Source organism: Paenibacillus sp. A3 (assembly GCF_001399685.1).
In the GTDB taxonomy this organism is placed as follows: Bacteria; Bacillota; Bacilli; order Paenibacillales; family NBRC-103111; genus Paenibacillus_G.
This window is the reverse complement of record NZ_JTHN01000062.1, coordinates 1-57,671: the sequence shown is the minus strand read 5'-3', so window position 1 is coordinate 57,671 and position 57,671 is coordinate 1. Positions and strand designations below refer to the sequence as shown.

The window sequence follows — 57,671 nt, the reverse complement described above, 5'->3', positions numbered from 1 at the left end:
GATCGTCGATCTGCCCTTTGGTCGGGCGAACCTCGATCACCGGATCGACAAGTCCGGTCGGACGAATAATCTGCTGCACCATCTCGGGGCAGTGCTCCAGCTCGTACGGTCCCGGCGTCGCCGAAACGTAGATGATCTGGTTCACTTTCTCTTCGAACTCCTCGAAACGGAGCGGCCGGTTATCCAGCGCCGAAGGCAGCCGGAAGCCGTGATCGACGAGCACTTCCTTGCGCGCCCGGTCGCCGTTGTACATCGCGCGGACCTGCGGCAGCGTCACGTGCGATTCGTCCACGATCACGAGCATGTCGTCCGGGAAATAATCGAACAGCGTGTACGGCGTCGCTCCGCGCTCGCGGAACGTCAGCGGTCCCGAATAGTTCTCGATCCCGGAGCAGAAGCCCATCTCCTGCATCATCTCGATGTCGTAGCGCGTCCGCTGCTCCAGCCGCTGCGCCTCTAGCAGCTTGCCCTCTCCGCGCAGCTGCTCGAGCCGTTCCTCCAGCTCCCGTTCGATATTCACGAGCGCCCGCTTCATCGTTTCCTCGTGCGTCACGAAGTGGGACGCCGGGAAGATGGCGATATGATCGCGTTCGCCGATAATCTCGCCGGTGAGCACGTTAATCTCCGTGATCCGCTCGATTTCATCGCCAAACAGCTCCACACGGACCGCTTGCTCGCCGCGTGAAGCCGGGAAAATCTCGATAACGTCGCCGCGCACGCGGAACGTGCCCCGCACAAAGTTCATATCGTTGCGCTGGTACTGAATATCGATGAGCCGATGCAAAATGTCGTTGCGGGAACGCTCCATACCGACCCGCAGCGACAGCACGAGATCCCGGTACTCCATCGGAGAACCGAGGCCGTAGATGCACGATACGCTCGCGACGATAATGACGTCACGGCGCTCGAAGAGCGAGCTGGTCGCCGAGTGCCGGAGCTTGTCGATTTCTTCGTTAATGCTGGAATCTTTCTCAATATACGTATCCGACGACGGAATGTACGCCTCCGGCTGATAGTAATCGTAATAGCTGACGAAATAGGAAACGGCGTTGTTCGGGAAAAACTCCTGCAGCTCGCTGCACAGCTGCGCGGCTAGCGTCTTGTTGTGCGCAATTAGCAGCGTCGGCCGGTTCAACTGGGCGATCACATGGGCCGCCGTAAACGTCTTCCCCGTTCCCGTTGCGCCAAGCAGCGTCTGATGTCTTTTCCCTTCCCGTATGCCGTTCACCAGCTGCTCGATTGCGGCCGGCTGATCCCCTTGCGGCTGAAACTCCGCTACGAGCTGGAATTTCTTGTCGCTGTAGACGACTTCATTCATTTTGCTCATCTGATCACCCGTTCATTAAAAAGACTTTGTTTTCCTTCTAAACTTTTATCTACCATATTCCGATAAATAACTAAGCATCGGTTGACGCGCGTTCGACTCCGTTCGACGATTTCCTTTGATAGGAATATTTGTTCCCATATATTATACCTTTTTTCTCTTTCTGTTGCAAACGAATCCCATTTCCTGTTTTTCCAAGGGCTCCGCTTACACAGAAAAAAAGGATGCAGCACCACATTAACTTTAGAAATCTAGGGGTGGAACGACAGTGGACTTGACGACATTAATAGGTATTATCGTAGGCCTTGGCGGTCTGATCGGCGGCTATCTGATGGACGGCGGCCACCTTTCCGCACTGGTGGTTCCCAGTGCCATGCTCATCATTTTCGGCGGTACGATCGGAGCGGTCATGATCAGCTTCCCGATGTCCCAGCTTAAGCAAATCGGCAAGGCATTGGGGATGGCATTCAAAGAGCCGAAGCGCGACCACGCCGCGATCATCGACGAGTTGGTCGACATGGCCACGATCGCCAGACGCGAAGGCGTGCTTGCCTTGGAGCAACGCGCACAAGAGCATAATAACCCGTTCCTGCGGGACGGTCTCATGATGGTTGTCGACGGCACTGATCCGGAGCTGACCCGGCAAATTCTGGAGCTGGAGATGGATGCGATCGAGCACCATCACGAAGGCTACGCAAAAATGTTCGAGGCGGCCGGAGCCTATGCTCCGACGATGGGGATCATCGGTACCGTTATGGGCTTGATCCACGTGCTTGGCAACCTGTCCGATCCGGGAAGTCTGGGGCCGGCCATTGCCGTTGCGTTTACTGCGACGCTGTACGGCGTATCGTCCGCCAACGTTCTTTACCTGCCGATCGCAAGCAAAATCAAGATCCGCAGCAAAGAGCAAATTTCCGAAATGGAACTGATGCTGGAAGGCATCCTGGCGCTTCAAGCCGGGGAAAATCCGCAGCTTATCAAAAAGAAACTGAACTCGTTCCTCCATCAGGAACATAAAAAAGTCGAAGGCGCAGGTGAGGCCGGTGGCGCGGAAGAATAAAAAGCAGGAAGCCCCCGAAAACCATGAGCGATGGATGGTTACCTATGCGGATCTGATTACGCTGCTGCTCATCTTTTTTGTCATCATGTATGCGATGAGCAAGGTGGACGTGCAAAAGTACGAGGTTCTGTCTCAAGCGCTGAAGTTCGAATTCATGAAGGCCGATACGATTATGCCGAAGGGCATGGGCATCTCTGGTTCCGCCAACCCGGCAAAGGGCGGAGACGACAGCACGAAAACCGAGCAGCAGTTCAGGGAAATGGAAGAGCGGGAGAAGAAGGAACGCCAGCTCGAAGATCTGCTCAAAAAAGTGCAGGTCTACATCGAAGAAAACAACTTGCAAACCCAAGTGTCAGCAGCCAATACGCCCCGAGGGGTAGCCGTCACGCTGAACGATCTGTTCCTCTTCGATCTCGGCAAAGCGGACCTGAAGCCGCCCGCGATCCCGGTCTTAACCAAGCTGGCAAGCTTGTTCCCGACGCTTGACGCGACGGTCAGCATCGAAGGGCATACGGACGATCTGCCGCTGGCGACAGGCTCTTTCTACAAAGACAACTGGGGGTTATCGCAGGCTCGTTCGCTTTCGGTGCTGCGGTATTTCCTCTACGAAACACAGCTCGATCCGAAAAAGCTCGTTTCGACGGCTTACGCGGATACGAGACCTGTGGCGGAAAACAACAGCGTAGAGAACCGCGCCAAAAACCGCCGGGTCGAAATTGTCGTGCTGCGGGAGAAGCCCCCGTCAGCTCTGCAACCATCTGGCAATTAAAGCTCGTTCCATTGCTTATTACCGCACTAACCGCTGATTTGAAACAAGCCGCTTGGCGTGATCATGTCTCTCACGCCAGCGGCTTGTTTTTGTGCTTATACCGATTTGGAGCCCGAACGATTGCTCAGCAGTCCGACCGGCTTGCGGCTGAAGTACGCCCAGATCGGCCGCTGCCTTACCTCTGCATAGTGGAGTGCCTCTTGATCGGGCGCAAGCACGATGCCAAGCTGATGGTGCTCTCCCGAAAATATTGCGCGCTTCAAAAACTTGCTTTCGCCCGCCAAATTCAAAATTTCCAGCTTGCAGAACGCCGAGTTCTGCTGCATCGCTTGATGCAGCTCCTGCTTCGTACGGACCGGGATCCCGTTGACTTTGTGAACGATCTCGCCGACGGCAAGGCCAAGCTCATCCGCCGGACTGCCGGGCAAAACACCCAAAATTTTCAACCCGCGGCTCCCGTGCACATACAATGGACTGCGCCTCGCTTCATCCCACCGGCTGTAGGCGATCATCGCTTCGTGCATCAGGATGCACAGCACGGATGCCACGGCCATGAACGGCGGCCACCAAGCGGCTACGGCTGCAAACAGCAGCAGGGCAGCGGCATAGAGCAGCAGCAGGTTCGAGCTGAGCTTCATTTTCTCCTGGGGTAGCCGCGACATCGTCATCTCGGTAAAGCCGATCATCACGGGGAAGCCGACGATCGTCCAGCCGTGCTGCCACAAATCGCCGCCAAGCAGCGGCATCCAAGGCAGTGCCGTCCCCCCGGCCATCGGCACTAGAAGAAACAGCGTCATCGGCCAGTAGCCCTGCAGCTGATATCCGCCGACAATTTTGCCCCGTTTGCTCTCGTAGAACATCGGCGTGCCGAGCCGCGTGCCTTGGAAGCGTACGAACAGCGCCTCCGCCAGATGCAAAACCGCCACAAGCGCCAGCATAGACGGCATATTCAACGACAGCAGCGGTCCCGTCACCCATGCCCAGGAAGCCGCAGCCTCCCCGTCGTACAGTGCGGGAACCCCCCTCAAGACCGCTTGCACCAGACCGATGACACCTACGGCATAAGCCCAGCATAAAAAGCGCACCCGCGCGAAAATGAGCAGCAGAGAAACAAGCCACAGCACAACAACCGCCTCCGGCTGAACGGACGCCCCGATTCCCGCCATCAGAACGGAAGCGGCAAGACCGCCTGCCCAGCCCCACAGCACGGTACGCCACGTTTCGGACAGCAGCGAATGCAGCTTGGTCGCGAACAGCTTCCGTTCGAACGCAATCTGCCGGCGGTACTGCAGCACGATGAATAAAATGCCTACATAGTAAAAAGGATGCGTCAACAGCTGCAACAGCGCCCGGAGCCCCCGGTACGCGAGTTCCAAACCAAAGTCCATGGCCGGCTCCTTTTCGAAGTCCGGTGAATAACAAGCCGCTGCGCAGCCAAAGCGTTCTTACGATCGCTGTTGTTCCCGGACTTCTGAATTATCAATACTTTCTATAGGTTGAAGTCCGGAAACAAAGGAGAACACTTCGTTTCTACAGAAACGCTTTCCAATGCTCCGCATGTTATTCACCAGACTTCGAAGTTTAAATTAAAAAGAAAACCTCCAGCGAGGCCGTTAAGTCGGGCGGCCCCGATAGAGGTTGTTATTTCGACGCGGATGCTTCGTTTTCCTGCCTTCGGCTGAATTTCCCTAAATCCCGGAAGCCGTTACTTCTTAACGGCACCTTGCATGTACTCGACAGCCGCCTTAAGCTGCAGGTCGTTCTTCGGCTCGCGGATCTCGGCCAGGATCGCCTTCTCCAGCTTGTTCGCCGTCTCGGTATCTACCTCGCCGGTGATCGGCAGACCGTTCAACCGCTGGAACGCCTTGACGGCCAGCGCGGTTTTTTCGCTGTAATAGCCATCCTGCCGGTCCGGACCGAGACCGAGGCCCTGCAGCATGATCTGCAGATTTTTGACGTCCTCGTTGTTCGTATCCGGCTTAAGCGTCGCTTTTTTGCTCAGGGGCGCCACTTTGAAGTAAGCCGGTTGCTCCACGGGCATCGTCGGCGCAATGCCTTTCTTGTGAATCCAAGTGCCGTTCGGCGTGAGCCACTTGTAAACGGTCATCTTGATGTTGCTGCCGTCGCCCATTTCTTTCTCGAACGTCACCTGAACCGTACCTTTGCCGAACGTGTTCTCTCCGATCAACTGGCTGCCTGCGGAGTCGTGCAGCGCGCCGGCCAGGATCTCGGATGCGCTCGCGCTGCCCTTGTTAATGAGCACCGACACCGGGTACGGCTTGCCTGCTCCCTGTGACGCCGTCTCCTCGCGCTTGCCTTTGCGGTCCTCGATTTGAACGATTCCCTTGCCTTTCGGTATGAACGACTCGACAATTTCTACGACCGCGGTAAGCAGACCGCCCGGATCGTTGCGCACGTCGATGATGAGTCCCTTCATCCCTTTGTCCTCCAACGCCTTCAGCTCTTCCTTGAATCGTTTGGAGGTGTTGCTGGCGAACTGCCGGATTTCGATCTTGCCGATCTCTCCGGGCAGCATCTCGCTGTATACGGTCTCGACATCGATGTCATCGCGGACGACGATCATCTGGATCGGTTCCGGAGCCCCGGCCCGCAGCACTTCGATCTTGGCCTGCGTGCCCTTGGGTCCGCGGATCTTCATAATCGCCTGGTTGAGCGACAGCCCTTCCAGCTTTTCTCCGTTGATCGAGACGATGATATCGTGCGCGTGAAGTCCGGCCTTCTCGGCCGGCGACCCTTTGATCGGAGCGACGATGGTCACTTTGCCGTCTTCGGAGGTCACCTCCGCGCCGATGCCTTGGAACGACGAGGAAATGTTCTCGTCGAACTGCTGCGCCTCCTTCTGATCCATATATACCGTAAACGGATCGTCAAGCGTGGACAGCATCCCGTTAATCGCGCCGTTCACGATCTTGTCGTGATCGACATCGTTCAAAAACTTGCCTTCGATCAATTGGTACGTCGTTGCCAATTTTTTGTAGTCCTTGCTGGTCAACCCCGATTTCACGTCGGCGGATGCCGAGCCCTCCAAGCCGACGGCGGCGAAAATCGACGGATGTACGATCGTCAGCGTCATAATGCTGCTTGCAAACATGGACAACAGGACAAACGCCAATACGGTACGTCCTTTAAATTTCATTTTATGGTCCCACACCGCCTTTGCTGTTCCCGCTACTTGACTAACTTGTCTTTCTAGTTTATGACAAGCCAAGAAAAAATATGAACAGCAGCATTATCTCAAATACGGCTTCGGATCGACCGGATCTCCGTCAATGCGGACTTCAAAATGCAGATGGTTTCCAGTCGAACGACCGGTGGAACCAACTTCTGCAATCTTTTGACCGCGTTTAACGGTATCTCCCTTCTCCACGACGATGCCGTCGTTGCGGATATGCCCGTACAGCGTCCACACGCCTTTGCCGTGATCGATGACAACGCAGTTGCCGTATCCGCTCCACCAGGACGCGACGATGACGACGCCGTCCTCCGCGGCAAAAATGTCGGTTCCGCCGGGCGAGGGCAGATCGAGTCCGGTGTGCGTTGCTTTCCGTCCGGTAATCGGGTCGGTCCGGGTGCCGAAGTCCGAAGACATTTGCACGACTCGCGGCAGCGGATAGCCAAACTTGCCGCCACCATAAGTATATGCCGGCGCAGCGGGAGTTGCCTTGCTCTTCTTGGCGTTCTCCGCCGCTTTCGCCTGCTGAAACGCGCGCTGTTTTTCCGCTTCCTGCTTCGCCACTTGAACGAGCTGCTTCTGCACTTCTTCGCTGATATCTTCCAATTCCTTTTCCTTTTGGGAAAGGCTTGCGATTTTGACTTCCTTTTCTTTTTCCTTCACGACAAGATCGGCTTTGATGGCCGCCGCTTGGGCGTATAAAGTTTTTACCTCCGCCAGCTGCTTTTCAATCACCACGCGCTTGTCGGCGATCACGGCCTTGTCCCGCTTGTTCGCTTCCAAAATTTCTTTGTCCTGCCCGACAATCGACTTGAGCGCCTGCAGCCGGTCCAAGAAATCGCTGAAGCTGGTGGAGCTGAGCAGCACGTCGGCGTAGGAAACGACGCCGTTCATATACATCAGACGCAGTCTGGATCTGAGCATCTGGTCGCGGGAGACGATTCTCGCTTCCGCTTCCTCCAACTGCTGAGCGTTCTCCTTCAAAGAGGTCGTGACGCTCGACACTTGGTCGTTCAGCACGTTGAGCTTCTTGTTCGTCGCGTCGATTTGGCCGAGGATGGCGGTAATATCGTTCGACGTCTGCTGCTTTTCCTGATGCACCTGATTGATTTGCTTTTCCGTCTCGTTCACTTTTTGCTGCGTTGCGGATTTCGTTTTTTTAAGCTCATTGATTTCCTGCTGAATCCGCTGCGACTCCGAAAGCGCAAAGCCGTATTGCGGAGCGATAAGCGTTCCTACCAAACCGGCCGTGACAACAAGAGGCACCCAAGACTTCTTCAACATCCGTTCCTCCCCCGACTATTCATCCGAGATTGATCGTTGGTTATTAAACTTTCAAAAATTTGCGGACCGACAGCGTGCTTCCCCAAATGCCGATCATAACGCCGATCCCCAGCAGAAGCCCTGCCGTCTTAAGGCTGATCGCTTCAAAAGGCAACAGTTGAACGAGCATCAGGTTCAGGTCGAGCTGAATCGCCCGCATCATTTCCCAATACCCGTACAGCAGCAGGCCGACAGGAATTGCCGAACCGATAATGCCGAGCAGCGCTCCTTCAATAAAGAACGGCCAGCGGATAAACGAGTTGGTCGCCCCGACGAGCTTCATGATCGAAATCTCGCGGCGGCGCGCCACGATCGTAATTTTAATCGTATTGGAAATCAGGAACATGGCGGTCAGCGCCAATCCGGCCACGATGACCAGCCCGACGTTCCTGACGATCGACGTCACTTTGAACATCGTCTCTACTGTCCCTTGCCCATAGCTGACCCGGTAAATCGGCTTCGTCGGCTTGCCATTGTTCAAGCTCTCGATCTGCTTCGCTACCGCTGCGACCTCACGAGGATCGGTCACTTCGACGGTGAAGGAATCGTTCAGCGGGTTGTTCTCGCCCTCGAACCCTTCGAGCAGCTGCTTCCCGTCTCCCAGCTTTCCGCGCAAGTATTCAAGCCCTTCCTCTTTGGAAACAAACTTGACCTTCGCAACGTTAGAGATGGCCGAAATTTCGTTTTGCAGTGAAGTTACCTGATCCTCCGGCGTTTTCACTTCGAGATATACCCGGATCTCGACCTGCTGTTCGATCTGCTGGGTCAAGTAATTGACATTCAGCGTCAGAAGCAAAAAGACACCCAAAATAAACAAAGAAATCGCAATCGCACTAATGGAGGCAAAGGACATCCAGCCGTTTCGAACGACGTTTTTACCGCCTTCGCGAAGATGCCTCACGGCCGTGTTAATCCTCATAGCCGTAGTCACCCCTTACCTCATCCCGGACAAGCCTGCCCGATTCGATGGCCAGTACCCGCTTGCGCATCGTGTTGACGATTTCTTTGTTGTGCGTTGCCATAATGATGGTCGTGCCGCGGAAGTTGATTTCTTCCATCAGCTTCATAATGCCCCAAGACGTATCGGGATCGAGGTTCCCTGTCGGCTCGTCCGCGACGATGACGGAAGGGTTGTTCACGATCGCCCGGGCAATGGCGACCCGCTGCTGCTCGCCCCCGGAAAGCTGGGTCGGCAGGGAATTGATTTTGTCCTTGAGCCGCACAAGCTCCAGCACTTCGAGCGTGCGCTTCTTGATGAGCTTCTTCGGCGCCTCGATCACTTCCATGGCGAAGGCGACGTTCTCATATACGGTAAGCTTCGGGAGCAGCCGGAAGTCTTGGAAAATGACCCCGATATTGCGCCGGACAAACGGAATTTTGCGCTGTTTGAGCTTTTCCAGATTGAAACCGTTGACGAATATCGTGCCTTTGGTCGGTCGCTCTTCTCTGTAAATCAATTTCATAAAGGTCGATTTGCCGGCGCCGGAAGGGCCAACGACATAAAGGAAATCGCTTTGGTCGACCTTGACGCTGATGCCTTTCAAGGCATGGCTGCCGTCAGGATACGTTTTCCAAACGTCCTGCATTTCGATCACGATATCACATCCTGAAAAATTTGCGAGTCTGTAGACCGCCCCGGTTACAAAATGACGCACCCCAGGATAAACCGTTTCGCCTATCCTTGCCTAGCAGGGACAAGCTCGTTTACCAAGGTTGGTGCGAGGCTTATAAGCTTTGAAACTTATAAAATTTTGGATCAACCGAAAGAAGCGGACTTGATGCCAGCCTTTACAAGTTCGACATAAAAGCGCAAAATCCTTTATCCGACAATGAATTTCTACAGTTTCTTCACATTTCGGAACACCGGTTCGGGTCGGTGTATAGCGCAGCGCGGTTCGCCGACTCGCTCTTCTTCGACCGGATCGTACAGCCCGCGCGGCCTTGCACGGACGGTTGGCGAATGACGACGAATGGAAAGTTTCGGGGCTTGGCCGCATATAGATGGAGAGGTACGAGTGTATCGAGGAACAAAAGGAGAGCCCGTCATGCCACGATGGAATCCGCGTTTTCACTGGTTCTGGATCAGCACGCTGACGCTGATGCTGGCCATTTTCTTGTCGGTTGCCGCCTACGGGTCGCTCGCCCGGGTTCCTGCAGGCGTCCGTGTCGCAGATTGGCCTATCGAAGGCCTAACCTGGTCCGAGCTCGAACGTCAGCTTGCTTCGAAAATGTCGGCACTGCTGGAGCAAAAGGTCCGGCTGAGCGTGCCGGGAGGCGGCAGCGCCGAGCGGACGCTCCGGCAGCTCGGGCTTGAAATCAACGGCCAGGAGCTGCTGACGCAGCTTCATCCCGTTCGGGAAGGGCCGCCGTACCGGCGGGCAGCGGCCCGCTGGCGGCTGCGGGGAGCCTCGCTTGCGCTGACGCCCGCGCTGTCGGCAGACAAGCTGCGGGCCGCGCTGAGCGAAGCGTTCCCGCAGGTGTACGCCCGCAAGCCGACCGATGCGCAGCGGCTGATCGACGGCAACGATGCCATCAGCTATGTGCCCGAGACCCGTGTCGAACGGGTCGACGAAGCAAAGCTGCTAAGCCGGCTCCAAGCGGCGCTGCCGGACTGGGGAGCCGTGGCCGCACCGCCTGAATCCGCGGGAGAAAGCCGCCAGCAGGCGCCTGCCGCCATCCTGCTGGACGTTCCGATGCGGACGCAAGAGCCGGCCATTACGGAGCAAGCGCTGCGCGCGCAAGGCATTATACGCAAAATCGGTGAGTTCACGACCGTATCGCCACCGGCCCCAGCTGCCGTCAGCATCGAAGGACGCGTGCACAACGTCCGTTCGACGGCCGCTTCCCTGCAGGATGTGCTGCTGAAGCCGGGTGAGGTGTTCGACTATGCCCCGTTCATCGAGCGGACGGAGAAGCGCTTCGGCTTCAAGGAGGCGCCCGTCATCGTGAACGGCAAGCTCGTTCCCGGCATCGGCGGCGGCATCTGCCAGGTGTCGTCAACGCTGTACAACGCCGTCCTGCGGGCCGGTCTGACCGTCGTCGAGCGGCGGAATCATTCGCTTCCCGTGAGCTATGTCGCGCTGGGACAAGACGCCACGTTCGCCACCGGCCACATCAATTTCAAATTCCGCAACTCGACGGACCATTATTTGCTGATCCGTACTTCCTCGGACGAGCGCAGCGTCACCGTGAAGCTGTTCGGCCAGACGCCGCCGGACATCACTTACGAAATCGAGTCGAAGACGCTCGAAACGTTGGCACCGCCGGTCAAGTACGTGCTGAATCCTTCGCTGCCGGGCGGTAAACAGGAGATCGTCATGCAAGGAAAGCCCGGGTATGTCGTCGAAACGTTCCGATATAAGAAGCAGAACGGCGTTGTCATTTCACAGGAAAAAGTATCGCGTGACACCTACCACGCCCTGCCGACTGTGATTGCTTCCGGCGGCGGCTCTGGAACTCTCGACCGTACAGCGCCTCCGCCCGGAGAATCGCCTGCGCCGCTGATCGAGGACGGCGTCCGCGGGCCGACCTTCCGGTGACCGTGCGCAGACGCGAGAAACCCCCAGCCCGCTTGAAGCATGCGGCTGATGTAGCCGCCCTTCTGCGAGTGGGGGTTTTTGACTTACCTTACTTATCTGCTTTTTTCGAAATATTCCTCGAACCAAGCCGACGAGCCGGCCAGAACGGCTTCCGCCCGTTCGATCGCTTGACTCACCTGCGCCGCGGCGGTACCGCCGTAGACGTTGCGGGCGTTTACGACACTTTCCGGCTGCAGCACGTCGTAGATGTCCTGATCGAACTGCTTGGAAAATTGGTGGAATTCCTCCAGCTTCAGGTCGAGCAAATACTTTTGATTTTGGATACAGTAAAGTACGGTTTTGCCGATGACTTCGTGCGCTTGACGGAATGGCATTCCCTTGTTCACCAAGTAGTCTGCAATATCCGTTGCATTAGAGAAGTCCTGGTTGACAGCTTGTCGCATCCGGTCCTTGTTCACCTTCATCGTGCTGATCATCGGCGCGAACAATTGCAGTGCGCCCTGCAGCGTGCGGACCGTATCGAACATGCCTTCTTTGTCTTCCTGCATATCCTTGTTGTAAGCGAGCGGCAGCGACTTCAGCACGGTCAGGAGGCCGAACAGATTGCCGTAGACGCGGCCCGTTTTGCCCCGCACGAGCTCGGCGACATCGGGATTTTTCTTCTGTGGCATAATGCTGCTGCCGGTACAGAAGGCGTCATCCAGCTCGATGAACCGGAACTCGGTGCTGGACCACAGCACGAACTCCTCGCTGAGGCGAGACAAGTGCATCATAATCGTCGCCGCGTTCGACAGGAACTCCAGAATAAAATCGCGGTCGCTCACCGCGTCGAGCGAATTCTCGTACACGCCGTCGAAGCCAAGCTGCTCCGCCACGAAGTGACGGTCGATCGGGAACGTCGTCCCGGCCAGCGCCCCGGCGCCCAGCGGCAGCACATTCACGCGCTTGTAGCTGTCCTGCAGACGCTCAATGTCGCGCTGGAACATCGACACATACGCCATCAAATGATGGGCGAACAAAATCGGCTGCGCCCGCTGCAAATGCGTGTAACCCGGCACGATCGTGTCAAGATTGGCTTTCGCTTGTCCGATCAGCGCCTCCTGCACCTTGTTCAGCAGACCGACAAACTCCACGACCCGCTTGCGAAGCCATAGATGCATATCCGTGGCTACCTGATCGTTGCGGCTGCGGCCGGTGTGCAGCTTGCCTCCGACCGGGCCTACCTCGTCGATCAGCGCCTTCTCGATGTTCATATGAATGTCTTCGTCGCTGATGGAAAATTCCATTTCGCCCCGGCGAATGACGTTCTGCACCTTCAGCAAACCGTCCTTGATTTTCTCCACGTCGTCTGCCGGAAGGATGCCGCATTTGCCCAGCATGGTCACATGCGCCAGACTGCCCTGGATGTCTTCCTCCGCCAGCTCCTTGTCGAACAGGATCGACGCCGTATATTCTTCGACCAGTTGGTCCGTCTTTTTCGTAAACCGTCCGCCCCACAGCTTGGACATATCAGCGTCCCCCTTTTCCTATGTCGTATGCAATCGAATGAGTACTGCTCGCTATACACAGTCTTAGGGCTTCCCGCTGACGGAAAACCCTAAGGCTCGAAGTGTTACAGGCTGATGACGGCCGGCTTCTCGCCTGCCGCATTTATTTCGCCGCGTTCTGCTCGACGCCGGAAGCGACGCGCAAACGCAGCGCGTTCAAACGAATGAAGCCTGTCGCATCGCCTTGGTTGTACGCTTGCGTCGGATCGGCTTCCATCGTCGCAATGTGCGGGTTGTACAAGCTGACCGGGCTCTTCACGCCCGCGGCGATCACGTTGCCTTTGTACAGCTTGAGGCGCACCGTGCCGCTTACGTTCTTCTGGCTCTCGGATACAAGCGCCTGCAGCGCAAGCCGCTCCGGAGCAAACCAAAAACCGTTGTACACAAGCGAGCTGTAACGCGAGATGAGCGAATCGCGCAGATGCATGACTTCGCGGTCCATCGTGAGCGATTCCATCTTGCGGTGAGCGGAGAACAGAATGGCGCCGCCCGGGGTTTCGTACACGCCGCGGCTCTTCATGCCGACGAAGCGGTTCTCTACCATGTCGACGCGGCCGATCCCGTGCTTGCCGCCCAGCTCGTTCAGCTTCTCCATCACCTGCAGCGGAATCATACGCTCGCCGTTCACGGCCACGCAGTTCCCCTGCTCGAACTCAAGCTCGACATATTCCGCTTGGTCCGGGGCATCCTCCGGGTCCACGCTCAGCAGATACATGTCTTTGTTTTCCGGTGCGCTCGCGTCGAACCACGGATCTTCAAGCACACCGCTCTCATAGCTAATGTGCAGCAGATTGCGGTCCATCGAGTACGGCTTGGCCGCCGAAGCGGTCACCGGAATGCCGTGCTTCTCGGCGTAAGCAATCATTTCGGCCCGGCCCGGGAACTGCTCGCGGAACTGCTCCAGACGCCAAGGCGCGATAACCTCGATCTCCGGCGTCAAGGCCGCAGCCGTCAGCTCGAAGCGGATTTGGTCGTTGCCCTTGCCCGTAGCGCCGTGAGCGATCGCTGTAGCGCCTTCCGCGCGCGCGATTTCGACCATGCGCTTCGCGATCAGCGGCCGCGCGATGCTGGTTCCGAGCAGGTACTGCCCTTCATAGAGCGCGCCCGACTGGAACATCGGATAAATGAAATCGCGGGCGAATTCTTCACGCAGGTCGTCGATGTATACTTTGGAGGCGCCGGTGTTCAGCGCTTTTTCCTCCAAGCCGTCCAGCTCTTCCTTTTGTCCGATATCCGCGGTAAAAGCGATGATCTCGGCGTCGTACGTTTCTTTCAGCCATTTCAGAATGATCGACGTATCGAGGCCGCCCGAGTAGGCCAATACGATTTTTTGCTTTGCCATGTGGTTCCCGCTCTCCTTTAATTGTAAGCTTTCCGAATATTACAAGATCGCTGCCATGACTGCCTTTTGCGCATGCAACCGGTTTTCCGCCTGATCGAAGATGACGGAATTCGGTCCGTCGATGACCCCTTCGGACACTTCTTCCCCGCGGTGTGCCGGCAAACAGTGCATGAACAAGAAATCTTTTTTCGCATATTTCACGAGCTCGTCGTTGACTTGATAGTTTTTGAACGCGATCTCCCGTTCTTTCTGCTCCGCCTCGAAGCCCATGCTGGCCCACACGTCCGTATATATGACGTCCGCGTCCGCCACCGCTTCTTTCGGGTCGGCTCCCACGTAAATGCTTGCTCCCGTTTTGGCGGCACTTTCATTGCATTGACGGAGCACTTCTTCGTCCGGCTCGTAGCCTTCCGGCGTCGCTACTGCGAAATTGACGCCAAGCTTGGCCGCGCCCATCAATAAGGAGTGTACCATATTATTCCCATCGCCGATATAGGCCACTTTGAGCCCTTGCAGACGGCCTTTTTTCTCATAAATCGTCTGGTAATCCGCCAGCGCCTGGCACGGATGGGACAAGTCCGTCAATCCATTGATCACCGGTACCGTTGCCGCCCGTGCCAGCTCGATGACCGTGCGGTGCGCGAAGGTACGGATCATGATGCCGTCCAAATAACGCGACAGCGTCTGCGCCGTATCGTGAATCGATTCGCCGCGCCCGATTTGCAGATCGTTCTTGCTTAGGAATAAGGCATGCCCCCCAAGCTGATACATCCCTACCTCAAACGATACCCGCGTCCGCGTGGACGATTTTTCGAAAATCATGCCAAGCGTTTTGCCTTTGAGCGGCTGGTACGCTTCCCCCGCTTTGTGCTTTCTCTTGAGTTCGACCGCGAGCTCGATCAAATATTGAATCTCTTCCGGCGCGTAGTCGACCAAGCCGATAAAATCGCGCCCTCTGAGCTGAACCGCCAAATCTTGTTGTACCGTTCCCGCCATGGATGTCTCTCCTTTCGGTATGCGTGTCTTTGTCAGCCTATACAGCCGCTGCGGCTTTCTTCGCCAATATGCTGCAGATCGTCTCCAGCCCGCGATCCAAATCTTCCTTCGAGATCAACAAGCTCGGCGCCAAACGGATCACGTTCGGTCCTGCCGATACGACGAGCACGCCCTGCCCGTGAATTTCCGCGATCAGCTCCGCCGCCGGCACGGTCAAACCGATGCCGATCAGCAGCCCGAGCCCACGGATCTGCCCTACCAGCGGATTGTCCGCCAGCTTCGTTTTCAGCTCGTTCATAATGTAATTGCCCAGCTCCGCCGCCCGCTCCGGCAGCTTCTCCGCCAGCATCGTCTCCACGGTCGCAATACCCGCCGCGGTAGACAAATAGTTCCCGCCGAAGGTGGAACCGTGGCTGCCGGCCGTGAACGCTTCGCGCAGCTTCGCCTTGCCGAGCAGCGCGCCGATCGGCATGCCGCTGCCCAGCCCTTTAGCCAGTGTGAACAAATCCGGCTCGATGCCGTAATGCTCATAGGCAAACAGCTTGCCCGTGCGTCCCATACCGGTTTGGATCTCATCCAGGATGAGCAGCAGCCCGTACTGCTTGCACAGCTCCGCCACCCGCTTCACGAATGCAGGGTCCGCCGGATTGACGCCGCCTTCGCCCTGCACCAGCTCGAGCATAATCGCGCACGTCCGGTCGCCGATCAGCTTCTCCAAAGCGTCCGCATCGTTGTACGGCGCGTACACGAAGCCTTCCGGCAGGGGCGCGAAGCCCTCTTTCACTTTATCCTGTCCCGTTGCCGTCAGCGTAGCCAGCGTCCGGCCGTGGAACGACATGTCGAAGGTAATGATCTCATAGCGCTGCGGCTGGCCGAGCACCTTGTTGAAATAGCGCCGCGCCAGCTTGATCGCCGCTTCGTTCGCCTCCGCGCCGCTGTTGCAGAAAAACACCGCATCGGCGCAGCTGTTGTCCACGAGAAGCTGAGCGAGCTTCTCCTGGTTCGGAATGTGGAACAAATTGCTCGTATGCCAGAGCGTATCGACCTGCTCCTTGAGCCGTTCGGTCACCTGTTTCGGCGCATGCCCGAGGTTCGTCACCGCCAGCCCGCACATCAAGTCCAGGTACTCCTTGCCCTGCTCATCCCACAGACGGCTGCCGTCCCCCTTCACAAACGTAAAAGGATACCGTGCGTAGTTCGGAAACAATGCGCTTTGAGCCTCTCCCATGTCGTTCACTCCTTTGTCTCGGATCGTTTTTGGATAATGTTCCCAATTATTCCTTCACAATGCGGGTGCCGATTCCGCCGTCCTTCAGCGCCCGGCTGAGCACTTCCGGCTCTGCGCCGTTGACGATGACAACTTCGCGCACCTTGCCTTGAATACACTGTACCGCCGCGCGTACTTTCGGGATCATGCCGCCGTAAATTTCGCCGCTGGCGATCATTTCGTCGATCTCACGGACGGTGACCGAAGGCAAAACACGCTTCTCGCCGTCCACGGTCTTCATAATGCCGGGCACGTCCGTCACGACGATCATCCGCTCCACGCCCAGATGCGAAGCGACCGCGCCGGCCGCCGTATCCGCGTTGATGTTGTAGCGTTGGCCGCCGTCGGCCCCGATGCCGACCGGCGCGATAACAGGGATGTAGCCCATCGCCACGATGCCCTGCACGAGCTCCGCATTCACCTGCGTTACATCGCCGACAAGTCCGATCTCGTGCGCGTTCGCCACCGGCGACGCCTCAATCAGATGACCGTCGACGCCGGATAAGCCAAGCGCTTTCGCCCCGGAAAGCTGGATTTTGCGGACGATTTCTTTGTTAATTTGTCCAGCCAGCACCATTTCGACCACATCGAGGACGGCTTCGTTCGTTTTGCGAAGGCCGTTCACGAATTCGGACTCAATGCCCAGCTTGCCGAGCGTGTCCGAGATCGCCGGACCGCCGCCGTGTACGATGACGGGAATGATGCCTTCCGCCTGCAGCCGCTTCAAATCGTCGAAAAAAAGCTTCGGCAGCGCCGCAAGCGTACTGCCGCCGCATTTCATCACAAAACAATTGCTCATCCGAACCGTTCCCCTTTATCGTTTCACCGGTCTGCAACACGGGGGTTGCGGGTGGTTTGTTTTCGACTATTTACCGCGCTTCAAACTATGTCCGGTACGCCGCGTTAATTCGCACGTAATCATAGGTCAAATCGCAGCCCCACGCAGTCGCCGTCGCTTCGCCCATATGCAGGTCGACATGGATGAGCACGAAATCGCCTTTCAGGTATTCCGCAGCCCGCTCCTCGTCGAACTTCACCGGACGCGATTGCTCCAGCACGACGATATCGCCGAGGCGGATGTCGACGCTTTCCGTCTTCACCGGATACCCGGCGCGGCCGACCGCCGCAATGATGCGTCCCCAGTTGGCGTCAGCGCCGAAGCAAGCGGATTTCACCAGGCTCGAGCCGATGACCGTCTTCGCAATCGCCCGTGCCGCTTCACACGAATCCGCGTTCGCCACCGTAACCTCGATCAGCTTCGTCGCCCCTTCGCCGTCCCGCGCGATCGCCTTGGCCAAGTACTCGCCCACATGATTGAATGCGGCCTTGAAAGCCGCCCAATCCGCATGCTCCGGGGTCAAGCGCTCATTCTCCGCCAGTCCGCTGGCCATGACGACGACCATGTCGTTCGTGCTCGTGTCGCCGTCGACGGTAATCATGTTGAACGTCGAATCGGTGACATCGTTCAGCAGCTTTTGCAGCTCGGCGCTTTCGATATTCGCGTCGGTCGTCATAAACCCGAGCATCGTCGCCATGTTCGGATGGATCATGCCCGATCCCTTCGCCGCCCCGGCAATATGCACGGTACGCCCGCCGACCGTGACGCGAACGCAAATTTCCTTTTTGACCAGATCGGTCGTTAAAATCGCCTGGCAGAAGTCGTCCCCGCCATCCGCGCTGACCGCCGCCGGAAGCTTCTCAATGCCTCCGAGCACCTTCGGCATTGGCAGCAGTTCGCCGATCACGCCCGTGGACGTCACGCCGACCAGGTGCTCGGCTACGCCGAACGCTTTCGCGCCCGCCGCACGCATCGCGCGCGCATCGTCTTCGCCCTGCTGGCCCGTGCAGGCATTGGCGTTGCCGCTGTTCACCAGCATCGCCTGCAGCTTGCCGCCCTGCGCAATGCTCTCTTGCGTCACCTTCAGGGGAGCCGCCTGAAACTGGTTCAGCGTATAGACGCCTGCCGCTTCTGCGGGCACCTCGCACACAATGACGCCGAGATCGTGGCGCTCCGTTTTTTTCAATCCGCAGTGCAGTCCTCCTGCCCGAAATCCTTTGGGGGTCGTTACGGAGCCATCGGGCACTACCGTAAACGCATCGTTACCTTTTGTCGCCATCGCTTTCTTCACCTGTTCCCTTACGTTATGGATATACCGGAGTGAAAGCGAGACCCGTCGCTTCATCCCAGCCCATCATCAAATTCAAGTTTTGAACGGCTTGCCCGGCCGCCCCTTTAACTACATTATCAATAACCGACACGATCGTCAGGCGCCCCGTGCGCGAATCGAGCGACAGCCCGATATCGCAGTAGTTCGAGCCCCAGACCTCCTTCGTCGCCGGGTATTTCCCCTTGTCCCGGATGCGCACGAACCTGCGTCCCTCATAATATTGACGGTACAGCTCGCGAATATCGTCCTCGCTTCGCGGGCTTTTGAGATTCACGTAAATCGTAGATAGGATGCCGCGCGTCATCGGCACCAAATGCGTCGTGAACGTCATCACGACTTCTTCCCCGGCAAGCCGGCTCAGCGCCTGCTCGATCTCCGGCGTATGCTGGTGCTTGTTCACTTTATAAGCCAGGAAGTTTTCGTTGATCTCCGAGTAGTGCACGAGCAGGCTGAGACCGCGTCCCGCGCCCGATACGCCCGACTTGGCGTCCGCGATGATCGACTTCGGATCGATCCAGCCGCTTGCGGCAAGCGGCGCCAGACCAAGCAGCGTTGCCGTCGGATAGCAGCCGGGGTTGGAAATGAAATCCTTCCCTCGCACTTCTTCTCCGAACACCTCGCACAGCCCGTAAACGGCTCTCTTCAAGTATTCCGGATCGGCCGGCTTATGTTTATACCACGTCTCGTATACGTCGCCCGATTGCAGGCGGAAATCGCCGGAAATATCGATGACCTTCAGCCCGGCATCCAGCAGCTTCGGCGACAGCTCGGTGCTGACCCCATGCGGCGTTGCCAGGAAGACGACATCCGCTTTGCTTCGGATCAGCTCGACATCGACCGCGTCCAGCCGGTCTGTCAAAATTTGATTCAAATGCGGATAGCCGTCCGCAATCGGCGCTCCGGCGCTCGAGGAAGAAATTACCGAGGTAATCTCCACATTCGGATGCGCCAGCAAAAGCCGGATTAGCTCCACTCCGCCGTAGCCGGTTGATCCGACGATCGCCGCTCTTAATTTTGTAGTCATGTTCCGTCCCTCCACTTGCAAACTATGTATTATTATACATTCTGAAGCATAATAATTCAACGAAATTTTTCCCTTATCCGTCGCCCGGCCCCACTGTCCGCCCGGGTGAAAGCTCGCTGCCGCCAAGCGTTTTTCATTGCAGCGGGAGCCTAGCTTTCTCTCCCATCGTATCTTACCCTGTACACGCAGGCAAGCGTATATCTTACCCCGGACCGGACCCTTGAACTGAAGCTTCCCCCATGATAAACTTTATAAGAAAAGCTACTTATCGAAGTCTTTTCGAGGAAGAACCATTCGTGTTTTAGTGGAAGCTTTTCTTGCGATATAAAGCAAAAACGTCGCCGTAAACGGAGTTGTTCCGAATGAATAAAGTAGAGGCCGAATTCGGCAATCTGGTGAAAGCGTTTCGCAAACGCCATATGGGCAAAGGCCCGCGGGAGATCCGCACGACGTTCTGCAAGCATTGGGCCATCTGCGAGATGGAGGGCAACCTGTCCCCGGTCGAGAAATTCATCGCTTCCGCCGCCGACGGCAAGCAGGCACTGCGTTCGGCACGCACCGAGATGGTTAAGGAAATGTACCGCTTGCGACGGCCGATAGAAATGGAAGAGCTGCTCGGCGCGAACTTCGTCGATCTGTTCGTGGATATCGACCTCGATAAAGATATCGGCATGAGTATATTCGTATTTGACGAAGATATTGAGAAGAAATTCAACACTTAGCCATTTTGCGCAGCAAGCGCATGATTTCCTCTGCACTTATAATTGTATATGTGCCGTTGGCACTTAGCAGCGAACCTGCTCAAGACTAACCGCCGCAACAGATCCGCTCTCGTCTTCCGCAACCGTTCGGAAATCGGGAGCTGTATCTTTGCGGCTTTTTTATCCCATTTTCACGAAAAGGTGGTCTTCTCTCTATGGGTACTACGAAACATACCGGGCGCATCTCGCTCCCTTCCCGCCCCGATCCGTCGCTGTGGGTCAGCAAGGTACCGTTCGGCCTGAACCGGATCAAGCCGCGGCATATCCGCGATACGTTCAAAGCATTCTGGGACAACCGCGATCAACTCCCCTACGCCGCCCGCATCTTGACTCAGGGCGTCTGCGACGGCTGTGCGCTCGGCGTCTCCGGGCTGTACGATCAGACGCTGAACGGCCCGCACCTGTGCACCACCCGGCTCAACGTGCTGCGGTTGAACACGATGCCGGCGATCCGGGAAGAAGTGCTGCATGCGGATATCGACGAGCTCCGCCGGATGGACAGCACCGCGCTGCGCAAGCTCGGCCGGCTGCCGTATCCGCTTATCCGCCGCAAAGGCGAGCGCCGGTTCAGCCGGATCACGTGGGATGAAGCCCTGAACGAAATTGCCGCCAAAATCCGCAGCATCGATCCCAAACAGCTCGCCTTCTACTTGACGGCGCGCGGCATCACGAACGAATCGTATTACACCGCGGCCAAAGTAGCGCGGTTTCTTGGAACGAATCATATCGACAACGCATCGCGCATCTGCCATTCTCCGTCCAAAACGGCCTTGAAACGGTCCGTCGGGATTGGCGCTTCGAGCTGCAGCTACAAAGACTGGATCGGCACGGACGTGCTTGTGTTCTGGGGCAGTGTGGCAGCCAACAACCAGCCGGTGTCGACGAAGTACATGTATGCGGCCAAGCGGAAAGGGACGAAAATCGTCGTCATCAACCCGTACTATGAGCCGTCAATGGACCAATACTGGATTCCGTCGATAGCGGAATCGGCTTTGTTCGGCACAAAGCTGACCGACGACTTCTTCCAAGTTCATATCGGCGGGGATATCGCTTTTATGAACGGCGTCATGAAGCATTGGTTCGAGATGGAAGATGCCGATCCGGGCTCCGCCGTCGATCACGAGTTCGTCCGGGCGCATACGAACGGCTATGAAGAGCTGCGGGCCCACGTGATGCGCCAGGACTGGACGCTGCTCGAATCGTCGTCGGGCCTGTCCCGTGAGCGCATGGGAGAATTCGCCCGCCTGCTCGCTGCCGCAAAGTCGGCGGTGTTCGTGTGGAGCATGGGGCTCACGCAGCATCGCTTCGGCACGGACAATATTTCGCAGGTAGCCAATCTGGCCTTGCTGCGCGGGTTTCTGGGCCGCGAGCATTGCGGCCTGATGCCAATCCGCGGCCACAGCGGTGTGCAGGGCTCGGGCGAGATGGGAGCCGACCCGTTCAGCCTGCCGGGCGGCGAGTTCAAAGGCGGCGACATCGAGCGGATCGAGCGGCTGTGGAGCTTCCCGCTGCCGAAATGGCAGGGCGACATCGTCGGCGTATCGCTGGAAAATGCGCTGCTGCCGGAAGATCACGAGCGGAGACTGAAGGTCTTCTATACGTCCGGCGGCAACTTTCTCGAAACAATGCCGGACCCGGAATTTGTGGAGCGCTGCCTCGCCAATGTCGAGCTCCGCGTGCATCAGGATATTATTCTGAACACCTCGACGCTGGTCGAAGCGAAAGAAACGGTCATCGTCCTCCCCGCCATGACCCGCTATGAGCAGCCTGGCGGAGGGACATCCACTTCAACGGAGCGAATGGTATATTACTCGCCGGAAATCGAAGGGCCCCGGATGCCGGAGGCTCGGGCGGAATGGGCAATCTATGTTGATCTCGCTGCCCGCGTTAAGCCGGAAGCAAAGCATTTGATCGGCTGCGAAGACGCCTTCGCGATTCGGGAGGAAATCGCTCAAGCCGCCCCCAATTACGACGGCATTCAGCATTTGCGCCATCGCGGCGACGTGTTTCAGTGGGGCGGCGCCTGGCTCTGCGAGGGCGGCATCTGCCCGACACCGGATGGCCGGGGGACGCTGCTGCCGATCGAGCTGCCTGAGCTGCGCAAGCCCGAGGGGCATTTTTACGTGACGACTCGCCGGGGCAAGCAGTTCAATTCGATGGTCTACAGCGAGACCGATCCGTTCAACGGCGCAGACCGGTACGACGTGCTGATGAACGAGCTAGACGGGCGGACGATTCAGCTTCGGGAAGGCGACGCCATTGTCGTCTACAATCGGTACGGAGCGTTTCACGGCCGGGTCAAATGGGAACGTATCAAGGAAGGGAATATTGAAGTCCATTGGCCGGAAGGGAACGTGCTGATCCCGAAAGGGGTATATGAACCGTTCGCAGGCATTCCGGAATACAATACGACGGTCATTGTGGAGAAAGCGGAGACTTATCACGCCTTCAAGGATACGAAGTACGTGGAACGGCGCATTGAAGAGCTGGAGACGGAAAGCGGGTGAGGTCGATGGATGAGGAGCGTCCGCTGGAGAGCCGGACCGTCTGGCATTATAACGGGGAAAAGCTTCAAGCCCAGAACGATCGAATCGCTTCGGAGAAGCCTTTCACTTTGGAGCTCGACGGGAAGGAGTTTGCAACCATCGTCTGCACTCCGACCGATCTGGAAGATTTGACATTCGGCTTTCTCGCCTCCGAAGGCGTCATCCGAACGGCGGACGAGGTCATCGGGCTTGCCGTCGATCCTCGACGGGGCTTGGCCCGAGTCCGCCTGCTCCATCCGGAGCGAGGCCGCAGCCTGGACCATTCTAAGCGGTTCATCGGTTCGTGCTGCGGCAAAGGCCGCCAGTTTTATTTTCGCAGCGATGTCCGCACAGCCAAGACCATTATGTCGCGGCGGACGATTACTCCGGCTCAATGTATCGGCTTGATCCGGCAGCTGCAGGACGGCTCGGACCTCTTTCGCGAAACGGGCGGGGTGCATAACGCCGCCCTCTGCTCCCCGGATCGCCTGCTCGTCTGCCGCACGGACATCGGCCGCCACAACGCGCTCGACAAGGTGTTCGGCCACTGTTTGCGGGAGCGCTTATCGATGAAAGACAAAATCGTCGCATTCAGCGGGCGCATCAGCTCGGAGGTACTGCTCAAAACGTCCAAAATGGGCGTCGGCACGCTGCTTTCCAAGTCTGCGCCGACCGATCTCGCGCTCGAGCTTGCCGACGAGTTGGGCATTACCGTTGTCGGCTTTATTCGCGGCAACTCGTTCAATGTGTATTCGCACCCGGAGAGAATCACGGAGCCATCCGGCGGTTAACCGTTCAAGCGTCTCTCCCATTAGGGATTATGCTGCGGGGTGCCAAGCACTGCGGCCTTCCATTCGTCCCCCAGCCTCTCACCGCACCTTGTTTGTAATAGTCACCTATGGAGCGGCTGCGCGCGGCCAACCCGCCCGTAGCCCTCTTTCCCCTTTCCTAGGGCCCCGCTCCGGAGCCCATCAGCTTGAACCCTTCCCCCAACACTTCGTTCGTATCGCTTAGGATGACAAAAGCCTCCGGGTCCAGCTTCCGGACCAACGTTTTCAACCGGGTCACTTCCGTTTGCCCGACTACAACCATCAGTACCGTACGGCTTTGGCCGGTATACCCGCCTTTGGCTTCCAGCTCCGTCAGCCCTCGGTCCAGCTCATGCAAAATCGCTTCCCGAATCTTGTCCGAAGCCGACGAGACGATAAACGCTACTTTAGAGTAATTTAATCCGATTTGCACGACACTGATCGTTTTGCTTGTCACAAACAGCCCGATGAGTGCGTACATTGCTTTTTCCGGGGATAGCACAATACCCGCCGATAAAATAACCAGCCCGTCCAGCATTGCAACGCATAATCCGAGGCTAATGCCGGTGTATCGGTGGACAAGCTGCGCGGCCAAATCCAAGCCCCCTGTCGACCCCCGGCCGCGAAACACAAGCCCCAATCCCATCCCGATGAGGATGCCGCCATAAATGCTGGCGAGCAATAAATTGTGCGTCAAGGAAGGAAGCCCTCGCGTCAACAGAACCATCAAGGGGAGCACCACCGACCCGACCGCCGTCTTGACGCCGAACTGCCTTCCCAGCAGCAAAGTACCGGCAATAAACAGCGGGATGTTCAGGGCCCATTGGATATAGGCCGGCTCGAAGCCGAACAGCGTCTGAACGATGATACTGATGCCCGTCACCCCGCCCGATGCAACCTGATTCGGGCTCAAAAATACGTTAAAGCTGACTGCAATCAGGAGCGAACCGAGGAGCAGGAGACCGTATTCCTTAAGTAAGCCCTGCCAGCGGGGCAGAGCAGCAGCTTCCCGCCCCTTCCATCCCATTCGTCTGCCCGATCTTCCGGTGCCTTCGATTACCGACATCCGCTCTCCCCCTGCATAAAAAAACTACACGCCAGTTTCGGCTTCTTCCCTGGCCGAGCCAAACCTCCCTCGGGAGTTGGCGATGCCAGCGGAATATGAAGCCGTTACTAACGTGTAGGATGAGCTTGCCTGTTTAATTTTATGATGCGCCGTTTTCTTTATCCGGCTTATTGATTTGCTGGCGCAAATAGGCGTCGATAAATGCGTCCAAATCGCCGTCCATCACCGCGCCAACATTGCCGGTTTCCTCCTGGGTCCGGTGATCCTTGACCATGCTGTACGGATGGAATACGTACGAGCGGATCTGGCTGCCCCATGCGATGTCAGAGACTTCGCCGCGGATTTCCGCGAGCTGCTTTTGCTGTTCCTCGATTTTTTTCTCGTACAGCTTGGACCGGAGCATTTTCATCGCACGCTCGCGGTTCTTAATCTGCGAACGCTCCGTCTGGCAGCTGACGACGACGCCCGTCGGAAGGTGGGTAATCCGTACCGCCGAATCCGTCGTATTGATATGCTGGCCGCCCGCTCCGCTGGAGCGGTACGTATCGACCTTGAGATCCTCCGTACGGATCTCGATTTCCACGTCGTCATCAATTTCCGGCATCACATCGCACGAGACGAACGATGTATGACGGCGCCCCGAAGCATCGAACGGCGAAATGCGCACCAAGCGGTGCACGCCTTTTTCCGCCTTCAAATAACCATAAGCGTTGTATCCTTTAATAAGCAGCGTCACGCTTTTCACACCGGCCTCATCGCCCGGCAGATAGTCGAGCACCTCGACCTTGAAGTCGCGCTTCTCGGCCCAACGGCGGTACATGCGCAGCAGCATCTCCGCCCAGTCCTGCGATTCCGTACCGCCCGCGCCCGGATGCAGCTCCAGAATCGCATTCAGACGATCATACGGCTGGCTGAGCAGCAGCTGAAGCTCGAAGTTCTCCAGCTTCTTGACGAGAGAAGCGATCCCGGCCTCAATCTCGGCCGCCATGCTGTCGTCCTGCTCCTCCTGCATGAGCTGGGCCATGACCTCGAGGTCATCGTATTCCGATGCTAACGCCTGGAACTCGTCGACTACGCTTTTGATCCCGTTCGCTTCTCCAATCAGCTTTTGCGCCCGTTCGTTGTCGTCCCAAAAATCCGGCGCCGACATTTTCTCTTCATAATCCGCGATCTGCTCAAGCTTCAGATCTAAGTCAAAGAGACCCCCTAAGCTCAGCCAATCGCTTGGCCGTTTCTTGCAAATCCCGCTTTACATCCGCTTCTAACATAATTCAGCACCTCTATCCTTAAATTTTGCACCCTGTTACCGAAAAGGGAGACCGGAGCGACGCCCCGACCTCCCGCTTCCTATACATTTACCGCACCATTGACTCACCAGACATTTAAAGCTACACGCCGTGGCACTGCTTGTATTTCTTCCCGCTGCCGCAAGGACACAGGTCGTTGCGTCCGATCCGGTCTTCGCTAACCGCAGGCTTCTTCGGTGCCGGTTCGCCGTTCGTGGCCATCTCGTGCTCATCGACCACCGCTTCGCGCACCAGGTTCGTTTCTACATGAGCTTTCATGATGTAGGTCGAAACTTCTTCCTGGATGCTTTGAATCATCTCATTGAACATCTCGAAGCCTTCGAACTGGTATTCGCGCAGCGGGTCCGTACCGCCGTACGCCCGGAGATGAATCCCTTGACGCAGCTGATCCATCGCGTCGATATGGTCCATCCATTTGCTGTCCACGGCACGGAGCACGACAACCTTCTCGAACTCGCGCATGAATTCCGGACCGATCTGCTGCTCGCGCTCTTCGTAGAGACGCATCAAGAGATCTTTCATATATTCGACGATCTCTTCTTTTTCTTTGCCCCACAGCTCGTCTTTGCTCAGCTGGCCTTCATGCAGGAACGTGCCGTTCGCGTAGTCGACGATCGCCTGCAAATCCCACTCTTCCGGAACGAGATCTGCCGGACAATGCGCTTCGACGACCCGATCGATCACCGGCATCATCATGCCAAGCACGATGTCGCGAATGTTCTCGGACTCGATCACTTCGCGGCGCTGCTTGTAGATAATTTCCCGCTGCTGGTTCATGACATCGTCGTATTGAAGGACGACTTTCCGCACGTCGAAGTTGTTGCCTTCGACCCGCTTCTGAGCCGACTCGATCGCTCTGGAAATCAGCTTGCTCTCGATCGGTTGATCTTCCTCGAACCCAAGGCGGTCCATCATGCCCATGATGTTCTCCGCCCCGAAACGGCGCATGAGCTCATCTTCCAGCGACAAGTAAAACTGGGACGAACCCGGGTCGCCCTGACGGCCTGCACGTCCGCGGAGCTGGTTATCGATCCGGCGGCTTTCGTGGCGCTCCGTACCTATAATATGCAGCCCGCCGACTTCAGCTACTCCGTCCCCGAGCGTAATGTCAGTACCGCGTCCCGCCATGTTGGTCGCTATCGTCACACTACCCGGTTGGCCCGCGCGTGCAACGATTTCCGCTTCCTCCGCATGGTATTTCGCGTTCAAGACTTTATGCGGAATGCCTTTCTTCTTCAGCATCTCGGATAGCCGCTCGGAGTTCTCAATCGATACGGTACCGACGAGCACCGGCTGGTTCTGCTTATGCTTCTCCACGATCTCGTTTACGACCGCGCGGAATTTGCTGGCCACCGACTTGTACACGACATCCGGCATATCTTTCCGGATCATCGGTTTGTTGGTCGGAACGACAATAACGTCCAGGTTGTAGATCTTCTTCAATTCTTCTTCTTCCGTCTTCGCCGTACCGGTCATCCCGGACAGCTTGCGGTACATCCGGAAGTAGTTCTGCAGCGTGATCGTCGCGAGCGTCATCGACTCGTTCTGCACCTGCAGCTTCTCCTTAGCTTCAATCGCCTGATGGAGCCCTTCGCTGTAACGGCGGCCCGTCATCAAACGGCCGGTAAATTCATCTACGATTACGATCTCGCCCTCATGTACGACATAGTCGACATCGCGGCGCATGATGATGTGGGCCTTCAGCGCTTGCTGAACATGGTGGTTGATCTGTACGTGGTCGTGATCGAACAGGTTTTCGATGCCGAAGGCACGTTCCACCTTCGCCACTCCCGGTTCGGTCAAAGCAACGGACCGGAGCTTCTCGTCAACCGTGAAGTCTTCCTCTTCCAACCGGCTGACGACCTGATCGGCAATAAAATACAGATCCGTCGATTTGGCAGCCTGTCCGGAAATAATCAACGGCGTACGGGCTTCGTCGACCAGGATCGAGTCCACTTCGTCAATGACCGCATAGTACAAAGGACGCTGTACCATTTGTTCTTTGTACACGACCATGTTGTCGCGCAAATAGTCGAAACCGAACTCGTTGTTCGTTCCGTAGGTAATATCGCAAGCATACGCCTGCTGCTTCGCATCGTGCGACAGGTTCGGCAGGTTGACCCCGACGGTCATCCCGAGGAATTCGTAGATCTTGCCCATCTCGCCGCTGTCCCGTTGGGCCAAGTAATCGTTGACCGTAACGACGTGCACGCCCTTACCGAGGAGCGCATTCAAATACACCGGGAGCGTACCGACCAGCGTCTTCCCTTCCCCTGTACGCATCTCTGCGATTTTGCCTTCGTGCAGCGTCATACCGCCAATCAACTGTACGTCATAGTGACGCTTGCCCAAAACACGCTTGGAAGCTTCGCGTACAACAGCGAATGCTTCCGGCAGCAGATCGTCCAGATCCTCACCTTTCTCCAAGCGCTCACGGAATTCTACAGTTTTGCCTCGCAGTTGTTCATCGGAAAGCGGTTCGATCGAAGGTTCGAGAGAATTAATGTATTCCACGGCTTTCCACATGCGCTTCAATTCGCGCTCATTCGAATCGCCAAATATTTTTTTAACGAGTCCTAGCATGTTGCTAATCCCCTTCCTTATTAAAAAACAATAGCCTATCCTAAATTGTAACAGTTTGCGCCTTTCACCGCAACAAACCTGCCCCGATTTCCCGAATCTACTAAAAAGAGCCTGCCCGAACGTGCAGGCATCGCTAGATGCACCGCAAAGCGTTCGAACAAGCTCGGTTCTTTTCTTAAGTCATCGGACGGTTTATCTGGCCGGTTCGATCAGGCCGTACTTTCCGTCATTGCGTTTGTAGACCACGTTGACTTGCGCGGTATCGGAATTGGAGAATACGAAGAAATTATGGCCTACCATGTTCATTTGCAAAATCGCCTCTTCCACATCCATCGGCTTCAGCGTAAAACGCTTCGTCCGCACCAATTCGTAATCCTCTTCATCGTCCAGGGAATAGGAAGCGTCCGGTAATTCCATCCGGAACAGATCTTTAATGCCGCCATCCAGGCGAATTTTGCGGTTGGCTTTCGTTTTGGCCTTGCGGATTTGACGTTCCAACTTGTCCACAACCAGATCGGCGGCTGCGTACATATCGGCGTGCTTCTCCTCCGCCCGCAGCATAAGGCCCGTAAGCGGAATCGTCACCTCAACGGTTTGCATGCCTTTCACAACGCTCAGGGTGACATTAACTTCAGATGTAGGGGGAGCTTCAAAGTAGCGTTCCAGTCTGCCTAATTTTTTCTCGACATGGTCTTTCAACGCTTCCGTTACCTCGATGTTTTCACCGCGAATGTTGAATTTCATGTGCGACTCCTCCTTTCATACTTACATTATACTATATTCACCCCCCGCCTTCAAAAATCCTTCATAAAATTCGAGGAAAATTTACAAAATATTTGGACAATTTATGGCAGTCGTGTAAGCGCTACCCTTGAGCTTTTTCTGACAAGGTCTAGACGCACGAAAAACACCCTCGGATTCCCCAAGGGTGTGATCAAGTTCGCGCTAATTTGTTCAAACAATAACCATCTATTACGAGCGGCCGAAACCGGCCGGATGATTACAACTTGACGACGTTAGCCGCTTGAGGACCGCGTGCGCCCTCTACGATATCGAACTCAACGGATTGGCCTTCTTCAAGCGTTTTGAAGCCTTCGGATTGGATTGCGGAGAAGTGTACGAATACGTCGCCACCGTCTTCACGCTCGATGAAGCCGTAACCTTTTTCTGCGTTAAACCATTTAACTTTACCTTGCATGTAAAACATTCCCTTCGTTATCAAATAACTGCAAGCATCGCTCACAATTCGAATATATCATCCCCCGCTCCCCGCTGTCAATCGAACTTGGCCGTGTTGGTGAAATATTTCGAAAATTCGAGTATTAACATGGCGTTAATAAAATACTCACAGCTTAAAAGCCCGTCGTGTCGCGGTTTATCGACATTTTTCGCAAAGTTATCAACAGAGTTATGCACATTGTCCACAGGGGTGTTTATTTCTCTCAATCACTTCTAAATTCATAATCAACTAAATTTAATTATGATTTGTCCCTAATTCTGAACTAAGTATTTTTTCTTTTGGTACTGCAAACAATATTGTCTCAAAAGTAAGTATTGTACTATGATTTAATGTATAAATATAGTCTTCACAAAGTCGGGTAATAAAATTAGGTACATCTTGAAAATCACTAATTTGATGATAGATAGAAATGGCCAGTATCGGTCGAAATTTACTAATAGTTTGAACTGCTCCTTTTAGAGCGTTCATTTCAGCACCCTCTATGTCCATTTTTATAAAATCCACTCGATCCAGCCCATATTTCATTACCAGATCATCAATAGCCAGAGTTTGAACTTTCTGTTCGCTATTTCCAAACGACTCCATGCTAACATGACTTGCGCCACCACGGTCTATATAGTATACATATTGATCAGATTCATTCCATACCTCTGTATCTCCCATGTATCCGATAACTGGTACTTTCTTTCAATTTGTTCGAGATATTTATTTAAATCTTGAACTAATGCAGGTTTCTGGCAATAATCGATAGCTATAGATAACATATGTCTAGCTTGCGAATCTTTACTTGAGCTAAGTAAAATAATTGCCAAATTAAACAGCAGGTCTGAATCTACTGGATTAAACAACAATCCGATTTCTGCAACTTCTTCCGCTTTAGTAACCTCATTTAAATGAAAAAGTATTGTTGACTTAATAGAGTAAACTTCGGGGTCATTCTGCACTACGCCTTCTAATTCTTGAATAAGTTGCATTGACTCATTTAAATATCCTCTTTGAACAAGCTCTGTGATTTTTCTTTTATTGCGGTTAATTGCAAATTATAACCCTGCATTGTGATACTCCCAATCAAAGTTAGTAGAAGCATTTTTTTTAATCACACTGAAAGAACGTACTCTTTATTGTAATATGCGTATACGCAATCAATAATTTTATCTAAATCTTGTTCTGACATATTATAGTATAATGGCAATCTAATTATTCTGTTACTTTCAGCAGTGGTAAAGCGATCCGTATCTGAAAAAGTTCCATGTTTAAGGCCTACTTCAGATGTATGCAAAGGCACGTAATGAAATACTGCCCCAACCTCTCTTTCTTTCAAAAAATGAATTAAGTCGCTTCTTTCTTCTAAATTTCGGGCTTTTATATAAAATATATGGGCATTATGAGTACAATGCGCAGGTACATGAGGTAATACAAGAGCTTCGCGGTCTTGCAACGGCTTTAGTTGATCAAAATACTTATTCCAAGTTGAAATGCGATTATTATTTACTTCTTCAGCCTTTTCTAATTGACCGAATAAAAACGCAGCATTCAACTCACTTGGAAGATAAGAAGATCCAATATCTACCCATGTGTATTTATCTATCTGGCCCCTAAAAAAACGTGAACGATTTGTTCCTTTTTCTCTTATAATCTCTGCTCTTTCAAATAAGGGTTGTTCTTGAAATAAAATTGCTCCCCCTTCGCCACATTGTATATTTTTGGTTTCGTGAAAGCTAAAGCACCCCATCTGGCCAATGGTCCCCAAGTATCGTCCTTTATACTGGCTCATAATCCCTTGTGCCGCATCTTCTATCACCATTAATTTGTATTTCTCAGCCAAATCCATAATGGTGTCCATCTCGCATGATACTCCTGCGTAATGAACAGGAACGATAGCTTTTGTATTTTTTGTAATTGCTTGTTCAATTAAATTCTCATCCAAATTAAGTGTATCTGGGCGTATATCTACAAATTTAATTCGTGCTCCACGCAAGACAAAAGCATTGGCCGTCGAAACAAAGGTGTACGAAGGCATGATCACTTCATCCCCAGGTTGAATGTTGGCTAACAAAGCCCCCATTTCAAGTGCATGTGTACAAGAGGTGGTTAGTAATGCCTTGTACGAACCCATTTTACTTTCTAGAAGCTCGTTACATTTTTTTGTAAATGATCCATCTCCAGAGAACTTTCGGTTCTCAATTGCTTGTTTGAGGTACTGTTCCTCGTTTCCTGTCACTGCAGGGACGTTAAAAGGTATCATAGTTGTCTCCATCCCCAGATATAGTGTGCTGCATCAGAGCCTGTATTGAATAATAGGTCCAATATTGAAACGTAGTGATCAAAAGGCGGATGGGCTTGAGAGTATGCAGGATAGCCTAGATAATTTTTATAGACTAACTCTATCCCCGCATCATCAAATTTTTGATCAATAATATATGATTTTGCAGCAGGGCCGGATACGTACACATTTGCTTCAGCAAGTTTTAATAGATTAATTAGTCGCTCAAGTTTCTCCCCGGTCAATTCAAACTTCCGAGAATCCGAAAATTGAACATTACTACCGAGGAAATCATGCGTAATAACCTGAATTAGATATTGGTTTAAATCAGATAGATTTACCCATGTTTTTTCTAAATAAATATATTCGAAAAAATCTTTATACTTCTTGTAATATGGAGCCTTTGAATAGTTTGCCTGTAAGGTATTGAAATGTTTTTTTGCCCAATGTTTATCGTCAATAGTAACTTCACATATCAATTTATCATTATGAGAGCCGGTTGGAATGGTGAGCCATTGAGTGCCTTGCGGTGATTTAATTCTATTCCGATTTCTCCAGTCGTTCTTGGTATATTGCACATCATCATAGAAAATAAATAAATCGACATCATTAATTATGTCAAAATATCCCTTCCACGGAATGTAGTTAGATTGTATCACTGCCACTTTTTTCATCAATACACCTATTTATTAATATGTATTTGGGATATTTGCCCACCGATTCTAGTTCCTTCGTATAAATTAGAATAATAATACGAATCGAATCCTGCATTTTTCATCTTAGTTGCAATTAAATCAACATTGTACTCTACTCTTCTCAAATATATCTGTTCGTTATGAAACACAGCAAACGCCGCTCTCCAATCTCCATCTCTAGGCTGGCCGACAGACCCTGGATTACAATAAGTTTTATCGCCTAATTCCGCCAGTACTTGTACATGAGTATGCCCAGAAAAAAAATATTTTTCTTGTTTATCAGCGAAATATTCAACATTTAATTCATACAAGTATTCATCTAACGAATCATTCCATCCAGCATGTATCATACTTATATTATTAAATTTAACACTTTCAACCGTGTCCGCTAACCATTGTAAGTTTTCCGATGTTATTATCAATCTTTGATAATCAAGGCACTTGTTAGCACTATTTGAACGTGGACAAGGAGTATTACGAACTAAATAATCATCGTGGTTACCCATAAGCCTCACAATGTTTCGTCTACGCATTAAATCAATGCATTCATTGATCATACAATAATATCCTGCAATATCGCCTAGCGAAATGATATGTTCACATTGCAAGTGATCAATCTCATCCATTACGGCTTTTAGTGCAGGATAGTTCCCATGTATATCTGATATGATCGCTAACATAGTATTACCTGGTCTTCTATATATCTTTGGGCATACCCATCTTTAATTTTCCGAATGGCAGGTATCTTGCCTTCTAAGTAATATTCAATACACATTTCTGCTTCATTGTAACCGAAAGCACTTCTTAATGAAGTTGAAGATGAGATTCGTGGATTTATTTCCAGAAGTAGAAATACCCCATCCTTTCTTCTAAACTGAAAATTGGTTGGGCCCAACGGTTGGAAAACTTGAGCTAGATTTCTTACAAGATTTTCAAGTTCATTAATGCGGCACACTCTTGCCTTGGAGGTAGCTCCTTCACCACTTAATTTTCTCTGGAATATAATTTGCTGATTAATTATTCCGTTCCCTAAACCAAAGGCACCAACTGTGTATTCCTCGTCATCATTCCCAACAATCTCCTGTACCATAAATTCTTCTCTCATTTTACTTTTCCAAAAATTAAATTCAAATTCAGTATATATTTTTTGTATTCCCTTTGAAGCATAGGAACGCCTTGGTTTCACGAGCATAGGTATATGTAGCTGCTTTGATAATTCTTGATATTCACCTTCGATGTGTGAGTTTATTACATCAAATTCGTGTTCAAGCAAGAGTTGATGGGTCAACCATTTGTCTGAAGCAATACTTATTAAGCTAGGTTGATTCAATACAATTTTGACATCCAAATCTTTAAAGAAATCTAATTCCTTCGATAAGCGAAGTCCATCCTGCTCAATTCCAGGTATAATTAAATGAATATTATGCTTTCTTACTAATTTTCTAATAAATTCCGGATATTCAGGATCATTTGCCGGAAGTGCTTTTTCAAAGTGGTCGCACCATTGCTGTCCAACAGCGTCGTCATATATATCCATACCAATTATGTTCAATGAAAACATTGAATTGCGTAAAGATTTTATAATTCCGTAACCTATTATGGCCCCAACGCCTGTAACTAATATATTATACAAGTCAGACTCCCCCTATTTGCAGATTCTTCTTGATCAGAGTCATTCCAGTTCTCATGTCCGTTTGAGGCGTATAATGTATTTGTTTATACAATTCTATATCGTTAGGAATAAAAATATCGGGAATGCTTGGTTTATCTTTTAGAAACTTTAACAAGCCACCACTTCCGAAAACCTCGAAAGCAAACTTAGCAATTTCGCTTAATTTATAACTTTGGGGATAAATACACGGATATTCTCCAACTATTTTATCTTCAACAACTTTGACAACGATTTCTATTAAATCTCCAATGTATAGATAGTTTCTAACTGCATCATTTTCGCCAAAAATATTAATATCATTACCATGATAGGCACAATTAATAAAATGATAAAATAACTTTTGATGTTTTTGAGCAAGTCCTTTTTCATCATAAATTTGTGAGGGTAACAAAGCCGTATATCGAATACCTAGTTCGTTACAAATAAGCTTTAAATTTTCTTGTCCATGTTTTTTTGAAAGTCCATAAGAACCAAAATATTCATTGTCTACATTATCATAAGCAGAAATGCTAGATATATATATTACTTGCTTACATTTAACCTTCTGAGCCAGCAATCCAATTTTTAATGACCCTACGGAGTTTATTATTTCATTAGTTATAGCTTCTTCTGCTGTATTTCCTAGAAAGCTAGCCGCGCAATGGACAATTACATCTACGTTCTCCAGTAACCGGTTGTCTCTTAATGAATCTAAATGAGTTTCACTTAAATCTATATAGATATCCGATCTTTCATCACGACCACATGTAATAATTTCATGCTTTTTGATAAGCGCCTCTTCTAATCTTTTCCCTACCATCGATGTGTGCCCGACAATTATGATTTTCAAAATCTATTCCGCCTTTAGCTCCATTAAAATACCAACACTTAATTCCGGGTAATCGACTCCAACCTCTAACATAGCTTGCAATACTTCTTTTGATAAATTTAATTGCTGGATTTGAGATGTAGTAATAGGTTTTAACAAAAGACCTTCTGTTGTTTTAACTTTGTATCCTGAATTCTCAACAAGCTCGGTTAAAGATTTAACACAAAATAATCTTTGATGTCCCAATGCCTTATCTCCCTCGGAAAGAGCAGTTAAATCATTAATGATTCCCGCAAAATAACCAATTCGTTTATTTAAAGCTTCGTAATTAGGAACGCTGACGAAAATAGACCCGTTTGGCTTTAAAAACTGCTTGTATTTTTTCAAAATAAGTTCAGGATCATCAACATGTTCCAATATGAAGCCCATTACGATGACATCAAATTTTTCCTCTGTATGAAAATCCTCAAAATAAGAGTGGATAATATTAACATTTTCCGCGCCGTGCTTTTTACGAAAGTTTTTTATAATTTCTGTTGATCCTTCAATAACCAGATAACGGTCAAAATGTTCGCAAAACTTTACTGTCGCATATCCATGTCCAACCCCTAGTTCTAAGAGACTGTTCTTTCCTTTCACCAAATTTAAAACTCTATCCGGATACCAATTAATAATAAGATCATTGTCTAGAGCATATAAAAAAGTATCTCCGTAAGCATCTACGTACTTGTCCAATTGGCTTGTCATATCGAATACTCCTTAGTAATAAATTATTATTTTACAAGGATAAAACGTAAGTATTTATAAAGACCATTACTTGAAGGAGTAATTCTTCTTAAATATTCATCCGCTATTTGCGCAGCCTCAAACTATTTGTTCGGTAAAGATATTAAGTCTTTAAGAGCTTGTACGATATAATTTTCTAAGTTGTTTTCGATAATAACATAGGATTTATCTACGTTATTATAAAAATTGATTACATTTATACAAGAATTAATATACTTAGCAAGAGCGTTTTTATAATCTTTTGGGTTACTTAAAAAACCATCTCTTCGGGCATCTTGAAAGATATTGTACCAGTTAGAAATATGAAAGTAGTAGTAAAGAGGATTACCTTGAACTTGATCGTTATGTCTACGGAAATAGCTGAGCGGTTCCGAAATATACACCCCTTTTCCTTTGGCCAACAATTCAATCCACACAGCTACATCGATAATAGCATTATATTCATGGTCTGTATCTTTATAAGTACCATAAAATTGAATGTCTTTTTTCTTAAACAAAACAGTTGTTGGTTCTCCTATGAAGTTAGTCATAGTACTAAGTACAAGATTTCCCAATTCTTTCCCATCAATAATCGTATCTTTATCAAATAACTTTGTGTTAAAATCTTGCGAAGGGAGAGGATGCCCAGACTCATCAATTAATTCTCTATATGAAGTAACTAATGCTATACTAGAATCGGACATATAGTAATGTATCATACGTTCTATTTTCCGGGGATGAAATAAGTCGTCATCCATTAAAAAATTTATGTACTCACCATTTGAAAGTTTAAAACATTGGATAAAATTCTCCCTACCTAATGATGGTTCGTTTTTGATGTAATGAATATGCTTATAGTTTTGTAGATACGGCTTTAACATTTCTTGTACTTCATTATTTGTACTATCATCACTAATGATAATTTCAATGTTTTTATATGTTTGTGCTAAAACACTTTGCAAAGCTAGCTCAAGATAATTTCGACGATTATATGCGGGTATTAACACGCTTACTAATGGAAAAATATCTTTGGTGTACTCCTCCATATAAATGGCTTTTGCTTCTTCAAAACCCACTAGACTTGCTATATCTGAATCATGAATAACCCACGGTTCTTGTTGGGTCGGAACACCAACTTCATATCCGGCTCTTATAAACTCGGCAGATTGGGATGCATCATAAAAGTGCCATCCTTGAAATAAATCCGTCCTCCAATTGATATCATACTGTGTTACCATAATAAGACCATCTATGGTTTGTACAGCCATATAATCACTTTCTGCTTCATTAAACGAGAATCGTTCCATCTTTCCTGTGTGGCTATCGTAAAATTTTCCATATAGCCGAGGTGACTCCCACCAAATTCCATTCACAGACATTTTCTCTGCTCCAACAACGCCAAGCAAACCCAACTTGGCATTGTTAGAGAATAGAGTAATAATATCTTTAATAAAATTTTTATTAATAATAAAGATATCCTGATGTAAATATACTTTGTATTTGGCATCGGATTGCATCATTGCAGCTTGGTACCCCTCAGTCATGCTACTTGCATCCTTTACCCCAATCGTTTCAACTGTAAACCCATCCGGAATATATAGTGAATTGATATATTTTAATGACTCCGAATATTCATGGTCGTTATTTACACAAGTAATAAAGCAAACTTTTGTATCGTTCAATTATGCCAACTCCTTTACTTTACTTAACAAGTGTACAACTTCGTCATCCGGGTCTTGAATACTTTCCAAATAAGTAAGAGCCATTGAGTGTTCCCCGGCACTAAATAGTATGAAACCCAAGTTAAACAATGTTTCTCTATTTTGCGGGTTATAATCATATGCTTTTTGAAGCAATGGTATAACGTAGTCAAACAGACGATTTTGAAATGCCAAAACAGCCATTTTATTTAACACTTGATCTTTTAGAATTAGACTCTTCTCAACTACTGAAAATACCGTTTCAATAGCAAGACCCTTTTTCAGTAGTTCTAGGATTTCAAGGTTACTCTGCTCTTCGTCCACTTCATTTTCCAATCTGCGTAATGCATACTTTAAGGCAGTGTTCCAAGAAGATTCCTCGTTCGCTTCTTTTTCTATGCTGGGGGCAATCACCAGACCATCCGGAGTCTGAAGCTTATTAAACCAACTGGTGGCAAGCTCCTTTTCTCCAAAGGTTTCGAGAATACTTCCCATATTGTATATAGTATCTTGATGATTCGGGTCCATTTCATGAGCTACTTGAAGCAGCGTAATAATATGGTCGTAGGCTTTTACTTCATACATTACCTGAGCTAATAAATTGAGCAATTCGACATGATTGACATCCATGGTAGAAATACACTCCAGAATGGACATCGTATCTTGGATTAATGCGAGTTTTTTTGCATTCTCTTCGACGTTCAAACCCTCAACAATATCGTTCAGCAGCACTCGTATTCCATTATTGCTTGCTTTAATGATATATTGGTAAGTCATATATTGATCGAGATATTCTCTAGAACCTAAGGTTACTAGACGTTGAAGGAATTCTTCGTCATGTTTGTTTATAGGCACGGTTACCGACTCAATGTGAAAATCCCCATACCCGGCACCTTGCAGCATTTTTCGAAACTCTTTAATTGTGAAGAAACGAACATGCGTCCTATCCAATAGTCCTGCGTCTTCGTATTTCCAGTTTCCGTTTAATAAATCTCTGACCAGACTGAAGTGCATAACATTTGGAATACTGATTAGCAGCTTCCCTTCAGGTTTCAAATGCTTCCTCAACGTTTCAAGCGCTTGCCATGGATTATATAAATGCTCTAGTACATCTGCACATATAATATAATCAAAAAACTCTCCGGGATATTCCAGCAACTCGTGTTCTACATTGCCTGCTTTTACTTCCGCGAATGTCCCAGCTATTTCCGTCGTTGACTTGTTAAGCTCAATTCCATACAGCTCCGCGTTCGGGTATAAATTTTTTATTTTTAACAGTGATGCTCCGCAAGCGCATCCCACTTCTAATACTTTTATTTTTTCTAAGGGACGACTATCAATTTGTTTAATGACTTCTCCTCTAATTAAACTTGAGTATGTTGGGTCAAAGCCCCATTTATCTTTAAACTTACCACGATTGATATTTAAGAGTTGATTATACTGCGAAGGATTATCCTTAAATGAGGTACTGCCAAAATGATGGATAAACACATCTCCGCATAAAAGCAGACTATAACCGGCTTTGATAATACGATACGAATAGTCGTCATCTTCAAAATTACCCGGGGTGAAACGCTCATCCAAAAAACCTACTTCTTGAACGACATGTTTCTTGATAAGCATGCAAAAGCCAACTAATTTTATCCGCTGCTCCCACTTGGAAGAGTCAGAAACATTCATTCCTTCGGCAAAGGTATGCATTTCTTCTAGCGTCTTATAATTTACAGGTATGGCTTGATAGTACGAGCAGTAATTGCTAACTGCTCCTACAGCACCAACTTTTTCCGAACTTTCTAACGCAATCCTCATATTGTTCAACCAGTTCTTGGTGACAACCACATCGTTATTCAATAAAAGAATATAATCTCCCTTTGATACTTCAATCCCTTGATTGCATCCTTTTGGGAAACCGAGATTCTCGTTATTGATAATTGAAATAATATCGTCTTGCCGCTTCAACCATTCAACCGTTCCATCCGTTGAGGCGTTATCCACTATTATGATTTCATAGGTTCCCTGTGCAGTATGTTCTCTAATACTCTCAATACATTTCTGGGTATACTCCAGCTTGTTATAAGTAAGTATAATTATGCTTGTTATCAAAATTACTGACCCCTCTCGATCATTTATACTATATATCGACATTATTCCACATAAACTATAGACGTTTTTTGGTATGGTATAATTTACAAAGATGAACAATGCATTGCAATTTCTTATAAAAAGAACGTTTACGTCCGATAAAAATACTATACTCTCATTTAATTTCTAGGAGACCTACTATGACAAAACTTTTATCACTCTGTATGATCGTAAAAAACGAAGAAAAGGTCCTAAGAAGATGTTTAGAAAGTGTCCAAGGGTTGGTAGATGAGATTGTTATCGTGGATACGGGGTCTACGGATGGAACGGTTGAAATCGCACGGGAATTTACTTCCCATGTTTATTTTTTTGAATGGATAAACGATTTCTCCGCAGCCAAAAATTTCAGCATTCGTCATGCCGGCTCCAGATGGATACTAAATTTGGATGCAGACGAATATTTGCAAGATGTCGACATTGAAAAGGTCCGCCATGAACTGGAGAACCTTCCCCAATCGGAATCGACTGCGTTTATTCTTCCAATCTACAATTTTACTGGAACGATAAATAGCGGGAAAGTTCTGAATTCGAGCGGCGCCCGATTGTTCCCTAATCATCCCGATGTCGAATTTAAAAGTCCGATACATGAACAACTATATTGGAAGCATGGCGACCTGCGTTTCTTTGAATTTCCTTTGATTATTTATCATACGGGTTATCTGGAAGAAACAAAGTTGGAAAAAGACAAATCCACCCGGAATATGTCTATATTTAACGACCTGTTGAAGAAGAAGACGTTGGATACATACGAAACGTTTACTTTAGCTAACGAATACATGATCATGCGAGATTATAAAAAAGCGATTTACTACTACGAAAAGGTGTACAAAAAAGCTGGAAAAAGACAAGATTGGTACCCTCATTGCGTCGAACGGATGATTACGGCCTATACTGAGCTGGACCGATATAAAGAGGCATATGCTTTAATTGAGGAATCCGTGAAGCTGTGGCCCGGCTATTCGGACTTGCATTGTTTTAAAGGTCTTCTATTGGATAAGTTGGGCTTCTATAAAGAAGCCGTTTCCGAGTTAAGCCAAAGCATAGAGATTGCAGAATCATCTAACGGCCGACAATATTGGATCCTGAGCCCGAATAACGGGACAACGCTTCCTTATTCCAGATTGGCTGATATATATTTTGAGCGATATAAAGATATTTCCAAAACCGTATATTATTTCACGAAATTAGTTCAAAGCAATCCGAAGGATATAAAACATTTATATAAGCTTGTACATTTGTTGACTCTTACGGAGCCTGTTTCCGAAATCGTTAAGTTTTTAGAACGGCTATTCTCCCATACGGACCCTATTCAACTTAGAATGTTATTGCAAATTGCCATAACCGTTGGACATTACGAATTATCTCAATACTACTATTCACTATACCAAAAGTTTAATATCGAATTGCCGCCCGTGTATATGATGTTACACGGCATTATACAAAACGATCAGGGTTGGTTTGATAAATACTTAAGTCAACTATCAGAGGAAGATTGTAATAATGAATTAGCAGCCAGAGCTATTTATACCGCTTGCTGTGTGTGGAAAACGACAGCATATATGGAGCGGTTTGCTGTCCCAAATAATTTATTAAAGCCGGTCGAGCCTTTGCTCAAACAAGTGATTCCAGGAACCACGCTCGATGAAGCTGGCGAATTCCCTTACGACTCCATCTCTATACTGCTATCGGAGATCTTTAAAGTCGGCCAATACGACATATACGATTGGTTAATTAACAGCTTCCCGGCTCATTTCAATAAATTGGCTAACCTCATGGGTGATTACTTCTTTAAACAAAATCAAATCGAGCTGGCTTTAGATTATTATTCTATGGTTTTGGTTAAAAATGAGCTTGAAGCACAAGGATACGAGAATCTCGGAATACTTTATATAGCTCAAGGCGACATCCGGGAGGGGCTTGAATTTATTGAGAAAGCAATAGAGCTTCTTCCCACAAAAGTAACCCTATACACCACTTACTGTCTGCATGCCGATGGCGAAAAAAGAGCACGTTATAAAGAACTATTATTTAATGAGTTTCCGCAATACAAAGGCTTGCCCTTTATTAAAAGCATATAGCACGTTCGGTTGCCCTTAAAAAGGCTGTAAGCCCGGGTCCTGAAAACGGAACCGGGCGCCTATCATTATACGTATCTGTCGAGCTTAATTTTGATTATCTACAAAATAGCCTTCCGCTTGAATCGCTTGATTCGATTGGTACCTGCCGCGGAGCTTCATTGCATTTTGCATTTTCTTGATTTGGTTTTCAGAATCCTGACGGTTCAAGCGAAGCTTTTCATTAATCTGAGCTTCCAGTCGTTTAAGATCCTCTATATACGCTTTGACTTCCGGAGATGAATGCTCTACCTGCACAACTTGTTCCATAAGCTCAGCCTGTTGGTTTTGCAATTCTTCCAACTGAGCCAAGTCTTCGAAAGTGTCTAGATTGAGAGCAAGGATTTGGTTAGAAATCCGAATCAGTTGCACAAATACGATTTCCGTCGCTTCCCTATTCATGTTAACCGACCACAGTAGCTTTATTTTTAAGAATCTTAAGCGCCTCAACCCACGTATCCCTTAACTCAGTAACCAAGGATATACTTGTTTCCAAGCATTCCACGTTTAACTTGAAGTTCGCTTCAAAAAGCTGTTCTTTAATAAAGACATACAGCATTTTGAGGTTCTTCGATATTTCGTAGTCCATATTGAGAGTGATCATTAACTCGTCAATAATGTCTTGGGCTTTTTTAATGTTAATATTTTTTTCGCTATAATTTTTGGTCATCAAGGCTTCTTGGGCTTGTTTCATGAACTTGATGCATCCGTTATACAATAGGAGAGTTAATTCACCAGGAGCGGCTGTACTGACTTGAGTTCTTAAATAAAGCTGTTGCGCTTGCTGGTTCATTTGTCTTACCTCTTTTCATCAATAATGACTCCGTTTATTTCCTGTAAATTTGTGATTAAATCTACGATCTTTTCAGAAGGAACTTCCCTAATCACTTCATTCGTTTCTTTGTTATACACTTTAACGATAATTTGCTTACTCTTTTCATGAATGCTAAACTCCAAGCGTGTCTGAAAGCCTTCCATGGCTTTATTTGCTTTTTCAATCGCTTTAACTAAAGCTTCTTCCGAAATGGATAGTTGAAACGGCTTTTTCGTTAGCAATTCAATGGAAGAAATCAAATTCCCTAGTTGTTCCGCCGATTGATTATCATAAGAAGTTGTAGTATTATTGGGCAAACCTAGAGAAGGTATGTTTTTTATATCCATATACTCTATCTACCTCCTTGCCATTATAAACGAGACAAGTATCCCAATGTTGTATTACTTTTTTGGATTGCTTTCTCCATTGCCGAGAACTTTGCATAGTAGAAATCTTCTTTTTTCTTTAGTTTCACATCAAAACGGCTTATTTGTTCTTCCATTTTCTTCATAACGGACCCAAGATCCGTGTTAATATCATTTGTGATGCCGCCAACGGTACCCGCTCTTTTAACCAAATCATCAATACTCGAAGACAATTGGTCATAAACTCTACGCATGATCCCCTTACCCTTTTCATCGGTACTTGATGCAGGGGTATTTGTAAACATGGCGATCACATTATCGGGATCTTTTGACAAAGCTTCTTTTAGCATTTTTTCATCTATAACGAGTTTACCGGAATTTTGGGTATTTTTGGCATCATAAGGCATCGTAGTAATTCCGATTTTGGCGAAGGAGTTATAGGCTTCTTGGATCCCACTTACCGATGTAATCCCCGTTAATTCCCTTAATCTACTTAACGCTCTTTCAACAGTAGGATCACTTTTCAATAACCCGCTTTTTGCTTTGTCTTCCCAGGCCTTGATGTCTGCCTCTTTCATATCTTTCTTCTGGTCATCGGTTAATGGATCGTAGCCACGATACCTGTTTTCGGACGTTCTTTTGTTCATAAACTCGATCGTTTCGTTATACTTGGAAACAAAGTTCTTAATCTTATCGACAATTCCGTTTATATCATTACTAACGGATACCGTAACAGGCGTTGCGCCCGTCGGTTGTTTTAGATTATAGGTAACCCCATCGATTGTAAAGGAATTGCTGCTCCTATAAGTTGTATTTCCATCGATTGTAACTTTTGCATCTTGACCGGTTACGACTTGCGAATCCAATTTAAGAGAAGCTAACAGCCCGCCAGTATCTCCGGAAATATTAACTTGCGCCGTCCCGCCAGTATCCTTAGTAAGAAAAGATACCTTGTCGGTCGTCTCGTCATAGGACATATATACCCCGGCAGCAGAAGCATTAACTTTGCCCATTATTGTGGAAATGCTGTCATCACCATTGTAAGTAATTTGCTGCCCGTTTATGGTAAAGCTGTAACTAGTACCCGATACATTTAGTGGTGTATCGAACTTTGAAGCAATATCACTTAATTTCGAATTAGCGTCTACCTTGAAAGCAGTCCGGCTTCCTGTAAAGCCCAGATTTGAGTACCCGCTATTCGTTGGAGAAGTAGCTTCCAACACGAGCTGCGGCTGATAAGACGTACTGCCGTCTACCACAGCCGATACAGGGTTGAAAGAGATTTTGCCCCCTGAATCGCTAACTGTTATTTTGTTGTATCCAAATGCATCATTTAATTTGGTTTGGATCTGCTGAGCTAAATCGGTAGTTGATGCATAACTTTTTTGATCTAAAGTTATTGTTTTTCTTACCCCATTTAACGTTACATCGAACTGATTATTCGTAGCATCGATTGTGGTAGTCGTAGGAGCTGTATTTGCTGTAACCGGGGCAGGTGGTTGTTTTGTCATCGCACCCGTACTTGATTTAGTAGCCCCTGTTGCCAATTGGCTGACTGTTATGACATGAGTCGCTGGATTTGCTGTACTGCTTGTCGTTACCGAAATATAACTTTCATTCGAAGATGTCGCGGCAGATTGCTTCCAGTCGCCTGCGAACCTCAAATCGCCCACCGTCGAGCGTAGTCCAGCAAGCTTTGAGTTAACCTCACGGTACAGATCCATGCTCCAGTTTGTTTTTGTTTTTGTTTTTTTGATTTTTTCTAAAGGCATTCTTTCCGCTTTCATTAAGTCGCTTACTAATTTATCGATATCTAATCCCGACGCCATTCCACCAATACGTACTGGCATGTTCCACTCTCCTCTTATCATATTCCTTATTATATTTATCGAAAAATTCCTGCGATTTATTTAGACAGAAAATTATATATTTTTCAAGCGTATGAGAGCAGGGTCGTAACCCCACGAAGCTGCAAGCCTATAGTATTCCTTAGCCTTATCCTTAAAGCCAAGAATTTCGTAGTAGACCCCCAGATTGTATGCCGCTTTAAAAGACCCTGTCCCCAGCACCGAGGTATATTTTGGGGTTTCGCCAATTCTTAAAGCTTCTTTGAAGCTTGGTTCTATAATATGAATTTCCCCTGTATCCATAGCAAGTAGACCCAGTAGAAAAAATAAATCAGGAAAGTCCTTATAGACGTCTCCATATCTCGCAAGAAGGTCGGCAGCTTCCTTGCTGCGGCCCAGTTCCTTAAGCGTGTAACCTAGCAATACGAGCATTGGAGGATGGTAAAGCTGATTTTCTTCCTTATAAGTTAAGCTTCTCTTCAAATAATGCTCCGCTTCCTTATACTGCTCGAGGGAATTGTAGAGCTTCCCTATTTGGTAAAGCATGTATCCTTCGTCCTGCCGTTCATCCAGTGCTTTTTGGTAAAGCGTTAGATACCGGTTAAACTTATCTTTTTCATGATATTCTTTTTTGGTATATCCATAGTGTTTAACTAAAAGCCCGGTATCTTTAAAACTTGCCGGTAGATCGTTCTCGTACAACTGTTCATGAACGATCCCTTTGAAGCGAAACGAAGGTCTGTTAGGAAAAAAACGAATCATCCTATGCCGGGCCGAATCATTTTCCATTATATTTTCTAGAACTACGGTTCCCGCTTGACCGGGATGTTCTGTGATAAATTGACTCAGCTTCGCCTCAGCATCAGGTGGAAGCTCTTCATCCGCGTCTAAGATAAGAATATACTCGCCTGTTGCCCAAGAAACGGATTGGTTTCTGGCCTGGGCAAAATCATCGTTCCATTCCCCTTGTTTTATAACCGCATTATATTTTTCCGCGATTTGTACCGTGCGATCTCTTGATCCTGTATCGTAAATAATAACTTCGAACGGCGACGGGATGCTTTTTAGCACCCTTTCTATGTTAAGCTCCTCATCTTTTACAATAAGGCAGACGCTGATATTCATAAACTCCTCCTGCCGCAAGTCTTCTGAAAGCTATTTATACTTATTATCGGTATGCTGGCGGGATATTGTTATAATGTCGCTCAATTATATTGAAGGGTTAAAAAACCGTATGGTAAAAAAACACCTATTCCGATTCGTAATAAACGAACCGGAATAGGTGCTTTTATCCTGGTTAAGGATTAACGAAGCAGCTGGAGAACGCCTTGAGGAGCTTGGTTTGCTTGAGCCAGCATCGAGTTGGATGCTTGTTGCAGGATGTTCAGCTTCGTGTAGTTCATCATTTCTTTTGCCATATCGGTATCGCGGATACGGGATTCGGCAGCTTGCAGGTTCTCGGATGTTGTCGACAAGTTGTTATATACATGCTCCAGACGGTTTTGTACGGCACCGAACTCAGAACGTGCAGTGTTAACTTTGCCGATTGCATCGTCGATTGTTTTCAGAGCGTCAGCTGCATTAGTACTTGTTGTAACGTTTGCCGAATCAATGCCCAGACCTGTTTTGGTGATGTTCTGGGATGTGATCGCAACCGAGTCGCCTTTGTTGTTGCCGATTTGAATGCTGATAGCCGCAGGAGTAGATTGGTTCAACATGGTGATACCGTTGAACGTCGTTTTGTTCGCAATGTCGTCGATCGCATTGCTCAGAGCTTTGAACTCTTCGTCCATTGCTTTCAAGTCGGAAGTGTTGTACGTTCCGTTGCTTGCTTTTACTGCGAGTTCTTTCATACGAGTCAGCATGTCGGAAACTTCGTTCATTGCGCCCTCTGCTGTTTGTACGAGGGAAACGCCGTCTTGAGCGTTTGCTCCTGCTTGGTTCAAGCCGCGGATTTGCGTACGCATTTTTTCGGAGATCGACAAGCCTGCTGCATCGTCAGCTGCACGGTTAATGCGATAACCGGAAGAAAGCTTCTCGCTGGATTTACCTTGCGCGATGTTGTTCATAGTCATGTTGCGGTGTGCGTTCATTGCATTAAGATTGTGGTTAATAATCATTGGTAATTTCCTCCCTGAATGTTTGTTCCACTTCCTTGTGGAGTAGGGCTTTGCTCCTACATTTTCTATATCGGCTGTTTAGTTAGAGATGTTTAGTGCTTTTTTTTATTTTTCTAAGTTTTTTACTATTTTTTTTATTTCGTTAATATCAAACTTCACTGAAATGGCTTCCTTATTACTCGCTTCAATCGCTTCTAGTAGTTCCTTTCTGTAAACTTTAATATCACTCGGCGCCTTAATTCCTAATTTGATCTGTTCACCCTCAATGGAAACAACATAAATTTCAATATTTCCGTTAATCATGATGGACTGTCCCTTTTTTCGGGATAGAACTAACATTTTTTCTCACCACTTTCTTGTCTCTCTTTTGGGTAAAGTGGAGTTTTTATTTCATATTCATAGCTAGGAGGCAGAATGATTTGGTACCCTTTGAGATTTCGGACATTGATAACAAGCGGAGCAAGCAAATTCATTGTAGATTCTTGGAAAGGTTCCCTAAGGGTAACAATAGATAAGATGAGAACATCCCGTTCAGAATGTAACTCCAACCTAGCCACGTCATCTTCGTTCAATTCAAACGTATATTCTTTAAAATATTCAAATGGAACAGCGATAACAAAACCAATTTTTTCGTCCTGAACACTGCTTAAGTATCCCAAGTCGCTTCCTTCAATATAATTAAAAACAAATTCATTTAACCCTTCAAAAGCGAGGATACTCCCATGAAAGTTAATTATTTTACCATTCAAATGTTCGAGCATAATGTGGCCCCTTTCAAGTATTGAAGGCTATAGCATTAGCTATAGCCTTAGAATAATTATTTATACCAATCATAGGTCGTTACTTGTATATCGATCGAATTCATTTGTCTCATATAGATATTGACCCGTCCCGGATTGTAGCGAATCTCGGGTTTCATCGGCGTGTATTGAATGTCCGCTTTACGAGCTTCGATATTGGTTACAGCCGGTTTTGCTTCATATTGAATTTTCACATTCATATTCGAAGCCGGACCGACGTATTCTACAGAACTCTCATTTGAAAAAGCATTCTGGGCTAGTTCCGCAAAGGCGTTGCGCGGATTATGAATTTGAGCCATGCGATTGCCGTTTTCAACAATTCTGGCTATTCCCTGCAGCGCAATACCGGGAGCTTGGCTGTAAATAGAATTCATCCACTCCATATGTGGACCAGATCCTAAAGCAGCCCAAGCTGCCGACGAATCGATGCGCAATTCGCCTGGCTCAGAATGAAAATCCATTTGTGCCGGATGCTGTTCAATCGATAATTGCCCTCTGGGAGACCTCATATCAGTAGAAGCATTCTGAGTTTGCATGCCGATCTGACCCAAGGTTTGCTGAATTGACAGGCGGAGCAAGTTCATAGAACATCACTCCTATCTTATCTCAAATAATCCAACAAGCTTGGTTGGACAATTTTGGCGCCAACGGAAAGAGACGCCTGGTAAATATTTTCATACTGTTTCAAATCGGTAATTGTCTTTGCAATGTCCGCATCCTCTACCTTGCTGTCTAACGAAGTCAAGTTTTGGGTTAAATCTTCCAAGCGATTTTCAACTAAATCAACACGATTCACCCTCGCCCCAACCTCTGCTCTCATATCCAAAAACTTGGTAAGACGTGTATCCAGCTTATCCATCAATGCCTCGGCTTGTGTTTTGTTCCCTGAAGCAAATGCATTTTGGATTCCTTTCAAGACAGCGAACATATTATCCCCATCTGAAGGAGATCCAAACGCCTGTTCCCCAGTAACATTAATAGGAAGCGTGATCCCTGCTCCGAATTGAAAATTAATAAGTTTCGTATCGGTTTGGTCTGCCGCCGCATTTGCTAAGGTGTACGGTTGCTTGTCAGTAAATTGTCCGTTAAAAATATACTTCCCGTTCATTTTATCGTTTCCAAGCGTAACCGCATGTTCATAGATCTGCCCCATCTCTTGAGCGATAGCATCCAACGCAGATTGCGGATTGGTACCGTTCACCCCCCGGGTTGTCAGCTCCTTCGCTCTTTGCAGCAACTCTCCGATTTGGCCCATTACGGTATCCGTATGATCTAAAAAAGATTTAGCCATATCCACATTTTTCTGATATTGCTCATTCATCGACAATTCGCTGCGGTAACGCAATGCGTAAGTAATGCCTACCGGATCATCAGAGGGTTGATTAATTTTTCTGCCGGTCGACAAAATATCTTGATTCTTACTCATTCCTCTTAAATTATTCGTAATATTACCAAGAACCTGAGAATGCATCATGCTTTGGGTAACACGCAATGGCATAGACTTGACCTCCTACTTATTATCTACCGACTACTCCGGTGCTGTTAATCAATTTATCGAGAACCTGATCAAAGGTCGTCATAAATCGGGAGGCTGCGCCATACGCATGTTGGAATTTGATCATGTTGGACATTTCCTCATCAAGCGAGACCCCGCTCACGGACTGCCGTCTATCCTCAATTTGATCAACCATCGCCTTTTGATTGTCCGTTTGGCGGGAAGTGGTTTGCGCTTGAACGCCCAATTGACCGACAATGGAGCGGAAGTAATCATCCAGGGTGCCATTCATAATCGATGGCGTACCATTTGCGTTTCCTCCATTGTTAAAAGAAAACTTCGAATCTTTCAGCTGCGAAATTAACAGAGCTAAGGTATTGTTTCCTTTGACTGCCGTTTCATTCGGGGCTGTCCCCGTCGTTCTCAAAGAGGTAGCAATATAATTTGGATCGTTAGCAATGACCGGATTGAGTTGGAAAGTAGCTGCCGTAACCGCAGTTCCCGTCTTAGCCGTAAAGAAATCTACTCCCTTAGCAGCGGGTGTGGCAAAAGTATAACCCAGCTTATGCAACCCGTTGATCCCTTGAACCACAACCGTTAAATCGGAAGCCAATGTACGGCTAGCCACGGGACCAGAATAAGTTACCGGTGTAAGAGTTGGGCCGGTCGGAGTATTGGTGGGGACCATCAATACGGAACCGTCAGGAATAACAGACCCGGCTGGAATTGTGATCTGAACTTGGCCGTTAGCGATGGAATTCGCAAGTGTATCCAACTGTTGCTGATAATCGGCAACATAGCGATCTCTGGAAATGATCATGCCATAGACCTCACCGCTATTTAAATCCCCACTGTTCATAGCAGTCGCAAGTGTAGCCGCGGTAACAGCGGTCGTGGTTTGGCCTGTAACCAGGTTGGTATTCCCCATGTTAATGGTATATCCTTGCGGAGTTTCAACAACAGAGATATTTACGATTTTGGACAATTGATCCGTCAATAAGTCGCGTTGGTCCCGCAAATCGTTAGCATTATCTCCAAGTCCTTCAATTCGGAAAATTTCGTTATTCAAAGAGGAAATTGTGGTTGTCAATGAATTGATTTGATTTGCTTTGACATCAATATTACTAGTCAAATCATTACTTAAATCGCTCAATTGCTTGCTGGTCGCGTTAAAAGCATCTGCCAGCGCATTTGCATTTTCCCGGACAAGCTTGCGTCCCGATACGTTCTCCGGGTCCTTGGCAAGATCGGTCCACGACTTCCAAAACTTGTCCAATACGGAACGTATGCCCGTATCCGTTGGCTCGTTTACAATCGCTTGGAGCTTATCCAGCGTATCATTTTGAATCGAGTAATTCCCAAACTGCTTGTTTTCATTGCGGAACTGGTCGTCCAAGAACTTCTCGCGGATTCGCGTGATCGAAGTGAATTCTACACCCTGTCCCATCTGCCCAGGAACATTACTACGCATCATTCCCGGATATTCGAGCGGTCTGGAAGCGACCATATTTACTACCTGGCGGGAATAGCCCGCTGTATTTGCATTCGAGATGTTATGTCCTGTTGTGGTAAGAGCAGCTTGCTGCGTGAATAAAGCACGTTTAGATATTTCAATACCGGTAAAGGTGGAACGCATGGAATCTCATCTCCTTCGCAGCATCTGATTATGCCTTGGTATCAAATAAACCTTTTCGATTCGAACCCGAAGTGGTTTGATTAGGATTCGAATAAATCAGCTCATCTCCGTCAGGACCGGACATGATATCTATCGAATAATTAATAAACGCGAGCGACTGCTCGATCATCTGTTGATTTAACTCATTGTACTCCCGCAGCTTGCGGATGGTAGCCAGCAACTGCTTCTGGGAATCGACCAAGGTTCGCTTCTCCTCGGCGTTAAAAATAATCTTGGTCAAATCGCTGACCGTCACCCGCGGATTCGGTTTGTATCCTTTTTCGATTAAGAAATTACCGATCGCATCCACCCGCTGCTGGTCCAATTCCCCGATTCGCTTGAGCAGCTTGTTTTCTTTCGTTACAATTTGCGTCAGCTGCTCCACTTGATTGTGGATAAGCGCATGCTTTTTCTGCTCCGCCAGCTCCAACAAGGTGAGATGTACATCATTCAGTTCGGACATGGTCTGCAACACGGCTTCAAAAGACATGGCTCTCCACCTTCAAAAAATTATTTCAAAAACGGGAAAATTTTCTCGGCTAGCTTGCGCGCATCGACTGCGTACGTCCCGGAGCTTACAGATTGCTTGAGCTCTTCCAGTTTTTCGCGGCTGGCTCCTGCTGCTTCCGTTCCCAGAAGCTCTTTGGCTTCGCTGGATATCTCAACCTGGTCTTTTTGCTTTTGCTTCTTCCCTGCGGCAAATGCCTGCTGCGCTTCCTGATTCTTCTTATATTGATTCACGGCACCTACCTGGTTTGTTCCATTAATTTTCATCAAACTCACCTCGATTAACACATAATAAACCCACCGATTCAGCGTTATTACTTTTATCGGTGGGCGGATTTTAAAAGTTTAGATGTATTCGTTATTTTGTTCGATCCTGCAAGCGGTCTTTAATAAGAAAAGAAGCATGCTTTTCTTGCTCGACCATCTGCTTTTTGCGCTGTTCGTCTTCGGCCATGTTTCGTGTTTCCTTCGTCAACCGCGTCCGGCAGGCTTCACACATGTTGTGCTCGCGGATCTGCGCTCCGCAAACGTCACATTCGTAAGTCATGTTCGGGTTATTTTTAATCGAAATGCGTCCTTCACGGATAAACTTCACGATTTGTTTGACTGGCACCTCGGTCGCATCGCTTAATTCTTGTATCGAGCAAGCGCGGTTCTCGCGCAAATATTTTAAACATGTCTCGTACTGCCTCTCCATCTCCCGAATGCAGTTCGGACACAAACCGTAATTATTTTTCATGTAGATTTTTCCGCAGCGGTCGCAGTTTGCTACATTCAGACTCATATTAATTCTACTCCTCTCAAGAGCAAGGCCTATTACTCCTAGTTTAGCTGAAATGATCGAAGTTTGCACTTGATTTTTTGTCGGAATTTGGACGTTTGCCGCAAACGAACTTATCTGGCCCAACTAATGCCGCAAACCTCTAGAGCAAGGCTTGTCTTCATCGCCTTTGCGCATTCGTTTAGCGTACTTCCGGTCGTGTACACATCGTCGATCAAATAAACCCGCACCCGCCCTTGTCTGCACGCTGCCGCCACTTGGGAAGCAGCTCCCGGTTCCAGCGCAAACACGCCTTGGAGATCGTCCAAACGTTCCATTCTTCCTTTGAAGCTTTGTTTGTCCGTATGTCTCGTTCGCAGCAGCAGTGGAAGAACAGGCAAGCCCGTCAGCCTTCCCAGCTCGGAGGCCAGCTGTTCGGCCTGGTTGAAGCCGCGTTCGGCATATCGCTGCTCACTCAGGGGCACATAAGAGATGAACTCGGAGGCAGGCTTTCCGAAGTCCGCACCGTCGGACGGCCCTTGCCGATGCAAGTGATAGGCGTGCAGCAGCATCGGGCCGAGTACGCTGCGCAGCGACTCTTGACCCCGGTATTTATACTGCCCGAGCCATTCCTTCATTCGTTCATTATAACGAACGGCGCTGCGGTTCTGGTCGTAGTATGTATCAGTTCGCCGGGGGCAGTCGGGACAAGCTTCGTAACGGCCGCATTTGGCGCAGCAGACTTCGTGGATCCACGGGATCGCTTCCCAACAGCGCCGACAAACCGGCAGCTTGCGGGTACCGTCGTTCGCCGCGCCGCAGGCGACGCAAGGCTCCATATTAGAGGCCAACAGCGATTCTGCCCCGTTCAAAAGCCGACGCATCCACCTGCCGACTTGTTCGGTCCAACTCATCGTTCGTACCCCATTTCTCAGTCGATATATCCTTTCTTCCGCGCGATAACGTTCATTTCGGTAATCTGTCGTCTGGCATGCGCTTGAGAGCGTGTTTTTTCTTTAGCCGCAAAATACACACGTCCTCGGGGATCTTGAGCGGATCTCCCCGCCCGTCCCGCCATTTGCACCAGCGCCGCCGAATCAAACACCGGGGAATCGGCATCAAGAATAAATACATCCGACTTCGGAATCGTCACTCCCCGCTCCAAGATGGTCGTAGTGACCAGCATCCGAATCAAGGTTGTGCGAAAATCGGTGACCTTTTGCGAACGGTCGGCGTCTTTGGAAGAAGTGCCCTTAACGTTGACGGAAGGAAACGACTGCCGAAGCAAAGCGACGAACGGCTCGACCATGGCGATTTTCGGGACGAAGACGAAGACTTGCGCTCCCCTTTCCAATGAGGAGGCTAAGAGCCCCTTAAGCTTGCCGTTCAGCCCGTTCTGGCTCAGCATTTGCCGCAAAGGCGGGCACGAGAGAAGCGATGGCTCGGGCAGCGGGTGCCGATGGTATCTTGCCGCTACTCGGGCGTGCGGCAGCCGATTGCGCTTTACAGCACGCTGCAGTTCCTCCGGCGGCGTCGCCGACAGCAAAATGTATGCTCCGCCTAAGGCGCATACCTGCTCGGCGGCATAGAACAGCATCGGATTATTATGGTACGGATACGCGTCGATTTCGTCGACAATGACCAGATCAAACGCTTGCCGGAATCGCATCAACTGATGCGTCGTGGCTAAGGTTAGCTCGCCCTGCTCCCACCGCTGCTCGCTTCCGCCATACAAGGTGACAACCTTCGTGTGCGGAAAAGCTTTCTCCAGCCTTGGCTTCAGCTCCAAGACAACATCGCGACGCGGAGTAGCAATGGCAACCCGGCCTCCCTTGGCCAACGTATATTGAACCATCGGAAAAATCATTTCCGTCTTCCCGGCTCCCGTTACAGCCCAAATGAGGAACCGTGGCGCACCCGAACCCTGTGCCTTTTCCCTTGAAAGGGACTTATTTGCTTTCAAAAATTGCAACGCCAAACCCGACGCTTCCGCCTGCACGTCGCTAAGCCCCCACGCTTGCAAGTAAACTTCCATGTCTTCATCCGCCGGTGGCACAGTGTGTGCATCAAAACTACTGTTCATCCGAACGATCGGAGTACAATACCGCGATCTTCCCATGGTCAAACAAGCTTCACAGTAAGCGCACGGGCCCCCACAAGCCGCGCAATGCGTCCAACGAACCGGCGATGCCTCGACGCCTGCCTGTCCTCCGAACGTTCCTTGGCTTCCGCAGCGCCTGCACTTTCCTTTCAGCGCCTGGGGCAGCAAGGACCACCGCCGGCCTTCGCTTCGATCTAACTCCACCCCGGCTTCCAGCTCGATCCTGCCCTGAATCCAAGCGAGCTGTAGAAAGTATGCCGGCGATTCGGCCACGGCTTGACTTCCTTCATGCTGCATCAAGCCCCTAAACTCTTCCATCAGCAGGTAACGGCCTTTCAGGGATAGGCACAAGGCATTCATCGTCCTATTTGCGAAGTTTCTTGCTTCATCGGATAGCCCTTCCGCCATCCCGGCCCAATCCCAAAGCTTCCAATCTGCCACGGCCTCCGGATGAAGGCCAATCTCACGGGCAGTCGACCGCAAGCTTAGCAGCATGTCTGACGAGGACGAAGATGCTTTCATCTTGCGCTTGATTTCACAGGCTTGTCCGAACGATAAGGCGGGTTCCAGCACACGCAGCTTGAAGCGGCCACCGGCTAGATCCGTCCAGTAATCCCGGTCGGCCCGCATATCCAAGGAAACGTGCCAGGAACAACCGTCTGCCGTCATTGCGGCATATACGAAAGCTTTCATGAATCACCTGGTTCGAATTATTTTTATGATTACATACATTTGAAAGCGGTTTCTAAACCTTCGTTTTGGTTAAGCCGGACCACAACCACCTGTTCATCTGCATGCTTCAGGACCCATTCCTCCAAGTCCCGTTCCGCAATTGTACAGATGCTCAATTGATGCTCCAGACTTAACCTTCGGGCAATCTCCAGCGTATCGTCTGTCGAACCTTCATCCGCCAGTGTTACCGATATCGCCTTGCCCTTCATCCATGAAAAAAAATACAGCGAGCGAAGATACCACTCCACCTGCAACTGATTATTGTAGGTTTGCAGCACATAATGCGTCGTTCGGGGCTTTCCGTATCGCCTCCACTGCCAATGGAGCCAATGGATGATGGCGACCCCTGCGGCATAGCAACCGATAATCCAAGCCAAGCCTAACATCATAGCGGCTCCCTCCCTTAACAGCAGTATATGCCGATTAAAGGGAGATGGTTCCTGCCAAGCTTGAAGAAGGATAGCACTTGCAAACCGCTTACAGTGTCACCCAGCCATTTTTAATGGCGATAATAACCGCCTGTGTCCGATCGTCAACTTCCATCTTCTGCAAAATGCTGCTGACATGATTTTTAACCGTTTTTTCGCTGATAAACAGAAACTCGCCGATCATCTTGTTGCTTTTGCCTTCGGCCATTAAGCGAAGTACTTCCGCTTCCCGACGGGTCAACGGGCTATTGTCCATATGCACGTACTTCACGCCTGCTTCTTTCGACGTCGCGCCGGAACCGGCTACACCCTGCTCGTCCAAATACGTCATGCGCCGAAGCTGGTTGATGAGCTTCCCGGTCACTTTCGGATGAATGTAGGCATGCCCGGCCACGACCGATCGAATCGCGTTGATTAAAGATTCCGCTTCCATGTCTTTCAACAGGTAACCGGAAGCCCCCTTGCGAAGCGTTTCGAAAACGTAGCTCTCATCGTCATGAATCGAAAGAATAATCACTTTAATGTCCGGAAAAATATCCTTCAATTTCTCCGTTGCTACGACACCGTTCTCCACAGGCATGTTAATGTCCATCAAGACGATGTCCGGGTTCAGGGTATTGCAGAGCTCCAGTACCTGAATGCCATCGCCGCATTCGCCGACAACTTCCAGATCGCTCTCCATATTTAAAATTCGTTTGACCCCCTCGCGAAACAGCTGGTGATCATCTGCTAAAACCAGCTTAATCGGGCGTTTGGCGCTGCCCATAATGTCCATATTGATTACTCCTCCTTGGATTCTGACTTGATCGGGATGACCATGGATAGTTTTGTTCCCGCCCCTGGCGCCGATTCGATGTCCATTCGCCCCTCGAGCAGCTCTACGCGCTCACGCATGCCCATTAAGCCGTAATGACTGCCGCGTGCAATCTTCTTGTCGATATTGTCGGTGATGAAACCAACGCCATTATCGGATACGGTTATTTTCATCATCTGCTGCTGGAACGTAAGCTCCAGTGAGACATGGGAGGCTTCCGCGTGCTTGAGGACGTTAGAGAACGCTTCCTGTACCAAGCGGTATACCGCTACTTCCATACCGGATGGCAGGCGGACTTCTTTTCCGACCAGTTCGATTCTGGTGCGAATCTTCGTTCTCTCCTCGTAATCCTGCACAAACTTACGCAAGGTGGGGACTAATCCGAGGTCGTCAAGCGCCATGGGACGAAGATTGAAAATGATCTTGCGAACCTCTTCAATCCCGCCCCTGACACCCGTTTTCAAATCATTCAGTTCATCTTTTACGGCATTATAGGCCTGCTTGGCCAACATGCGCTCGGTAATTTCGGTGCGAAGGACCATGTTTGCCATATTTTGCGCAAGGCCGTCGTGAATTTCCCGGGCAATTCTCTTTCGCTCCTCTTCCTGTGCCAAAATGATCTTAAGACCCAGCAGCTGCCGGTTTTTGGCCGATTCCAGAAGACGTGTCACTTGATTGAGATCCCCGGATAAGTACTCGAGCACTACATTGAATTGAGAGACTAAAGACTCTGCCCGTTCCAGCTGTTTGTCGACATTTTTCAACCGTTTCTGCAGGTCGTCCCGTCTTGCTTTCAAATGCAGCTCTTTTTCCCGGTGAATGGCCAACTGGGCTTGCAGTTGGGTGGCCGCCTCGTAAGCCGCCCGAATATCTTCCTCATTGAAGCGCTTGAAATCGCGGCTCACTTCGGTCAAACGAACACGGGAGCGTCGATACTCGACCTCGAAGCGGTCTACCGTATCGATCGTGCGGCTCGTTTCTTCAATCACCGACTGCAATTCCTTGTTCAGTGCTTCGCGCTCCGCCCGGACGCTCTCACAGATCTCAAAAATTTGGTACTTGCTGTTTTCCATGACATCAATGGCATTTCTGATGACGCGGTCAAAAACGTCGACTTGCATCCGGACAAAGCTCCTTCGCCATTTTTCTCGGACGTACTAGCAATATAGTACCATATTTTCGGAAGATTGTGAGAGCTTATAGTACTAATT

Annotated in this window: 54 protein-coding genes (1 of these 54 running past the window's edge); 7 read left to right on the top strand and 47 right to left on the bottom strand. The window is 49.4% G+C overall.

The annotated features are described in order from the left end of the window. Window positions 1-1,318 carry the 5' portion of an excinuclease ABC subunit UvrB gene (uvrB, locus tag QJ48_RS09330; RefSeq protein WP_054973369.1) on the bottom strand. Its footprint begins 680 nt before the window's first position, so only the first 1,318 of its 1,998 coding nucleotides appear in the window; the start codon lies at window positions 1,316-1,318; its stop codon lies off the left edge, out of view. A gap of 274 nt (window positions 1,319-1,592) precedes the next feature. On the opposite strand from uvrB, the gene QJ48_RS09325 reads away from it, so the two are divergent. Then, on the top strand, window positions 1,593-2,384 hold the full coding sequence (locus QJ48_RS09325; protein WP_054973352.1) for a flagellar motor protein: 792 nt from the start codon (window positions 1,593-1,595) through the stop codon (window positions 2,382-2,384). Further along, on the top strand, window positions 2,368-3,153 hold the full coding sequence (locus tag QJ48_RS09320) for a flagellar motor protein MotB (RefSeq protein WP_054973351.1): 786 nt from the start codon (window positions 2,368-2,370) through the stop codon (window positions 3,151-3,153). Before QJ48_RS09325 ends, QJ48_RS09320 begins: the two co-directional genes overlap by 17 nt. Before the next feature lie 95 nt (window positions 3,154-3,248). Here the strand turns inward: QJ48_RS09320 and QJ48_RS09315 are convergent, their stop codons facing one another. The 5 genes from QJ48_RS09315 to ftsE all read right to left on the bottom strand — a co-directional run bounded on the left by QJ48_RS09315 (window position 3,249) and on the right by ftsE (window position 9,264). Beyond that, the gene (locus tag QJ48_RS09315; RefSeq protein WP_054973350.1) at window positions 3,249-4,541 is read right to left on the bottom strand and encodes a PDZ domain-containing protein; all 1,293 of its coding nucleotides are present in this window, start codon (window positions 4,539-4,541) and stop codon (window positions 3,249-3,251) included. A 317-nt stretch (window positions 4,542-4,858) separates the two neighbouring features. Continuing rightward, window positions 4,859-6,310, bottom strand: coding sequence for a S41 family peptidase (locus QJ48_RS09310; protein ID WP_054973349.1), 1,452 nt, complete (start codon window positions 6,308-6,310; stop codon window positions 4,859-4,861). 93 nt (window positions 6,311-6,403) lie between these two features. Continuing rightward, window positions 6,404-7,630 (bottom strand): murein hydrolase activator EnvC, encoded by a 1,227-nt coding sequence (locus QJ48_RS09305; RefSeq protein WP_054973348.1) that lies wholly within the window; start codon window positions 7,628-7,630, stop codon window positions 6,404-6,406. 43 nt (window positions 7,631-7,673) lie between these two features. Next, entirely contained in the window at window positions 7,674-8,588 is a 915-nt protein-coding gene (gene ftsX, locus QJ48_RS09300; RefSeq protein WP_054973347.1) for a permease-like cell division protein FtsX, read from the bottom strand. Then, window positions 8,578-9,264, bottom strand: a complete 687-nt coding sequence (gene ftsE, locus QJ48_RS09295; RefSeq protein ID WP_054973346.1) for a cell division ATP-binding protein FtsE — start codon at window positions 9,262-9,264, stop codon at window positions 8,578-8,580. The genes ftsX and ftsE overlap by 11 nt, the downstream gene beginning before the upstream one ends. A 450-nt stretch (window positions 9,265-9,714) precedes the next feature. On the opposite strand from ftsE, the gene QJ48_RS09290 reads away from it, so the two are divergent. Then, on the top strand, window positions 9,715-11,208 hold the full coding sequence (locus QJ48_RS09290) for a VanW family protein (protein ID WP_054973345.1): 1,494 nt from the start codon (window positions 9,715-9,717) through the stop codon (window positions 11,206-11,208). A 92-nt stretch (window positions 11,209-11,300) separates the two neighbouring features. Here QJ48_RS09290 and argH read toward each other — a convergent pair whose 3' ends face one another. The 7 genes from argH to argC form a co-directional block, all read right to left on the bottom strand. After that, window positions 11,301-12,716: an argininosuccinate lyase gene (gene argH, locus QJ48_RS09285; protein ID WP_054973344.1), complete on the bottom strand. Its 1,416-nt coding sequence runs from the start codon at window positions 12,714-12,716 to the stop codon at window positions 11,301-11,303. Window positions 12,717-12,858: 142 nt separating this feature from the next. Beyond that, window positions 12,859-14,097, bottom strand: a complete 1,239-nt coding sequence (locus QJ48_RS09280) for an argininosuccinate synthase (RefSeq protein WP_036683008.1) — start codon at window positions 14,095-14,097, stop codon at window positions 12,859-12,861. Window positions 14,098-14,136: 39 nt separating this feature from the next. Next, entirely contained in the window at window positions 14,137-15,093 is a 957-nt protein-coding gene (gene argF / locus QJ48_RS09275) for an ornithine carbamoyltransferase (RefSeq protein ID WP_054973343.1), read from the bottom strand. 37 nt (window positions 15,094-15,130) lie between these two features. Then, on the bottom strand, window positions 15,131-16,321 hold the full coding sequence (locus tag QJ48_RS09270; protein WP_054973342.1) for an acetylornithine transaminase: 1,191 nt from the start codon (window positions 16,319-16,321) through the stop codon (window positions 15,131-15,133). A gap of 46 nt (window positions 16,322-16,367) precedes the next feature. After that, the gene (gene argB, locus QJ48_RS09265) at window positions 16,368-17,159 is read right to left on the bottom strand and encodes an acetylglutamate kinase (protein ID WP_054973341.1); all 792 of its coding nucleotides are present in this window, start codon (window positions 17,157-17,159) and stop codon (window positions 16,368-16,370) included. Between the two features lie 85 nt (window positions 17,160-17,244). Beyond that, on the bottom strand, window positions 17,245-18,477 hold the full coding sequence (gene argJ / locus QJ48_RS09260) for a bifunctional glutamate N-acetyltransferase/amino-acid acetyltransferase ArgJ (protein WP_054973340.1): 1,233 nt from the start codon (window positions 18,475-18,477) through the stop codon (window positions 17,245-17,247). A 25-nt stretch (window positions 18,478-18,502) separates the two neighbouring features. Beyond that, complete coding sequence (gene argC / locus QJ48_RS09255) at window positions 18,503-19,552, bottom strand: N-acetyl-gamma-glutamyl-phosphate reductase (protein WP_054973339.1); 1,050 nt, start codon at window positions 19,550-19,552, stop codon at window positions 18,503-18,505. A 362-nt stretch (window positions 19,553-19,914) separates the two neighbouring features. Here argC and QJ48_RS09250 point away from each other — a divergent pair, with 362 nt between their 5' ends. The 3 genes from QJ48_RS09250 to fdhD all read left to right on the top strand — a co-directional run bounded on the left by QJ48_RS09250 (window position 19,915) and on the right by fdhD (window position 23,629). Next, a complete protein-coding gene (locus tag QJ48_RS09250) occupies window positions 19,915-20,274 on the top strand; it encodes a DUF2294 domain-containing protein (protein WP_054973338.1) in 360 nt (119 codons plus the stop codon). Window positions 20,275-20,468: 194 nt separating this feature from the next. Then, window positions 20,469-22,820, top strand: coding sequence for an FdhF/YdeP family oxidoreductase (locus tag QJ48_RS09245; protein ID WP_054973337.1), 2,352 nt, complete (start codon window positions 20,469-20,471; stop codon window positions 22,818-22,820). Between the two features lie 5 nt (window positions 22,821-22,825). Then, window positions 22,826-23,629, top strand: a complete 804-nt coding sequence (fdhD, locus tag QJ48_RS09240; protein ID WP_054973368.1) for a formate dehydrogenase accessory sulfurtransferase FdhD — start codon at window positions 22,826-22,828, stop codon at window positions 23,627-23,629. Window positions 23,630-23,786: 157 nt separating this feature from the next. Here fdhD and QJ48_RS09235 read toward each other — a convergent pair whose 3' ends face one another. The 15 genes from QJ48_RS09235 to QJ48_RS35300 form a co-directional block, all read right to left on the bottom strand. Continuing rightward, window positions 23,787-24,674, bottom strand: coding sequence for a YitT family protein (locus tag QJ48_RS09235; protein ID WP_054973367.1), 888 nt, complete (start codon window positions 24,672-24,674; stop codon window positions 23,787-23,789). Window positions 24,675-24,852: 178 nt separating this feature from the next. Then, window positions 24,853-25,981, bottom strand: a protein-coding gene (gene prfB / locus QJ48_RS09230) for a peptide chain release factor 2 (protein WP_157261573.1) whose coding sequence is annotated in 2 segments (ribosomal slippage) — window positions 24,853-25,908 and window positions 25,910-25,981 — 1,128 coding nt in all. Because the reading frame shifts where the segments join, the coding sequence is not laid out codon by codon here. Window positions 25,982-26,101: 120 nt separating this feature from the next. Further along, on the bottom strand, window positions 26,102-28,603 hold the full coding sequence (secA, locus tag QJ48_RS09225; RefSeq protein WP_054973335.1) for a preprotein translocase subunit SecA: 2,502 nt from the start codon (window positions 28,601-28,603) through the stop codon (window positions 26,102-26,104). A gap of 192 nt (window positions 28,604-28,795) precedes the next feature. Continuing rightward, window positions 28,796-29,347 (bottom strand): ribosome hibernation-promoting factor, HPF/YfiA family, encoded by a 552-nt coding sequence (gene raiA / locus QJ48_RS09220; protein WP_054973334.1) that lies wholly within the window; start codon window positions 29,345-29,347, stop codon window positions 28,796-28,798. Window positions 29,348-29,603: 256 nt separating this feature from the next. After that, complete coding sequence (locus tag QJ48_RS09215; protein ID WP_025847772.1) at window positions 29,604-29,801, bottom strand: cold shock domain-containing protein; 198 nt, start codon at window positions 29,799-29,801, stop codon at window positions 29,604-29,606. Window positions 29,802-30,077: 276 nt separating this feature from the next. Next, window positions 30,078-30,506: an FkbM family methyltransferase gene (locus tag QJ48_RS09210; protein WP_082420424.1), complete on the bottom strand. Its 429-nt coding sequence runs from the start codon at window positions 30,504-30,506 to the stop codon at window positions 30,078-30,080. Then, window positions 30,455-30,817: a hypothetical protein gene (locus QJ48_RS36780; protein WP_054973332.1), complete on the bottom strand. Its 363-nt coding sequence runs from the start codon at window positions 30,815-30,817 to the stop codon at window positions 30,455-30,457. The genes QJ48_RS09210 and QJ48_RS36780 overlap by 52 nt, the downstream gene beginning before the upstream one ends. A 122-nt stretch (window positions 30,818-30,939) precedes the next feature. Beyond that, window positions 30,940-32,088 carry a dTDP-4-amino-4,6-dideoxygalactose transaminase gene (gene rffA, locus QJ48_RS09200; protein WP_054973331.1) on the bottom strand — a complete coding sequence of 383 codons (1,149 nt, stop codon included), beginning with the start codon at window positions 32,086-32,088 and terminating at the stop codon, window positions 30,940-30,942. Next, the gene (locus tag QJ48_RS09195; protein ID WP_054973330.1) at window positions 32,085-32,780 is read right to left on the bottom strand and encodes a WbqC family protein; all 696 of its coding nucleotides are present in this window, start codon (window positions 32,778-32,780) and stop codon (window positions 32,085-32,087) included. The genes rffA and QJ48_RS09195 overlap by 4 nt, the downstream gene beginning before the upstream one ends. Window positions 32,781-32,788: 8 nt before the next feature. Continuing rightward, entirely contained in the window at window positions 32,789-33,481 is a 693-nt protein-coding gene (locus QJ48_RS09190) for a metallophosphoesterase (protein ID WP_054973329.1), read from the bottom strand. Beyond that, complete coding sequence (locus QJ48_RS09185) at window positions 33,475-34,434, bottom strand: ATP-grasp domain-containing protein (RefSeq protein WP_054973328.1); 960 nt, start codon at window positions 34,432-34,434, stop codon at window positions 33,475-33,477. Before QJ48_RS09185 ends, QJ48_RS09190 begins: the two co-directional genes overlap by 7 nt. Window position 34,435: 1 nt before the next feature. Next, window positions 34,436-35,302, bottom strand: a complete 867-nt coding sequence (locus tag QJ48_RS09180) for an NAD(P)-dependent oxidoreductase (RefSeq protein ID WP_054973327.1) — start codon at window positions 35,300-35,302, stop codon at window positions 34,436-34,438. 3 nt (window positions 35,303-35,305) lie between these two features. Continuing rightward, the gene (locus tag QJ48_RS09175; protein WP_054973326.1) at window positions 35,306-36,028 is read right to left on the bottom strand and encodes a bifunctional 2-polyprenyl-6-hydroxyphenol methylase/3-demethylubiquinol 3-O-methyltransferase UbiG; all 723 of its coding nucleotides are present in this window, start codon (window positions 36,026-36,028) and stop codon (window positions 35,306-35,308) included. Window positions 36,029-36,150: 122 nt separating this feature from the next. Beyond that, on the bottom strand, window positions 36,151-37,728 hold the full coding sequence (locus QJ48_RS09170; RefSeq protein ID WP_054973325.1) for a glycosyltransferase: 1,578 nt from the start codon (window positions 37,726-37,728) through the stop codon (window positions 36,151-36,153). Then, entirely contained in the window at window positions 37,729-39,849 is a 2,121-nt protein-coding gene (locus tag QJ48_RS35300; protein WP_063858052.1) for a glycosyltransferase, read from the bottom strand. 179 nt (window positions 39,850-40,028) lie between these two features. Here QJ48_RS35300 and QJ48_RS09160 point away from each other — a divergent pair, with 179 nt between their 5' ends. Then, on the top strand, window positions 40,029-41,966 hold the full coding sequence (locus QJ48_RS09160; RefSeq protein ID WP_054973324.1) for a TPR domain-containing glycosyltransferase: 1,938 nt from the start codon (window positions 40,029-40,031) through the stop codon (window positions 41,964-41,966). An 84-nt stretch (window positions 41,967-42,050) separates the two neighbouring features. On the opposite strand, the gene QJ48_RS09155 is transcribed toward QJ48_RS09160, so the two are convergent. The 19 genes from QJ48_RS09155 to QJ48_RS09065 all read right to left on the bottom strand — a co-directional run bounded on the left by QJ48_RS09155 (window position 42,051) and on the right by QJ48_RS09065 (window position 57,581). Next, the gene (locus QJ48_RS09155; protein WP_054973323.1) at window positions 42,051-42,404 is read right to left on the bottom strand and encodes a hypothetical protein; all 354 of its coding nucleotides are present in this window, start codon (window positions 42,402-42,404) and stop codon (window positions 42,051-42,053) included. Between the two features lies 1 nt (window position 42,405). Continuing rightward, window positions 42,406-42,795, bottom strand: a complete 390-nt coding sequence (fliS, locus tag QJ48_RS09150) for a flagellar export chaperone FliS (protein WP_054973322.1) — start codon at window positions 42,793-42,795, stop codon at window positions 42,406-42,408. Window positions 42,796-42,800: 5 nt separating this feature from the next. Further along, complete coding sequence (locus QJ48_RS09145) at window positions 42,801-43,163, bottom strand: flagellar protein FlaG (RefSeq protein ID WP_054973321.1); 363 nt, start codon at window positions 43,161-43,163, stop codon at window positions 42,801-42,803. Between the two features lie 23 nt (window positions 43,164-43,186). Next, window positions 43,187-45,031 (bottom strand): flagellar filament capping protein FliD, encoded by a 1,845-nt coding sequence (fliD, locus tag QJ48_RS09140; protein ID WP_054973320.1) that lies wholly within the window; start codon window positions 45,029-45,031, stop codon window positions 43,187-43,189. A 72-nt stretch (window positions 45,032-45,103) separates the two neighbouring features. Beyond that, window positions 45,104-46,153: a glycosyltransferase gene (locus QJ48_RS09135; protein ID WP_054973319.1), complete on the bottom strand. Its 1,050-nt coding sequence runs from the start codon at window positions 46,151-46,153 to the stop codon at window positions 45,104-45,106. A gap of 179 nt (window positions 46,154-46,332) precedes the next feature. Then, the gene (locus tag QJ48_RS09130) at window positions 46,333-47,148 is read right to left on the bottom strand and encodes a flagellin (protein ID WP_054973318.1); all 816 of its coding nucleotides are present in this window, start codon (window positions 47,146-47,148) and stop codon (window positions 46,333-46,335) included. A gap of 105 nt (window positions 47,149-47,253) precedes the next feature. Further along, complete coding sequence (locus tag QJ48_RS09125) at window positions 47,254-47,451, bottom strand: carbon storage regulator (protein WP_309247927.1); 198 nt, start codon at window positions 47,449-47,451, stop codon at window positions 47,254-47,256. A gap of 29 nt (window positions 47,452-47,480) precedes the next feature. Next, window positions 47,481-47,909: a flagellar assembly protein FliW gene (gene fliW, locus QJ48_RS09120; protein ID WP_054973317.1), complete on the bottom strand. Its 429-nt coding sequence runs from the start codon at window positions 47,907-47,909 to the stop codon at window positions 47,481-47,483. Window positions 47,910-47,965: 56 nt separating this feature from the next. Beyond that, window positions 47,966-48,532, bottom strand: coding sequence for a DUF6470 family protein (locus QJ48_RS09115; RefSeq protein ID WP_054973316.1), 567 nt, complete (start codon window positions 48,530-48,532; stop codon window positions 47,966-47,968). Between the two features lie 17 nt (window positions 48,533-48,549). Next, window positions 48,550-49,446 carry a flagellar hook-associated protein FlgL gene (gene flgL, locus QJ48_RS09110; RefSeq protein ID WP_082420421.1) on the bottom strand — a complete coding sequence of 299 codons (897 nt, stop codon included), beginning with the start codon at window positions 49,444-49,446 and terminating at the stop codon, window positions 48,550-48,552. A gap of 19 nt (window positions 49,447-49,465) precedes the next feature. Continuing rightward, a complete protein-coding gene (gene flgK, locus QJ48_RS09105; RefSeq protein ID WP_054973315.1) occupies window positions 49,466-51,079 on the bottom strand; it encodes a flagellar hook-associated protein FlgK in 1,614 nt (537 codons plus the stop codon). Between the two features lie 28 nt (window positions 51,080-51,107). Next, window positions 51,108-51,608: a flagellar protein FlgN gene (locus QJ48_RS09100; protein ID WP_054973314.1), complete on the bottom strand. Its 501-nt coding sequence runs from the start codon at window positions 51,606-51,608 to the stop codon at window positions 51,108-51,110. Window positions 51,609-51,628: 20 nt separating this feature from the next. Beyond that, window positions 51,629-51,913, bottom strand: a complete 285-nt coding sequence (gene flgM / locus QJ48_RS09095) for a flagellar biosynthesis anti-sigma factor FlgM (protein ID WP_237762858.1) — start codon at window positions 51,911-51,913, stop codon at window positions 51,629-51,631. A 70-nt stretch (window positions 51,914-51,983) separates the two neighbouring features. Then, a complete protein-coding gene (locus tag QJ48_RS09090) occupies window positions 51,984-52,409 on the bottom strand; it encodes a hypothetical protein (protein WP_054973312.1) in 426 nt (141 codons plus the stop codon). A gap of 110 nt (window positions 52,410-52,519) precedes the next feature. Beyond that, window positions 52,520-53,299 carry a ComF family protein gene (locus QJ48_RS09085; RefSeq protein WP_054973311.1) on the bottom strand — a complete coding sequence of 260 codons (780 nt, stop codon included), beginning with the start codon at window positions 53,297-53,299 and terminating at the stop codon, window positions 52,520-52,522. A 17-nt stretch (window positions 53,300-53,316) separates the two neighbouring features. After that, the gene (locus QJ48_RS09080) at window positions 53,317-55,179 is read right to left on the bottom strand and encodes a DEAD/DEAH box helicase (RefSeq protein WP_054973310.1); all 1,863 of its coding nucleotides are present in this window, start codon (window positions 55,177-55,179) and stop codon (window positions 53,317-53,319) included. A gap of 29 nt (window positions 55,180-55,208) precedes the next feature. After that, entirely contained in the window at window positions 55,209-55,607 is a 399-nt protein-coding gene (locus QJ48_RS09075; RefSeq protein WP_054973309.1) for a hypothetical protein, read from the bottom strand. Window positions 55,608-55,695: 88 nt separating this feature from the next. After that, on the bottom strand, window positions 55,696-56,421 hold the full coding sequence (locus QJ48_RS09070; protein WP_054973308.1) for a response regulator transcription factor: 726 nt from the start codon (window positions 56,419-56,421) through the stop codon (window positions 55,696-55,698). A gap of 5 nt (window positions 56,422-56,426) precedes the next feature. Next, window positions 56,427-57,581 (bottom strand): sensor histidine kinase, encoded by a 1,155-nt coding sequence (locus tag QJ48_RS09065; protein WP_054973307.1) that lies wholly within the window; start codon window positions 57,579-57,581, stop codon window positions 56,427-56,429. Window positions 57,582-57,671 lie beyond the last annotated feature (90 nt).

Coding starts and splice junctions, on each gene's coding strand:
- QJ48_RS09080 (WP_054973310.1), bottom strand. CDS start 55,179: ATGAAAGCTTTCGTATATGCCGCAATGACGGCAGACGGTTGTTCCTGG.
- QJ48_RS09270 (WP_054973342.1), bottom strand. CDS start 16,321: ATGGGAGAGGCTCAAAGCGCATTGTTTCCGAACTACGCACGGTATCCT.
- QJ48_RS09115 (WP_054973316.1), bottom strand. CDS start 48,532: ATGAACTTGCTCCGCCTGTCAATTCAGCAAACCTTGGGTCAGATCGGC.
- QJ48_RS09155 (WP_054973323.1), bottom strand. CDS start 42,404: ATGAATAGGGAAGCGACGGAAATCGTATTTGTGCAACTGATTCGGATT.
- QJ48_RS09250 (WP_054973338.1), top strand. CDS start 19,915: ATGAATAAAGTAGAGGCCGAATTCGGCAATCTGGTGAAAGCGTTTCGC.
- QJ48_RS09145 (WP_054973321.1), bottom strand. CDS start 43,163: ATGGATATAAAAAACATACCTTCTCTAGGTTTGCCCAATAATACTACA.
- flgK (WP_054973315.1), bottom strand. CDS start 51,079: ATGCGTTCCACCTTTACCGGTATTGAAATATCTAAACGTGCTTTATTC.
- QJ48_RS09070 (WP_054973308.1), bottom strand. CDS start 56,421: ATGGACATTATGGGCAGCGCCAAACGCCCGATTAAGCTGGTTTTAGCA.
- flgL (WP_082420421.1), bottom strand. CDS start 49,446: ATGCCATTGCGTGTTACCCAAAGCATGATGCATTCTCAGGTTCTTGGT.
- QJ48_RS09215 (WP_025847772.1), bottom strand. CDS start 29,801: ATGCAAGGTAAAGTTAAATGGTTTAACGCAGAAAAAGGTTACGGCTTC.
- QJ48_RS09190 (WP_054973329.1), bottom strand. CDS start 33,481: ATGTTAGCGATCATATCAGATATACATGGGAACTATCCTGCACTAAAA.
- QJ48_RS09305 (WP_054973348.1), bottom strand. CDS start 7,630: ATGTTGAAGAAGTCTTGGGTGCCTCTTGTTGTCACGGCCGGTTTGGTA.
- argC (WP_054973339.1), bottom strand. CDS start 19,552: ATGACTACAAAATTAAGAGCGGCGATCGTCGGATCAACCGGCTACGGC.
- fliW (WP_054973317.1), bottom strand. CDS start 47,909: ATGCTCGAACATTTGAATGGTAAAATAATTAACTTTCATGGGAGTATC.
- rffA (WP_054973331.1), bottom strand. CDS start 32,088: ATGATACCTTTTAACGTCCCTGCAGTGACAGGAAACGAGGAACAGTAC.
- argJ (WP_054973340.1), bottom strand. CDS start 18,477: ATGGCGACAAAAGGTAACGATGCGTTTACGGTAGTGCCCGATGGCTCC.
- QJ48_RS09075 (WP_054973309.1), bottom strand. CDS start 55,607: ATGATGTTAGGCTTGGCTTGGATTATCGGTTGCTATGCCGCAGGGGTC.
- ftsX (WP_054973347.1), bottom strand. CDS start 8,588: ATGAGGATTAACACGGCCGTGAGGCATCTTCGCGAAGGCGGTAAAAAC.
- QJ48_RS09125 (WP_309247927.1), bottom strand. CDS start 47,451: ATGATTAACGGAAATATTGAAATTTATGTTGTTTCCATTGAGGGTGAA.
- secA (WP_054973335.1), bottom strand. CDS start 28,603: ATGCTAGGACTCGTTAAAAAAATATTTGGCGATTCGAATGAGCGCGAA.
- fliD (WP_054973320.1), bottom strand. CDS start 45,031: ATGCCAGTACGTATTGGTGGAATGGCGTCGGGATTAGATATCGATAAA.
- argB (WP_054973341.1), bottom strand. CDS start 17,159: ATGAGCAATTGTTTTGTGATGAAATGCGGCGGCAGTACGCTTGCGGCG.
- QJ48_RS09210 (WP_082420424.1), bottom strand. CDS start 30,506: ATGGGAGATACAGAGGTATGGAATGAATCTGATCAATATGTATACTAT.
- argH (WP_054973344.1), bottom strand. CDS start 12,716: ATGTCCAAGCTGTGGGGCGGACGGTTTACGAAAAAGACGGACCAACTG.
- fliS (WP_054973322.1), bottom strand. CDS start 42,795: ATGAACCAGCAAGCGCAACAGCTTTATTTAAGAACTCAAGTCAGTACA.
- QJ48_RS09310 (WP_054973349.1), bottom strand. CDS start 6,310: ATGAAATTTAAAGGACGTACCGTATTGGCGTTTGTCCTGTTGTCCATG.
- fdhD (WP_054973368.1), top strand. CDS start 22,826: ATGGATGAGGAGCGTCCGCTGGAGAGCCGGACCGTCTGGCATTATAAC.
- QJ48_RS36780 (WP_054973332.1), bottom strand. CDS start 30,817: ATGCAACTTATTCAAGAATTAGAAGGCGTAGTGCAGAATGACCCCGAA.
- QJ48_RS09195 (WP_054973330.1), bottom strand. CDS start 32,780: ATGAAAAAAGTGGCAGTGATACAATCTAACTACATTCCGTGGAAGGGA.
- argF (WP_054973343.1), bottom strand. CDS start 15,093: ATGGCGGGAACGGTACAACAAGATTTGGCGGTTCAGCTCAGAGGGCGC.
- QJ48_RS09135 (WP_054973319.1), bottom strand. CDS start 46,153: ATGAATATCAGCGTCTGCCTTATTGTAAAAGATGAGGAGCTTAACATA.
- QJ48_RS09090 (WP_054973312.1), bottom strand. CDS start 52,409: ATGAGTCTGAATGTAGCAAACTGCGACCGCTGCGGAAAAATCTACATG.
- QJ48_RS09175 (WP_054973326.1), bottom strand. CDS start 36,028: ATGACAAGCCAATTGGACAAGTACGTAGATGCTTACGGAGATACTTTT.
- QJ48_RS09160 (WP_054973324.1), top strand. CDS start 40,029: ATGACAAAACTTTTATCACTCTGTATGATCGTAAAAAACGAAGAAAAG.
- QJ48_RS09315 (WP_054973350.1), bottom strand. CDS start 4,541: ATGGACTTTGGTTTGGAACTCGCGTACCGGGGGCTCCGGGCGCTGTTG.
- QJ48_RS09065 (WP_054973307.1), bottom strand. CDS start 57,581: ATGCAAGTCGACGTTTTTGACCGCGTCATCAGAAATGCCATTGATGTC.
- QJ48_RS09290 (WP_054973345.1), top strand. CDS start 9,715: ATGCCACGATGGAATCCGCGTTTTCACTGGTTCTGGATCAGCACGCTG.
- QJ48_RS09100 (WP_054973314.1), bottom strand. CDS start 51,608: ATGTCTTTTGAAGCCGTGTTGCAGACCATGTCCGAACTGAATGATGTA.
- QJ48_RS09085 (WP_054973311.1), bottom strand. CDS start 53,299: ATGAGTTGGACCGAACAAGTCGGCAGGTGGATGCGTCGGCTTTTGAAC.
- QJ48_RS09245 (WP_054973337.1), top strand. CDS start 20,469: ATGGGTACTACGAAACATACCGGGCGCATCTCGCTCCCTTCCCGCCCC.
- QJ48_RS09235 (WP_054973367.1), bottom strand. CDS start 24,674: ATGGGATGGAAGGGGCGGGAAGCTGCTGCTCTGCCCCGCTGGCAGGGC.
- QJ48_RS09130 (WP_054973318.1), bottom strand. CDS start 47,148: ATGATTATTAACCACAATCTTAATGCAATGAACGCACACCGCAACATG.
- raiA (WP_054973334.1), bottom strand. CDS start 29,347: ATGAAATTCAACATTCGCGGTGAAAACATCGAGGTAACGGAAGCGTTG.
- QJ48_RS09280 (WP_036683008.1), bottom strand. CDS start 14,097: ATGGCAAAGCAAAAAATCGTATTGGCCTACTCGGGCGGCCTCGATACG.